At 70.7% G+C, this 54653-nt stretch carries 59 protein-coding genes and 1 pseudogene (2 of these 60 cut by a window edge); 34 read left to right on the top strand and 26 right to left on the bottom strand.

Features of this window, described 5'->3' with window-relative positions; translation table 11 throughout:
* The 3 genes from ACIRO3_RS30735 to ACIRO3_RS30725 form a co-directional block, all read left to right on the top strand.
* A protein-coding gene (locus tag ACIRO3_RS30735; protein ID WP_404142194.1) for a cation:proton antiporter crosses the window boundary here: on the top strand, positions 1–126 show its 3' end. It extends 1677 nt beyond the left edge of the window; 126 of the gene's 1803 nt are visible here — the last part of the coding sequence; its start codon lies beyond the left edge, outside the window; the stop codon is at positions 124–126.
* Between the two features lie 114 nt (positions 127–240).
* Positions 241–1548 (top strand): DUF2254 domain-containing protein, encoded by a 1308-nt coding sequence (locus ACIRO3_RS30730; RefSeq protein ID WP_404142192.1) that lies wholly within the window; start codon positions 241–243, stop codon positions 1546–1548.
* Positions 1545–2105 carry a potassium channel family protein gene (locus tag ACIRO3_RS30725; protein WP_404142189.1) on the top strand — a complete coding sequence of 187 codons (561 nt, stop codon included), beginning with the start codon at positions 1545–1547 and terminating at the stop codon, positions 2103–2105. The genes ACIRO3_RS30730 and ACIRO3_RS30725 overlap by 4 nt, the downstream gene beginning before the upstream one ends.
* A gap of 179 nt (positions 2106–2284) precedes the next feature.
* Here ACIRO3_RS30725 and cynS read toward each other — a convergent pair whose 3' ends face one another.
* Both cynS and ACIRO3_RS30715 read right to left on the bottom strand, forming a co-directional pair.
* Positions 2285–2755, bottom strand: a complete 471-nt coding sequence (gene cynS / locus ACIRO3_RS30720) for a cyanase (RefSeq protein WP_404142186.1) — start codon at positions 2753–2755, stop codon at positions 2285–2287.
* Positions 2756–2829: 74 nt separating this feature from the next.
* The gene (locus ACIRO3_RS30715; protein WP_404142183.1) at positions 2830–3432 is read right to left on the bottom strand and encodes a carbonic anhydrase; all 603 of its coding nucleotides are present in this window, start codon (positions 3430–3432) and stop codon (positions 2830–2832) included.
* Between the two features lie 134 nt (positions 3433–3566).
* On the opposite strand from ACIRO3_RS30715, the gene cynR reads away from it, so the two are divergent.
* On the top strand, positions 3567–4472 hold the full coding sequence (gene cynR, locus ACIRO3_RS30710) for a transcriptional regulator CynR (RefSeq protein ID WP_404142180.1): 906 nt from the start codon (positions 3567–3569) through the stop codon (positions 4470–4472).
* A gap of 77 nt (positions 4473–4549) precedes the next feature.
* On the opposite strand, the gene ACIRO3_RS30705 is transcribed toward cynR, so the two are convergent.
* Complete coding sequence (locus tag ACIRO3_RS30705; protein ID WP_404142177.1) at positions 4550–6175, bottom strand: putative glycoside hydrolase; 1626 nt, start codon at positions 6173–6175, stop codon at positions 4550–4552.
* Between the two features lie 203 nt (positions 6176–6378).
* Between ACIRO3_RS30705 and ACIRO3_RS30700 the strand changes: the two genes are divergently transcribed.
* Positions 6379–7389, top strand: coding sequence for a polysaccharide deacetylase family protein (locus tag ACIRO3_RS30700; protein WP_404142176.1), 1011 nt, complete (start codon positions 6379–6381; stop codon positions 7387–7389).
* An 11-nt stretch (positions 7390–7400) separates the two neighbouring features.
* On the opposite strand, the gene ACIRO3_RS30695 is transcribed toward ACIRO3_RS30700, so the two are convergent.
* Positions 7401–8510: a DUF1152 domain-containing protein gene (locus ACIRO3_RS30695; protein WP_404142174.1), complete on the bottom strand. Its 1110-nt coding sequence runs from the start codon at positions 8508–8510 to the stop codon at positions 7401–7403.
* Positions 8511–8705: 195 nt separating this feature from the next.
* On the opposite strand from ACIRO3_RS30695, the gene ACIRO3_RS30690 reads away from it, so the two are divergent.
* Positions 8706–10106, top strand: a complete 1401-nt coding sequence (locus ACIRO3_RS30690) for an STM4012 family radical SAM protein (protein WP_404142171.1) — start codon at positions 8706–8708, stop codon at positions 10104–10106.
* A gap of 28 nt (positions 10107–10134) precedes the next feature.
* Here the strand turns inward: ACIRO3_RS30690 and ACIRO3_RS30685 are convergent, their stop codons facing one another.
* From ACIRO3_RS30685 to ACIRO3_RS30670, 4 genes are all read right to left on the bottom strand, one after another.
* Positions 10135–11139: an EamA family transporter gene (locus ACIRO3_RS30685; RefSeq protein ID WP_404142258.1), complete on the bottom strand. Its 1005-nt coding sequence runs from the start codon at positions 11137–11139 to the stop codon at positions 10135–10137.
* 117 nt (positions 11140–11256) lie between these two features.
* On the bottom strand, positions 11257–12504 hold the full coding sequence (locus ACIRO3_RS30680; RefSeq protein ID WP_404142170.1) for an FAD-dependent monooxygenase: 1248 nt from the start codon (positions 12502–12504) through the stop codon (positions 11257–11259).
* Between the two features lie 58 nt (positions 12505–12562).
* Complete coding sequence (locus tag ACIRO3_RS30675; RefSeq protein WP_404142167.1) at positions 12563–13705, bottom strand: serine hydrolase domain-containing protein; 1143 nt, start codon at positions 13703–13705, stop codon at positions 12563–12565.
* 178 nt (positions 13706–13883) lie between these two features.
* Positions 13884–14366, bottom strand: coding sequence for a MarR family winged helix-turn-helix transcriptional regulator (locus tag ACIRO3_RS30670; protein WP_404142166.1), 483 nt, complete (start codon positions 14364–14366; stop codon positions 13884–13886).
* Between the two features lie 157 nt (positions 14367–14523).
* Between ACIRO3_RS30670 and ACIRO3_RS30665 the strand changes: the two genes are divergently transcribed.
* The 3 genes from ACIRO3_RS30665 to ACIRO3_RS30655 all read left to right on the top strand — a co-directional run bounded on the left by ACIRO3_RS30665 (position 14524) and on the right by ACIRO3_RS30655 (position 16000).
* Positions 14524–15084, top strand: coding sequence for a quercetin 2,3-dioxygenase (locus ACIRO3_RS30665; protein ID WP_404142163.1), 561 nt, complete (start codon positions 14524–14526; stop codon positions 15082–15084).
* A gap of 196 nt (positions 15085–15280) precedes the next feature.
* Complete coding sequence (locus ACIRO3_RS30660; RefSeq protein ID WP_366000915.1) at positions 15281–15433, top strand: hypothetical protein; 153 nt, start codon at positions 15281–15283, stop codon at positions 15431–15433.
* 174 nt (positions 15434–15607) lie between these two features.
* Positions 15608–16000 carry a hypothetical protein gene (locus tag ACIRO3_RS30655; protein ID WP_404142161.1) on the top strand — a complete coding sequence of 131 codons (393 nt, stop codon included), beginning with the start codon at positions 15608–15610 and terminating at the stop codon, positions 15998–16000.
* A gap of 176 nt (positions 16001–16176) precedes the next feature.
* On the opposite strand, the gene ACIRO3_RS30650 is transcribed toward ACIRO3_RS30655, so the two are convergent.
* Entirely contained in the window at positions 16177–16740 is a 564-nt protein-coding gene (locus ACIRO3_RS30650) for a dihydrofolate reductase family protein (RefSeq protein ID WP_404142158.1), read from the bottom strand.
* A 174-nt stretch (positions 16741–16914) separates the two neighbouring features.
* Between ACIRO3_RS30650 and ACIRO3_RS30645 the strand changes: the two genes are divergently transcribed.
* From ACIRO3_RS30645 to ACIRO3_RS30615, 7 genes and pseudogenes are all read left to right on the top strand, one after another.
* Complete coding sequence (locus ACIRO3_RS30645) at positions 16915–17292, top strand: ATP-binding protein (protein ID WP_361786087.1); 378 nt, start codon at positions 16915–16917, stop codon at positions 17290–17292.
* A 161-nt stretch (positions 17293–17453) separates the two neighbouring features.
* A pseudogene (locus ACIRO3_RS30640) lies at positions 17454–17918 on the top strand (MscL family protein).
* Positions 17919–18229: 311 nt separating this feature from the next.
* Entirely contained in the window at positions 18230–19963 is a 1734-nt protein-coding gene (gene ctaD / locus ACIRO3_RS30635) for a cytochrome c oxidase subunit I (RefSeq protein WP_404142155.1), read from the top strand.
* A gap of 14 nt (positions 19964–19977) precedes the next feature.
* A complete protein-coding gene (locus ACIRO3_RS30630) occupies positions 19978–20313 on the top strand; it encodes a hypothetical protein (RefSeq protein ID WP_404142154.1) in 336 nt (111 codons plus the stop codon).
* A gap of 55 nt (positions 20314–20368) precedes the next feature.
* Positions 20369–20530 carry a hypothetical protein gene (locus ACIRO3_RS30625; protein WP_404142152.1) on the top strand — a complete coding sequence of 54 codons (162 nt, stop codon included), beginning with the start codon at positions 20369–20371 and terminating at the stop codon, positions 20528–20530.
* An 88-nt stretch (positions 20531–20618) separates the two neighbouring features.
* Entirely contained in the window at positions 20619–20897 is a 279-nt protein-coding gene (locus ACIRO3_RS30620; protein WP_361786072.1) for a GlsB/YeaQ/YmgE family stress response membrane protein, read from the top strand.
* A 175-nt stretch (positions 20898–21072) separates the two neighbouring features.
* The gene (locus tag ACIRO3_RS30615) at positions 21073–21582 is read left to right on the top strand and encodes a GNAT family N-acetyltransferase (RefSeq protein WP_404142150.1); all 510 of its coding nucleotides are present in this window, start codon (positions 21073–21075) and stop codon (positions 21580–21582) included.
* Positions 21583–21648: 66 nt separating this feature from the next.
* On the opposite strand, the gene ACIRO3_RS30610 is transcribed toward ACIRO3_RS30615, so the two are convergent.
* From ACIRO3_RS30610 to ACIRO3_RS30590, 5 genes are all read right to left on the bottom strand, one after another.
* Positions 21649–22806 (bottom strand): endonuclease/exonuclease/phosphatase family protein, encoded by a 1158-nt coding sequence (locus tag ACIRO3_RS30610; RefSeq protein WP_404142147.1) that lies wholly within the window; start codon positions 22804–22806, stop codon positions 21649–21651.
* A complete protein-coding gene (locus tag ACIRO3_RS30605) occupies positions 22799–23926 on the bottom strand; it encodes a sensor histidine kinase (RefSeq protein WP_404142144.1) in 1128 nt (375 codons plus the stop codon). The genes ACIRO3_RS30610 and ACIRO3_RS30605 overlap by 8 nt, the downstream gene beginning before the upstream one ends.
* A complete protein-coding gene (locus ACIRO3_RS30600) occupies positions 23919–24614 on the bottom strand; it encodes a response regulator transcription factor (RefSeq protein WP_404142142.1) in 696 nt (231 codons plus the stop codon). The genes ACIRO3_RS30605 and ACIRO3_RS30600 overlap by 8 nt, the downstream gene beginning before the upstream one ends.
* 139 nt (positions 24615–24753) lie before the next feature.
* Entirely contained in the window at positions 24754–25449 is a 696-nt protein-coding gene (locus tag ACIRO3_RS30595; protein WP_404142139.1) for a DNA alkylation repair protein, read from the bottom strand.
* Between the two features lie 283 nt (positions 25450–25732).
* Positions 25733–26146 (bottom strand): ATP-binding protein, encoded by a 414-nt coding sequence (locus ACIRO3_RS30590; RefSeq protein WP_404142136.1) that lies wholly within the window; start codon positions 26144–26146, stop codon positions 25733–25735.
* Positions 26147–26757: 611 nt separating this feature from the next.
* Between ACIRO3_RS30590 and ACIRO3_RS30585 the strand changes: the two genes are divergently transcribed.
* Complete coding sequence (locus ACIRO3_RS30585) at positions 26758–27261, top strand: choice-of-anchor C family protein (protein ID WP_404142133.1); 504 nt, start codon at positions 26758–26760, stop codon at positions 27259–27261.
* Between the two features lie 457 nt (positions 27262–27718).
* Here the strand turns inward: ACIRO3_RS30585 and ACIRO3_RS30580 are convergent, their stop codons facing one another.
* Entirely contained in the window at positions 27719–28441 is a 723-nt protein-coding gene (locus ACIRO3_RS30580) for a hypothetical protein (RefSeq protein WP_404142131.1), read from the bottom strand.
* A gap of 384 nt (positions 28442–28825) precedes the next feature.
* Between ACIRO3_RS30580 and ACIRO3_RS30575 the strand changes: the two genes are divergently transcribed.
* Complete coding sequence (locus tag ACIRO3_RS30575; RefSeq protein ID WP_366000935.1) at positions 28826–29266, top strand: VOC family protein; 441 nt, start codon at positions 28826–28828, stop codon at positions 29264–29266.
* A gap of 82 nt (positions 29267–29348) precedes the next feature.
* Here ACIRO3_RS30575 and ACIRO3_RS30570 read toward each other — a convergent pair whose 3' ends face one another.
* On the bottom strand, positions 29349–30995 hold the full coding sequence (locus ACIRO3_RS30570) for a carboxylesterase/lipase family protein (RefSeq protein WP_404142129.1): 1647 nt from the start codon (positions 30993–30995) through the stop codon (positions 29349–29351).
* Between the two features lie 248 nt (positions 30996–31243).
* On the opposite strand from ACIRO3_RS30570, the gene ACIRO3_RS30565 reads away from it, so the two are divergent.
* Both ACIRO3_RS30565 and ACIRO3_RS30560 read left to right on the top strand, forming a co-directional pair.
* The gene (locus ACIRO3_RS30565; RefSeq protein ID WP_404142126.1) at positions 31244–32248 is read left to right on the top strand and encodes a MerR family transcriptional regulator; all 1005 of its coding nucleotides are present in this window, start codon (positions 31244–31246) and stop codon (positions 32246–32248) included.
* 10 nt (positions 32249–32258) lie between these two features.
* The gene (locus ACIRO3_RS30560; RefSeq protein WP_404142124.1) at positions 32259–32918 is read left to right on the top strand and encodes an MSMEG_1061 family FMN-dependent PPOX-type flavoprotein; all 660 of its coding nucleotides are present in this window, start codon (positions 32259–32261) and stop codon (positions 32916–32918) included.
* Positions 32919–33048: 130 nt separating this feature from the next.
* Here ACIRO3_RS30560 and ACIRO3_RS30555 read toward each other — a convergent pair whose 3' ends face one another.
* From ACIRO3_RS30555 to ACIRO3_RS30535, 5 genes are all read right to left on the bottom strand, one after another.
* A complete protein-coding gene (locus tag ACIRO3_RS30555; protein WP_404142122.1) occupies positions 33049–33651 on the bottom strand; it encodes a TetR/AcrR family transcriptional regulator in 603 nt (200 codons plus the stop codon).
* A complete protein-coding gene (locus ACIRO3_RS30550) occupies positions 33648–34625 on the bottom strand; it encodes a saccharopine dehydrogenase (RefSeq protein WP_404142257.1) in 978 nt (325 codons plus the stop codon). Before ACIRO3_RS30550 ends, ACIRO3_RS30555 begins: the two co-directional genes overlap by 4 nt.
* Before the next feature lie 71 nt (positions 34626–34696).
* Complete coding sequence (locus ACIRO3_RS30545) at positions 34697–35578, bottom strand: NAD(P)H-binding protein (protein WP_404142120.1); 882 nt, start codon at positions 35576–35578, stop codon at positions 34697–34699.
* 246 nt (positions 35579–35824) lie between these two features.
* Positions 35825–36373 (bottom strand): GNAT family N-acetyltransferase, encoded by a 549-nt coding sequence (locus ACIRO3_RS30540; protein ID WP_404142118.1) that lies wholly within the window; start codon positions 36371–36373, stop codon positions 35825–35827.
* A gap of 228 nt (positions 36374–36601) precedes the next feature.
* Complete coding sequence (locus tag ACIRO3_RS30535; protein ID WP_361786033.1) at positions 36602–37732, bottom strand: NADH:flavin oxidoreductase; 1131 nt, start codon at positions 37730–37732, stop codon at positions 36602–36604.
* 278 nt (positions 37733–38010) lie between these two features.
* Between ACIRO3_RS30535 and ACIRO3_RS30530 the strand changes: the two genes are divergently transcribed.
* Positions 38011–38514 carry a MarR family transcriptional regulator gene (locus tag ACIRO3_RS30530; RefSeq protein ID WP_361786096.1) on the top strand — a complete coding sequence of 168 codons (504 nt, stop codon included), beginning with the start codon at positions 38011–38013 and terminating at the stop codon, positions 38512–38514.
* 490 nt (positions 38515–39004) lie between these two features.
* Positions 39005–39118 (top strand): CGNR zinc finger domain-containing protein, encoded by a 114-nt coding sequence (locus ACIRO3_RS30525; RefSeq protein WP_404142115.1) that lies wholly within the window; start codon positions 39005–39007, stop codon positions 39116–39118.
* Between the two features lie 82 nt (positions 39119–39200).
* On the opposite strand, the gene ACIRO3_RS30520 is transcribed toward ACIRO3_RS30525, so the two are convergent.
* Positions 39201–39875, bottom strand: a complete 675-nt coding sequence (locus tag ACIRO3_RS30520) for a hypothetical protein (protein ID WP_404142113.1) — start codon at positions 39873–39875, stop codon at positions 39201–39203.
* 255 nt (positions 39876–40130) lie between these two features.
* On the opposite strand from ACIRO3_RS30520, the gene ACIRO3_RS30515 reads away from it, so the two are divergent.
* Together ACIRO3_RS30515 and ACIRO3_RS30510 are read left to right on the top strand one after the other, a co-directional pair.
* Positions 40131–41639 carry a DUF4246 domain-containing protein gene (locus ACIRO3_RS30515; protein WP_404142111.1) on the top strand — a complete coding sequence of 503 codons (1509 nt, stop codon included), beginning with the start codon at positions 40131–40133 and terminating at the stop codon, positions 41637–41639.
* A 197-nt stretch (positions 41640–41836) separates the two neighbouring features.
* The gene (locus ACIRO3_RS30510) at positions 41837–42163 is read left to right on the top strand and encodes a hypothetical protein (RefSeq protein WP_404142109.1); all 327 of its coding nucleotides are present in this window, start codon (positions 41837–41839) and stop codon (positions 42161–42163) included.
* 94 nt (positions 42164–42257) lie between these two features.
* Here ACIRO3_RS30510 and ACIRO3_RS30505 read toward each other — a convergent pair whose 3' ends face one another.
* The gene (locus ACIRO3_RS30505; RefSeq protein ID WP_361786093.1) at positions 42258–42611 is read right to left on the bottom strand and encodes a RidA family protein; all 354 of its coding nucleotides are present in this window, start codon (positions 42609–42611) and stop codon (positions 42258–42260) included.
* 407 nt (positions 42612–43018) lie between these two features.
* On the opposite strand from ACIRO3_RS30505, the gene ACIRO3_RS30500 reads away from it, so the two are divergent.
* The 8 genes from ACIRO3_RS30500 (at position 43019) to ACIRO3_RS30465 (ending at position 51314) form a co-directional block, all read left to right on the top strand.
* Positions 43019–43543: a SigE family RNA polymerase sigma factor gene (locus ACIRO3_RS30500; protein ID WP_366148714.1), complete on the top strand. Its 525-nt coding sequence runs from the start codon at positions 43019–43021 to the stop codon at positions 43541–43543.
* A gap of 128 nt (positions 43544–43671) precedes the next feature.
* On the top strand, positions 43672–45147 hold the full coding sequence (locus ACIRO3_RS30495; RefSeq protein WP_404142106.1) for a hypothetical protein: 1476 nt from the start codon (positions 43672–43674) through the stop codon (positions 45145–45147).
* 237 nt (positions 45148–45384) lie between these two features.
* The gene (locus ACIRO3_RS30490) at positions 45385–45831 is read left to right on the top strand and encodes a hypothetical protein (RefSeq protein WP_404142104.1); all 447 of its coding nucleotides are present in this window, start codon (positions 45385–45387) and stop codon (positions 45829–45831) included.
* 262 nt (positions 45832–46093) lie between these two features.
* Complete coding sequence (locus ACIRO3_RS30485) at positions 46094–46720, top strand: hypothetical protein (RefSeq protein ID WP_404142102.1); 627 nt, start codon at positions 46094–46096, stop codon at positions 46718–46720.
* 579 nt (positions 46721–47299) lie between these two features.
* Positions 47300–48139, top strand: coding sequence for a class II glutamine amidotransferase (locus tag ACIRO3_RS30480; protein ID WP_361783564.1), 840 nt, complete (start codon positions 47300–47302; stop codon positions 48137–48139).
* A gap of 122 nt (positions 48140–48261) precedes the next feature.
* On the top strand, positions 48262–49164 hold the full coding sequence (locus ACIRO3_RS30475) for a DUF72 domain-containing protein (protein ID WP_404142100.1): 903 nt from the start codon (positions 48262–48264) through the stop codon (positions 49162–49164).
* Positions 49165–49242: 78 nt separating this feature from the next.
* Positions 49243–49929, top strand: a complete 687-nt coding sequence (locus ACIRO3_RS30470) for an esterase/lipase family protein (RefSeq protein ID WP_404142098.1) — start codon at positions 49243–49245, stop codon at positions 49927–49929.
* Between the two features lie 440 nt (positions 49930–50369).
* Positions 50370–51314 (top strand): class I SAM-dependent methyltransferase, encoded by a 945-nt coding sequence (locus ACIRO3_RS30465; RefSeq protein WP_404142096.1) that lies wholly within the window; start codon positions 50370–50372, stop codon positions 51312–51314.
* 27 nt (positions 51315–51341) lie between these two features.
* Here ACIRO3_RS30465 and ACIRO3_RS30460 read toward each other — a convergent pair whose 3' ends face one another.
* Positions 51342–51536: a hypothetical protein gene (locus ACIRO3_RS30460; protein WP_404142094.1), complete on the bottom strand. Its 195-nt coding sequence runs from the start codon at positions 51534–51536 to the stop codon at positions 51342–51344.
* Positions 51537–51772: 236 nt separating this feature from the next.
* On the opposite strand from ACIRO3_RS30460, the gene ACIRO3_RS30455 reads away from it, so the two are divergent.
* On the top strand, positions 51773–52786 hold the full coding sequence (locus ACIRO3_RS30455) for an SPFH domain-containing protein (protein WP_404142092.1): 1014 nt from the start codon (positions 51773–51775) through the stop codon (positions 52784–52786).
* The gene (locus tag ACIRO3_RS30450; RefSeq protein ID WP_404142090.1) at positions 52783–53682 is read left to right on the top strand and encodes a hypothetical protein; all 900 of its coding nucleotides are present in this window, start codon (positions 52783–52785) and stop codon (positions 53680–53682) included. Before ACIRO3_RS30455 ends, ACIRO3_RS30450 begins: the two co-directional genes overlap by 4 nt.
* A 98-nt stretch (positions 53683–53780) precedes the next feature.
* On the opposite strand, the gene ACIRO3_RS30445 is transcribed toward ACIRO3_RS30450, so the two are convergent.
* Together ACIRO3_RS30445 and ACIRO3_RS30440 are read right to left on the bottom strand one after the other, a co-directional pair.
* A complete protein-coding gene (locus ACIRO3_RS30445; RefSeq protein WP_404142088.1) occupies positions 53781–54305 on the bottom strand; it encodes a 2'-5' RNA ligase family protein in 525 nt (174 codons plus the stop codon).
* 214 nt (positions 54306–54519) lie between these two features.
* Positions 54520–54653 carry the 3' end of a S41 family peptidase gene (locus ACIRO3_RS30440; protein ID WP_404142086.1) on the bottom strand. Its footprint extends 772 nt past the window's final position, so only the last 134 of its 906 coding nucleotides appear in the window; the start codon falls outside the window, past its right edge; its stop codon occupies positions 54520–54522.

Below are 54653 nucleotides of genomic sequence, written 5' to 3'. Positions count from 1 at the left end.
CGGCTGGAACCGGTCACCGAGCAGCAGCACGTCACGCCGCGCGAGGGCGACCACGTGGTACTCCCCGTCCCCGGCCCCGCCGCCGAGTCCGACGCGGGCGCCCCCGCGCCCGCGGTCCTACCGTGAACGTCGAGAAGAGTCCCCGCAGACCCGGATCCGGAGGATGCCCCGTGCCTGACCACCGAGCACTGGTTTCACCGTCCAGAAGGGCCGGCGACGCATGGGCGCCGTGAGCGTGCCGTGATCTCCTGGGCGTCCACGTTCAGGCTGCGGCAGTACGTCAAGGCAAGCCTGTGGATCGTCCCCCTGTTCGGCATCGTCCTGGGCGTCGTGCTCGCCGAATGCGCCATCGCCGCCGACAGCGCGGACTGGCCGCCGAGCGGCTGGCGCTATTCGGCCACCACGGCGAGCGGCGTACTCAGCGCCATCGTCGGGGCGATGGTGGCGCTCCTCGGCTTCGTCGTCACCATCGGCGTCCTGGTCGTCCAACAGGCGACCGGAACCCTGTCCCCGCGGTACATGCGCCTGTGGTACCGGGACCGGCTGCAGAAGGCGGTGCTGGCCACCTTCACGGGAACCTTCGCCTTCGCGTTCTCCCTGCTGCGCAGCATCGAGTCGAACTCCGTACCCGACCTCGGCGTCTCTCTCGCCGGCGCGGCGGTGGCCGTCAGCCTGCTGCTCCTGCTCGTCTACCTCAACAGGTTCACCCACAACCTCCGGCCGGTGGCCATCGCCGATCTGGTCGGACGCATGGGGGAGAACGTCTTCACGCACGGGGCCGCGGTCGTCCGCGGCGCCGAACCGCACGCCGGAGCCCTCCTGCCGTCGGGCGATCCGGTGCTGAGCATCCGTGCCGAACGCGGCGGCGCCATCCAGGCGTTCCACGTGGCCGCGCTGGTGGCCGAGGCGACGCGGCACGACTGCACCTTCATCGCGAGGCACCTGATCGGTGACTTCGTACCGCCCGGCACCGTCCTCGTGGAAGTCCACGGCGGCACGACGACGCCCGAGCCGCGGCGGGTGGCGGGGCTCATCGCCCTCGGCGTCGAACGAACCATCGAACAGGACCCCGCCTTCGCCCTGCGGATCCTGGTGGACATCGCCATCCGGGCGCTGTCCCCGGCCGTGAACGATCCCACCACCGCGGTACAGGTGCTCAACCACATCGAGTCGTTCCTGCACATGACGGGCGGCAGCTCGCTTCCCGGCCGTTACGTGCTGGCCGACGACCACGGCCGGCCGCGGCTCGTGCTGCGGGGGCGCGACCGGGAGGACTACCTCCAGCTCGCCGTCTGCGAGATCCGCGAGTACGGTGCGTCGTCCGTACAGGTCTGCCGGCGGCTCCGTGCCCTGCTCGAAGGGCTTCTCGACACCTCGCCACCGGCGCACCTGCCCGCCGTGCGCGCGGAACTGGGGCTGCTGCGGGAGGCGGTCGATCGGAAGTTCGCCGACCCGGCCCGCCGCGCCCTCGCACACACGGCGGACAGTCAGGGCATCGGTGGCCGCCACCTGACCGGAGAACGGACCCCGCGGGGCGAACCGTGGTGAGCGGGAACCTTGACGGTCACCGCCGCCAACTGCTCTTCGCCTGCGTGCGTTCGCTGGGCGCGGCGGCACTCCTGGTGGCGGCCTACTACCTCCTGCCCATGGAATCGGCCTTCACGACCACCACGGTCCTCGTGCTCGTCGCAGGCATCGCCGCCGTGGTGGCGCTTCTGGCCTGGCAGATCCAACAGATCGCGCGATCACCCTGGCCCGGGCTCAAAGCCATGGAGGGCATGGCCATCACCGTGCCGCTCTTCGTCCTGATGTACGCCTCGGCTTGTTTCCTGATGGAGCACAGCGCGCCGGGAAGCTTCAGTGAACCGCTGACGCGCACGGACGCGCTGTACTTCGCGATGACCGTGTTCAGCACGGTCGGGTTCGGGGACATCACCGCGCGCAGCGAGCCGGCCCGGCTGCTGACCACGGGACAGCTCGCCGTGAATCTACTCCTGCTGGGGGTGGCGGCCCGGCTTCTCGCCAACGCGGTGCAGCGGGGGCGGCTGCGCCGCGACCGGTCGGTCGACCCCCACGAGAGCGACGGCACGCCCCCCGCCCCGTGACGGCCCCGGCGCTCGCCACCGCCGACACCGGGCGCGAGGCGGTCACGCGTCGGTCGTATCGCTCGTACCGGTCGTACCGGTCGTGCCGCTCGTGCCGGTCGGTCGGGGAGAACGGGGCCGGGGCGGGCCGGCGGCGTCGCCGCCGTGGCCCGTCCCGCGGCCGGCTGAGGCGCGGCGGATCAGAAGGGCCTGGTCGGCAGGTACTTGCCGTCCAGGGTGATGACCGCGCGCTCGCCACCTTCGGGGTCGGCGACCTTCCGCACGTCCAGCTTGAAGTTGATCGCGGAGATGATGCCGTCACCGAGCTGCTCGTGGACCAGGGCCTTGAGTGTGGTGCCGTAGACCTGGAGCATCTCGTGGAAGCGGTAGATCGTCGGGTCGGTGGGGATGCCACCGGGGATGGAGCCCCGGGTCGGGATGGTCTGCAGCACCATCGTGTCATCGGCGTCCAGGCCGAGGAGCTCGGACACGGCCTCGGCCGACGCCTTGGGCAACGGGTGCTGTCCGAGGACGGCGGCGGTGACGAAGGCGACCGACAGGCCGCAGACGTCGGCGATCTGCTGCCAGGACAGGTCCTTGCGGATCTTGGCGTCAACGGCCTTGTTGGCGAGGGCCTGACGGGCACTGTTGTCGAACTGGGCGTGCACCATGGAGGGCGTTTCCTTTCGGGAGCGTGGCCCACCGTGATTGCGGTGGACGACGGTTCTGGGGGCGGGGGAGGAGCTCAGGCGGTGAGGGCGGCCGCTCGGCCGGTGGCGTCGAGTTCCGCGACGGTCCCCGTGCGGATGTCGAAGACCCAGCCGTGCAGGGTGACCGTCTTCGCGGCCAGCGCGCGGGCCACCGAGGGGTGGGTGGCCAGGGTCGCCAGCTGGGCGCGCACGTTCTCACGTATCAGCGCATCCACCAGCCGGGGTCCGGCTTCGCCGCTGGTACGGGCCCGGGAAGCGTCCGCGTGGCGCAACCAGTCGGCGACGGCGGGCACGCCGCTCAAGTCGTGGTGCTCGGCGAGCGCGGTCATCGCTCCGCACGCGGAATGCCCGCAGACGACGATCTCGCGGACGTTCAGGACGGCCACGGCGTACTCGACGCCGGCCGCGACCCCGTCCGGTCCCGGGGCGTAGGCGGGGACCAGGTTCCCGGCGGTCCGGATGACGAACAGCTCGCCCGGCTCGCTCTGGGTGATCAGCTCCGGGACGACCCGGGCGTCGGAGCAGCCGATGAACAACGTCTTCGGCCGGTGGGACGAGGCGAGCTCGGCGAAGAGGCCCGCCCTGGCCGGGTACACCTCGCGCCGGAAGCGCGTGACGCCTTCTGTGAGGTCGTGCATGGTCACTCTCCTTCGGTGGTCGCCGCCGTCGCCCGCCTCTTCGGGCTGACGAGGTCCACCGTGCATGACCTGTGCCTATAGTGTCCAAGACGCAATGGCCATGAGCACTATCGATGCCATCTATAGTCGTGCCCATGGCTCCGGAACTTCGTCATCTGCGCTACCTGCTCGCCGTGGCGGAGGAGGCCAACTTCACCCGCGCCGCCGAACGCCTGCGGATCTCCCAGCCCACCCTTTCCCAGCAGGTCAAACAACTCGAACGCACCGTCGGCGTCCAGTTGCTCGACCGCACCGGTCGTACCGTCCGCCTCACCGACGCCGGCGAGGCATACGCGCACTACGCCCGCAGGGCCCTCCACGACCTGGCGGCGGCCGAACGCGCCGTCATGGACGTCGCCGACCTCTCCCGCGGCCACCTGCGCCTTGCCCTCACCCCCACCTTCACCGCCTACCTCATCGGCCCCCTCGTCGCCGCGCTTCACACCCGCCACCCCGGCATCACCCTGGACGTGCGGGAAATGACCCAGGACCGCATCGAATCCGGCCTGCTGGCCGACGACCTCGACCTCGGCATCGCTTTCCAGGGCCCCCACCTGACCGGCGTCACCGCCACCGCCCTGTTCACCGAGACCCTCAGCCTCGTCACCGGCGCCGACCGCCCCGGAGGAACCGACCCGCGGCCACTGCCGGTACGAGACCTCGTCGCATACCAACTCGCCCTGCTGAGCGGTGATTTCGCGACACGCGGCCATATCGACGCCTACTTCACCGCCCACACGGTGCGGCCACACATCGCGGTGGAAGCCAACTCCATCCAGGCCCTGACCGAAATCGTCCGGCGCACCGACCTGGCCACCGTCCTGCCCGACGCCATCACCCATGACCACCCCGGGCTCGTCCCCATCACGGTCGAGCCCGCCCTCCCCGCCCGCACCGTCGCCCTCCTCCAGCGCGAGAACGCCTACCGGAGCGCCGCGGCCCGTGCCTTCGTCGCTCTCGTCCACGACCACATCGGCCGGCGCGGCTACGTCCCGGCCTGAGGGAAGTGCGAAGGCGGGGCCGGACGGCCCCGCCTTCCCACGGTGTTCGGTCATTCAGACGGACAAGGCCCGGCCCGTCAGTGCGTGGCGATCCGCTGGAGCGCCGCGCCCTGATAGCGGGCACCGGCGTTCCACAGGATGAAGGAGTTCATCTTGTTGGCCGCCGCGCCCTTGATCTGTTCGGCCACCTCGGTCGGCCCGTAGGTGCTGCCCATCGAGAAGTCCTGGAGCCACGGGATGATCTCGGTCTGGGTGCCCTTCGCCTGGCGGGCGAAGTCGGCGAGCGAACGCTGCACGATCGCGTACGGAGCGGTGTCGGGCTGCGCCACGCCATATTCCCCCGGCCCCCAGTGGGACGGGTAGACCATCGGCGCGATGTAGTCGGTGACCTTCACCAGGGCCCCGATGTCCTGAGCGATCTCGGTGGGCCGGGTGGCGGCGATACCGAAGACCGAGACGCCGAGGTACTTGGCGTGCGGGCGCAGCGCGGTGCGGGTGTCCGCGACGAACGAGGTGATGGACTGCTCGGGCGTGGCGCTGCCGATACCCGGGAACCGCATGTGTGACAGCGGGCCGTCCGGGCGGCGCACGTAGTCGTACAGGATGTCGTCGAAGCCGAGCCGAGCCGCTTCGACGGCGAGGTCCCGGTTGTAGTCGCGGACCGTGGGGTTGGCGAAGTTGGTGAAGGACAGGGCTCCGTAGTGGCCCCCGTTGTAGGGCTGTCCGGCCGGGGTCAGCACGAGCCGGTCGTTCTTGCCCGCCTTCCACGAGGCCGCGGCGAGCTTGGGGTCGCGGAAGGCCACGATGCGGCCGATGACCTGGGCGCCCGCGGCGTGGATCTCGGCCACCGCCTTGCGGGCGTCGTAGTAGCCCTTGGCCGCGCCGATCTGGCGGGCCAGCGGTACCTGGGACGCGTACCCGACCTCGCCGTCCTCGTCCTTGACGTCCAACTCGACGGCGTTGAGCTTGCCGCTGCGAACGAGGGCGAGGATGCCGCGGCGCAGGGTGTCGTCGCCCCAGCCGATGGCGGTGATGTGCGCGGCGCGGATCATGGGGCGACGCCCGCGGGCGGACACGTCCTTGGTGGTGGTGTTGCCGGCGCGGTCCACCGCGGTGACCGTCGCGACCGGCGTGCCCTTGGGCACCGTGACCTTGAAGGCGCCGACCTTGTCGACGGGGACCTTCTTGCCGTTGACGCTCACCACGGCGTCGGTGGACGCTCTGCCGGTGATCGTCACGGGGGCGGCGACGCTCTTGACGACGGGGTCGGCCACCTTCAGCTCGGGAGCGGTGGCGTCCACCCGGAAGTCCACGACCTTGCGGTACGAGGCGAACGGGAAGTTGCTGTCGCCCGCCACCACCAGGGTGTGCCGGCCTTCGGTGAGCCGGGGGAGGGCAAGTCTCAGTCGGGCGCCCTCAGCCGTGACGGGGACGGCCCTGCCGTCCAGGGTGGCGCGCAACTTGTCCTGGCCGCCGGCCTCCTCGGCGGCCAGGTAGGCGCTGACGTGTGCGGCCTTGCGCCCGTCGAGGACGGCGCCGTCGCCGAGGCCGTGAAGGCCCGGGCCCGGGGCGAGGATCGTCCAGGCCCCGACGGCCGCTCCGGCCAGCCCGAGGGCCCCGGTCGTCGCTATCAGGGCGCCCCGACGGGCCGGGCGGTGGCGGCGCAGTGCGGTGGCCGAGTGGGATATGCGTGTGGGGGACATCAGGACGTCCTTCGTGCCGTGGGCCGGATGCTGCCTCCATCTATTGCCACGTCGCGCCCTGGTCGCCACGTTTCGGCCTTAATTCACACGAATGCCGCGTCCGGTTCCGGCGTGGCGGCTACGCCATGCAGGGGGCAGCGCGATATGCGCACTCCCGGCGGAGGTAGGGATGGTGCGACACGTTCGCCTTGGAGGAGCCACTCATGCGCCACCCCCTCGTTCCGCTCGGCGCCCTGGCCGGCGCCGCCCTGCTCGTCTCGGGCTGTTCCACGGGGCCGTCACAGGCCGCCAAGGAACACCGGACGTCCGCCTCGGTCGCCGCGGTCGATCCCGTCGCCGCGAAAGCGCCGGCGGAGGTCGGCGCCGACGAACTCGGTCAGGTGCCGGTACTGATGTACCACCAGCTCACCGGCGCACCGAGCAGCGTCTACGACCGCACCCCGGCCGACTTCCGGGCGGAACTGGAGCGCCTCGCACGGGAGAACTACGTGCCGGTGACCGCCCGGGACTTCCAGACGGGCCGCATCGACATCCCGGCCGGCGCGCACCCGGTGGTCCTCACCTTCGACGACTCGACCAACAGCCAGGTGCGCCTGGGCCCGGACGGCAAGCCGGCGCCGGACACGGCCGTCGCCATCTTGGCGGAGACGGCCCGCAAGCACCCCGGGTTCAAACCGGTGGCGACCTTCTTCGTCAACGCCGACGCCTTCGGCGCGACAGGCTCCGCCAAGGCCCTGACCTGGTTGAAGGAGCACGGCCACGAGGTCGCCAACCACACCGACCGCCACGAGAACCTCCGCTCCCTGGACCAGGCGGGTGCCACGCGGGCGATCGCCGCGGGACAGCACGCGATCGAGAAGGCGGCGCCCGGGACGCGGGTCACCTCGCTCGCCCTGCCCTTCGGCGCCATGCCCCAGCCGGCCGGCGTCGCCACCCGCGGAACGGGCTACCGCTACGACGGGGTGTACCTGGTGGGGGCCAACCCTTCGGTCTCGCCGTTCTCGAAGGCGTTCACGCCCGGCGCGATCCCCAGGATCCGCTCGGCGGGGCCCAAGGGCGAGGACGCCGAGTTCGGTTCCTCGCGCTGGCTGGACAAGCTGGCCGCCGGGAAGAACCGTTACGTCTCGGACGGGGACCCGAACACCGTCGCCTTCCCGAGCGCCTCGCGGACCGAACTGTCCCCGGCCTTCGCGAAGCGCGCCCGGCCGTACTGAGACGATGCGCCTCAGGTTCCGGCCAGCCGCCACAGTGGCGCCGCGCTCCGGGTGCGGGGCGCGGCGCGCAGGGTGCCCAGGAGGGCGTGGGCCCGGTCGCCGGTCAGGGCGAGTTCCTCGAGGATCCTGCGGGTGGTGACGTAGGCGATGCCCTCGGCCAGGGTGTCGTGCTCCCAGGCCGCGAAGCGCGCCCAGATCGAGTCGACGTCCTGATCGTCGGGCCCTGAGGCGTGGCCGTCGGGCCCCGCGAGAGACCCGGTCGCGCGTCGCCGTTCGCGTGCGATCTCGGAGAACCCGCACACGGCCCGGGACGCCGCCTCGGCCTCCGCCAGGGTGGTGGTGCCCGCGAGCCGCCGTGCCAGTGGGTTCAGGGCGAGGACGCGTTCCAGGGTCAGCCGGTGCACGCCGCCCGCGGCGTCGTCCAGGGGTATCGGCCTCGGGGCGTCCCGGGTTCCGCAGACCCCGCGTATCCCGCGTGCCGCGGCGACCAGCAGGGCACTGGCCTCGGACGGGTGCCAGTCGAAGACCCGGTCGACGACCGAGGTGTGGTCGGCCCGGAGGGCGAAGTCGGCCGGTCCGATCCGGGGGAGCAGTTCGGGCAGCGGGACTTCGTTGTCGAGGCCGGGCCCCGCGATGTACACCGTCGTCGCCAGGCCCGCCTCGGCGCAGGCGGCGACGGCGAGCGCGTCGCCCAAGGGGCTGCGCAGGGTCGGTTCGTCGCCCCGGGCGACGATGTCGCCGCCGACGTCGACCAGGTCCACGCGATCGGTTGCGCACCAACGGGCGGCGGCCCTGATCCGGCGCGCCAGACCGGCCACGCCGTCGTACGGGTCGAGCAGCCCCAGCCGGGGCCCCAGTTCGCCGGAGAGCCGCGGGAGCAGGGAACCGGCGGGGGACCGGGGCGTGGTGGCGGGGGTGATCAGGTCGACCTCGGGCGCGACGCGGTCGATGCCGGTGAAGTCCCGCACGCTCCGGGGCCCCGGCACGGGGTCGACGACCAGCCGTTCCCAGGCGTAGGTCAGGACCAGGGCGGGCGAGCCCGCGCCGTACAGCGCCGTGTGGACCATCGCGGCCGTGATCGCGTCGCCGCCGCCGCCGGCCGCTATGAGAAGTCTCTTCATGACGGACACCGATACCGCACGGCGCACGCACGACACACGCGGAATCAAACATTCCGCAAAAAGTGCATATGAACCTCTACACGCAGAAACCAAGCTTCTCGCCACACTACAGAAATCGGCCCACGCCGACTCTAAAGTGACGGAACGTCACCGATGGTGACCTCGCATACCCCTGGAAGGAACCCAAGTCCCCCCATGACCAGAGCCGTTGCCTTACCCACGCCGGTCTTCCCCGCCCCCCGGCCCGCCGACACGCAACCGGAGACGCCGTACGAGCAGTACGTCTACGCCTACCCGCACCAGAAGGCGTACCGCCTCCTGGACGACGGCCCGCTTCTCAGCGACCTGTGGGCCCGCGAGCGACTGGACGCCCTCTCGCTCTACGTGCACATCCCCTTCTGCGAGATGCGCTGCGGGTTCTGCAACCTCTTCACCCGCACCGGAGCCTCGGAGGACGTCACCAGCGCCTTCCTCGACACCCTGGAGCGCCAGGCACGCGTCACCCGCGAGGCCCTGGAGGCCAAGGGGGACCCCGTCCGGTTCACTCTCGCCGCGTTCGGCGGTGGCACCCCCACCTACCTCACGGCGCGCGAACTGAGCAGCCTGTGCGACACCGCCGAGAACATCATGGGAGCCGACCTGCGCTCCGCCTCCTGGTCGGTCGAGACGTCCCCCCAGACGGCGACCGCGGACCGCCTGGCCGTACTCGCCGAACGCGGCGCGACCCGGCTGAGCATCGGCGTACAAAGCTTCATCGACGAGGAGGCCCGCGCCGCCGTCCGCCCGCAGAAGCGGGCGGAGGTCGAATCCGCCCTCGCCCGCCTCAAGGAGGCGAAGTTCCCGATCCTCAACATCGACCTCATATACGGCATAGACGGGCAGACCGAGCGCACCTTCCAGGTCTCCCTCGACGCCGCCCTCGCCTGGGAACCCGAGGAGATCTACCTCTACCCCCTCTACGTACGCCCGCTCACCGGCCTCAGCACCCGCCACGCCACCACACTGCAGGACTGGAACGACCAGCGCCTGCGGCTCTACCGCCACGGCCGGGACCACCTGCTCTCCGCCGGTTACGAACAGACCTCCATGCGGGTCTTCAAACGCACCGGAACCGCCGCCGTCGAGGACACGGACGGCAGCGGCATCAGCGAGTACAACCAGCAGGCCGGCATGGTCGGACTGGGCGTCGGCGCCCGCTCCTTCACCACCGACCTGCACTACACCACCGACTACGCGGTCGCGGTACCGGAAGTGCGGCGCATCATCGACGACTACATCGCCACCCCGACCGAGGCGTTCCGCAGGGCCCGCTGGGCGTTCCCCATGGACGGCTCGGAGCGGCGCAGGATGTACGTCCTCCAACACCTCCTGGAGGCCGACGGCTTGCGCCCCGCCGCCTACGAGGAACTCTTCGGCACCCGATTCGAGGACGACTTCGGCCCGCAGCTCGCCACCTTGCGGGAACGGCACTGGCTGCGGGAAAGGGACAGGACGGCATCCCTGACCCCGAACGGCATGGCCTGGGCCGATGCCGTGGGCCCGATGTTCTTCTCGGACCACGTCAAGGACACCATGCGCGCGTACCGGGACCGCTGACGCCCGGCGCCGAGCCTCCGCCCCGCCGTCAGCCGGCCGGCGGGGCCACCCGCGGGGCGGGCTCCGGACGCGGATCGGAGTCCTGACGCGGATCGGATTCCGGCCCGGACGCCCGACCCGGCGCGGGCCGGGGCTCGGGACCGGAACCGGCGCGGGATCCGGGTGCGGTGTCCGAGCCCCGCCGCTCGGGCAGGGACACCAGGACCAGCCCGAGCAACAGCAGGGTCGCCCCGCCCGCCGCCGCCGCCCCCGGCCGCTCACCCAACACCAGCACCCCCAGCACCGTCGCCACCAGCGGCTCGGTCAGGCTCAGCGTCCCGGTCGTCGCGGCGCTGAGCCGCCCGACGCCCCGCGTGAACAACAGGTAGCCGAGCGCCGTCGTGCCCAGGCCCAGCCATGCGATGAGCGCCACCGAGCGGCCTGCGGCCAGCCCTTCCGGTGCGATGAACACGTACGGCGAGACCAGCAGACCCGCGCACAGCACGCTCACCGGAGCGGCCGCACCGAGGTCGGCGCCACGCACTCCCAACTCCTTCGACGCCGCGATGTAGACGCCGAAGGAAGCCCCGGCCACCACGCCGAACAGCACACCCGGCAGGTCCACCCGTGCCCCGCTGCCCGGCAGCAGCAGCAACACGACCCCTGGCACCGCGCAACCCGTTCCCGACCACCAGCGCGAGGTCAGTCGCTCGCCCGAGAGCAGCCGGGCGCACAGACCCCCGACCACGGGCACCGTCCCGAACGCGACCGCCGTGGCCAGCGCCGCGCCCGAACGCTCGACCGACTGCAGGAAGCACACCTGGAAGGCGGCGGTGACCAGAACGCTGAGCGTCAGCCAGGGCGCGACCCCGGGCAGCCGTAACGTCCGCAGCCCCGCCGGCCGCACCGTCAACAGGGCCAGCACCAGGCCCCCGAGCAGCATCCGGCACGCTCCCAAGGACACGGGGTGCACCCCGGCGTCCGCCCACAGCTGCGCCGGCCCCACCGTCCCCCACAGCACAGCCGCCGCCAACACAGACGCCACCGCTCCCATGACAACCCCCTCCGCGATGTCCATCACCGACGAGGCGAACGTATCGAGGCGGGGCGCGACAGACCTACTGGTCGAAACCCCTATGATCCGGGCCCCGAAGCGGCCGGGTCCGTTCCTTCACACCAACCCGGGGCGGTTCGGCGGGGTGGTCCGCGCGTACGTCGGGAGGTTGATCGCGTCGGCGGGCGGAGTGAACAGCCTCGACGCCAGGCCACCCAGGCGCGCCGCGGCCGGACTGCCGGCGATCCTCAGGACGGTGTTCATCGTGGCGAGCCCGGTCCGGCCGCGCGGGTTGGCGATCCGCGGTGTGCCGGGCGGGAGCTTCTGCGCCTGGTCCACGTAGGGGCGCATGAGCGCCTCGTACCGGGCGAACGCCGTGTGAGGGGGGTGGGCGGCGAGCTCGCCGGCGAGGACGTAGGCACCGGTGAGGGCGAGGCTCGTGCTCATCCCGCTGATCGGGGACGAGCAATAGGCCGCGTCCCCGACCAGGGCCACTCGGCCGCTGCTCCAGGACGGCATACGGGCCTGGCCGACGGCGTCGAAGTAGAGCGGGGCGTCGTCCAGGGCCGCGAGCACGCGGGGCGCCGCCCAGCCGACGTCGGCGAAGGTACGGCGAAGGATCGTGACGACGCCGTCGCGGTCGAGCTCGTCCAGGCCCCGCACGTCGGAGAGGAAGGAGAGTGTGGCCCGGATGGTGCCGAGGTTGTCCGGGCGCAGGGTGATGCTGCGCCCGCGTCCGGCGCTGTGCCAGCGCCACAGGTCGCTGTCGTCCCCCGTTCGAGGGATGGTCAAGTAGGCGATGTAGAAGTCGAGTTCACGCACGGCATCGATGTCGGGGAAGACCAGGGAGCGGGTGCGGGAGCGCAGGCCCTCGGCGATGACCACCACGTCGAAGGTGCGGGCCGCGCCGCCGGCGAACGTGACCGTGACTCCGTCCTCGCCCTCACCCCCGTTGTCGTCGTCGTTCTCGTCGAGGGTGAGGATCCGGTCGCCGAAGATGTACTCGGTGTCCTCGCGGGTGCGGTCGACGATGATGCGGGACAGTTGTCCCCGCAGGATCTCCAACTCGGCCGTCGCACCACCGGAGTCGGACGTGCCGGCCGCGAACCGCGCGAGAGGCGCGCCGGCGGCGTCGACGAACTCGGTGCCCGTCTCACCGGTCGAGGCGGCGCGGATGGCGTCCTCGATGCCCATGCGGCGGGCGACCTCGCGGCCCGCGCCCCGGACGTCGATGTTCTGGCCGTCCTCCCGGAGCTCGTCGAACCGTTCGACGACGGTGGTCCGCCAACCCCGGGCGTTGAGCCAGTACGCCAGAGCCGGGCCGGCGATGCTCGCTCCGGAGATGAGGACGGTGGGTGTGCGCACGGTGGCCCTTCGGGTAGGCATTCGGATCGGTCTTGTCGCCGGTCCATCCAACTACGAATCAGCCTTCCGCGTGCTCCTGGAAGGCGGGATCGCCGTGCTCCGCGCGGAGGGCGCTCTCGACGGCGTCCGCCAGGTAGGTGACGCGGTCGTGACGGTGCAGTCCGCGGGTGACGTAGGCGAGTGAGTAGCCGTGAGCGGGGGAGTGCCAGGCGCAACTGCCTCCGATGCCGCCCATGCCCAGGTCGCCGTTGTCGTCGATCTGGAAGCCGAGGGACCAGCGGATGTCGTCGCGCAGGAAGCCATCGGCGCCGGCGGCGGCGGTGTGGGAGAGCGCGGACCAGAGTTCCCCGCCCAGAAGTCGTGTCACATGGCCGTCGGGTCGGCTGAGATCGTCGTACAGGAGCGCCAGTGACGGGGCGTCGGTGATGAGACCGACCGCGCCGAAGGGAGCCAGGTGCCAGGACGGGCTGCGCAGGGTCTCGGTGTCGAGGAGGCCGGCGGGGCGGAGCAGGGCGGCGCGGCCGAGTTCGTGTGCGAGGTGGGGGTCGGTCCATTCGGTTCCCAGGGGCTCGGGCTCGGCGACCAGCGGAAGTTCGCCGGGCCGGACACCGAATCTGAGGCGTGCGCCGAGGGCGCGGGACAGGGATTCGGTGTACGCGCGGACCGTGGGGGCGCCGGTCGCGGCGAGGAGCCCGTCGACGAGGTGGCCGTAGGTGGAGGCGTGTTCGGCGATGGCCTGACCCGGCACGGTCTGCGGTTCCATGGTTTCCAGGTCGTGCACGAGCGCGGCGTGGTCGCGGGGATCGATTCCGGCCGCGGCGGGGGAGAACGTGTGCTTGCCCGACCGGTGGCTGAGGATCATGCGCAGGGTCGTGGGATGGTCCGGCGTGTCGCGGTAGGCGGGCCAGTGCGCGGTGACGGGGTCGTCGATGCCGAGGTGACCGTCGGCTACGGCCCGAAGGGCGGCGAGCGCGACCAGCGGTTTCCCGGTGGAGAAGACCTGGACGAGGGTGTCCGCGCTCCACTGGATCTCCTGCGCGAGATCGGCGCTGCCCCCGTGCACGACGAGGGCCGGAGCGCCGCCCCGCCAGATCGCCAATGAGCCACCGGGCTCGCGTCCCGTGTCGATGAGCTCCTGGAAGCGCGCGATGACCGGCCCCCAGCCCCGACTGGAGTGTTGGACCCGGATGGCTGCGGACATCGTTCACCTTTCATCGGAGCTTCGGAGCTTCGGAGGTTCCGCGGGGAGGAGGACCCCGTCGCGAGGGCGGTTCGCCGGTGCGGCACCCACCGACCTGAGCGGTGCGAGGTGAACGAGGCCGCCGAGCCCCGAGGGCCGCGCGCCCGGTTGCCAAGCGGGACGATGTCGATCGCAGGACCTACCGGGGGTCCTGCGGGGGGTGGTCGCCCGGAGCCGTGTCAGGGGCGTCGACCAGGGGAGGATCGCCCCAGGGCAGGTTCAGCGCGTCCCGCAGGGAAGCGGCGGCGGCGGCGCCGATGCGCTCGGCGAGGACTTCCTCGATCACACCGATGGCCGCCAGCGCACGCCGATGGGCGCGGGCCCCTTCGGCGGTGACGCGAACCAGACTGCTGCGCGCGGAGGCCGGATCCGGGGCCTGCTCCAGCAGGCCCACGGCGATCAGACTGTGCACGGCCTGGTGGGCGGTCTGCCGGGTGACGCCGACCCGGCGGGCGAGGTCCGCGATCGAGGCGCTCTCACCGTCGAGCGTCGCGAACACGGCCGCCTGGGCGGCGCTCACCGGCTGTTCGCCCGCGGCCCGCATGGAGGCGAGCAAGGCGTCCTCGAACCAGCGTTTGGCCTGGGTGAGCAACTGCGGCAGGTTCGGGGCGGACTGGCTCATGGCTCCTCGGAGGGCGGGGGGACTTGAGCATAGCCACCGCCGAGGCGTTCCTCGCTCCCACTTTCACAGCCGGCACAACCGGCACCGGGCCACGCCTCCGCCGACCAATGTCAGGTAGCCTGACGAATGTCCAGGCCGTCCAACCCGGAGGTTTCCCATGACCATGGAATTCGCCACCCCCTACCGCTCGCGCTCGCGCGTCCCCGCCGAGGCGGGCCTGCCCTACTTCGTGGAGAAGGGCATGGGGGACCGTGCGCACCTGTTCACCGACCTGGTGACGGTCTACGCCGGCGCAGAACAGACCGAGAACACCTTCAACTTCTTCACCGTCGAAGGACCCAAAGGCGAGATCATCCCGACCCACGTCCACGCGGACACCTACGAGGTCTTCTACGTCACCGACGGCGCGATACGACTCTTCGCCGAGGACTTGAACGGCGGGCAGCACGAGAAGCTGCTCACCAGCGGCGACTTCGGATTCGTACCGAAGAACTGCCCGCACGCCTACCGCATCGAGCGCCACCACAGCCGGGTCGTCGGGGTGGCCGCCGGCCCGGGGGTCACCTTCGAGCGGTTCTTCGAGAACCTCGGCGCTCCCACCGAGGAGCTCGGCCCGCCCCGACAACCGCTCGTGCCCACCCCCGACAGGTTCCGCGCCGCCGCGGAAGGCTTCGACGTCCGCTACCTTCCCCACCACCGGTGGCACACCGGGAACTGACCGTCGCCCGCCCGTACGCCGCCCGTGGACGGGGCGCACCCGGATGCTCGGCGGGCGGCCCCGCCGCTCCCCGGGCCGCGCCTCGGAAGCCGGCCGGTGGTCCACCCCGTTGCCGTCTGGGTGCGTGCCCATCTCGACCACGGGTAGACGCCTTTGAGAGCCCATCAACCCTCGCAGACAGGCAGGAGGCACCATCATGAAGACGCACTCAGGCGGGTACCCCGCGCCGACGACCGTTCCTGCTGAGGAGCAGGTCCGTACATGCCGAACGGCGACCGGCACCTCCGCCGCGGAGAACCCGGCCGAGACCGACGGGCAGAGCGAGACGATCATCCGCGGCGAAGACTGACCCGCAACGGCCCGGCGGCTGATCGCCACGCCACCCGCCGCGGTCGCCCCCGCCGCCGCCCCGGGCCGTGGGAGGGCGGCCGCGGGCCCGCCGGGGGACAATGGGGGCACGAGCCGCCGGGGCGTGCGCGTGCGAGCGGCTTCCCCCTTCCGCTACAGAACAGCAGGTCAGGCCATGGCCAAGCAGCAGCCGAAACCGTCCCAGCCCACCCACGGCAAGGGTCCGAGCCCGCACAAGGGCACCGAGCAACACGGCTGGTCGCCGGATGTGGACGAGACCCGGCAGGAGGACAACCCCAGCGCCCACCGCTCCTTCCACCCGGACACGTACGCACCCGCCAAGGGACCCGGAAGAACCGTCTCCAAGGAAGAATCCGGCAACCCCCACGGCAAACCCTCCAAGAGCACGAGCAGGCGCGGCGAGGAGCAGAGCAAGGGCTCCGGCGAGAAGGGGATGCACGACACCGGCCCCCGGGGCCGCTCCCAGCGCCCCAGCGGAACCAAGGACGCCTCCGCCTCCACCGGCGTCGACCCCCAGGACCCGCCCGGCACCCGCAGCGGCGGCTAGAACACCGCCGCCGGGGGTGACGATCGAGAAGGGCGCCGCCGAGGCCAGGGCCTCTGGGGTACGGCGCCTCGCGCGTTGTAGGACCGCCCGAGTACGTCCAGTACGAGCGGCGGTCCTCCGCCTTGCGATCCACCGCACCGGACACCGCGCCCCGGCACGCCTTTCCGGCCACGGCGCTAGCGCATCACGCGGTAGCGGAGGTAGACGAGTTTCGAGCTGAACGTGCGGGACTCGACGAGTTCGAGATCCACCCGGCGCTCGCCCCGGGGAAAGAACGGAATGCCACCGCCGACCAGCACGGGGTGGACCCTGGCCCGATACTCGTCGATCAGATCCGACGCGGCCGCCTCGGCGGCGAGCGTCGCGCCGCCGATCGCGATCTCGCCCGCACCGGGCTCGGCCCGCAACCGCTCGATCTCCTCCGCCAGGCCGCCGGAGGCCAGGCGGGCATGGCCCTGGACGGCCGACAGCGTGGTGGAGAACACCACCTTGGGAAGCGGCCTCCAGAGAGCGACCCACTCGCGCAGCGACTCGTCGAGCGCCGGATCCCGGTCGGCGGTCTCCCAGTACAACATCGTCTCGTACAGGCGCCGCCCCATCAGGTGGACGCCGACCTCGCGCATCTCGTCGGTGACGACGCGGAAGAACTCCTCGTCGGGCGCCGTCCAGTCGAAGCGGCCGTTCGGCCCGACGATGTAGCCGTCGAGTGAGACGCCCATCGTGTAGGTCACGCTGCGCATCCGGGCTCCTCCCAGGTACCGGGTTCGACAGTACGACCGCCGCACCACGCGGGACCCCTCGCGGCGCGCGAGATCCCGTCGGTTTTCCCAGCCACACGACGGTGAGGGGGAACCATCGGCCGGGTGGGTTTCGTGGAGGAGATGGGGAAGACGCGACGTGTGAAGGGAGAGGCGATGCCGGGTACACCGCGTCGCACGGCCGGACTGAGATGCGAGGACGCGCGGCGGATCGCCCAGGACGTCCTGTCGGCCCACGGGGTGGGGACGCGCCTGGTGGACGACGTGCTCTTGGTCGTGTCGGAGCTGGTCTCCAACGCGGTCCGTCACGCGGGCGGGGTGACCGACTTCCGCGTGCGGTGCCTCCCGGATTCGGTGGCGATCGAGGTGTCGGACGCGTCCACCGCCGCTCCCCGCCCGCCGGGCACGCCGGTCGAGGTGCCGGGTGGGTTCGGCTGGGTACTGGTCAACCGGATCGCCGACCGTACGGAGATTCGGCCTGCTCACGACGGAAAGAAGATCACGGCGTTCCTCTCACTCACCGCCGCCACCTGAACCGCGCGGTGCGGTGCGTCCGTGCGCTGGAGGACGCTCCGTGCGCTGGAGGACACAGAGCATCAACAAGGCGGCTCCGGGCAGGAGCGCGGTCATGCCCGGACACCCCGCGCGTCCCGGCCCGCGTTCCCGGCATGAACCAGTCGCGAGGAGGAGCAGGGATGTTGGTGAAGGGCTTGAAGGGCTTCCGCGGTTTCATACTCCGGGGGAACGTGATCGACCTGGCGGTCGGCATCGTGATGGGAGCCGCGTTCACGGCGGTGGTCAACGGCTTCGTGAAGGGCTTCCTCACCCCTCTGGTCGGCTTGGCGGCGGGCGTGCGAGGCAATTTCGGCACCCGGAGCTTCAAGGTTGCCGGCACGGACTTTCCCTAAGGCGGCTTCGTCGACGCGGCCATCAGTTTCGCCCTGGTCGCCGCCGCCCTGTACTTCCTCGTCGTCCTGCCCGTGAACAAGCTCCATGAACGATTCGCGCCGCATCAGGACGTGCAGGCCGACAAGAAGGACTGCCCCGCGTGTCTGAGTCCCATCCCCGTCCGAGCGCGGCGTTGCGCCTACTGCACCGAGGAGTTGACCCCGGGCCCGGAGGCGCCGAAGTATCCGCATGAAGCACGCGAACGTGCGTGAGCCGCGGCGGTGGCCATGCTCGCGCGACGCGGCGAGCATCCTGGCCGCGAGCCCACCCCGCACCCTCCTTGTCTGTCTGCCCGCCCGCCCCCTCGCCCGGGGCGCTCCCGCCCATGGCTCCCCGTAGCGACGTCCCGCCCCGCCACATCGACGCCCACCCCGCCCGCGTATGAGGCGGGTGGGGGATTCCGGTCGGTTCGACACGCCGTGCGGCGCGCCTCCGGGGCGTGGCGCGGTGTGGGACGCGTACACATGGGAAGCGGCGTCAGCCGTACAGCCTCTGTCGGGATCCAGAGTTGATGAGGTGCGCAATGGTGATGTCGATCGAACCGGTCAAGCCGGCTCCGGTCGCGGGTCGGACTCCGGGTCAGGTGATCGTGTCGTGGTTGACGACGACGGACCACAAGACGATCGGGCATCTCTACCTGATCGCGTCGTTCGGATTCTTCCTCGTCGGCGGCGTACTGGCATTGCTGCTGCGGGCCGAGCTGGCCCGGCCGGGGATGCAGATCGTCTCCAGCGAGCAGTACAACCAGATCTTCACCCTGCACGGCACCATCATGCTGCTCTTCTTCGCGACCCCGACCTTCGCGGGCTTCGCCAACGCGATCATGCCGTTGCAGATCGGGGCTCCCGATGTGGCGTTCCCGCGTCTGAACATGCTGGCGTTCTGGCTGTTCCTCTTCGGCGGACTGATCGTGGTGGGCAGCCTGCTCACTCCGCAGGGCGCCGCGGACTTCGGCTGGACCGCCTACACACCGCTGAGCAGTGCGGATCGCACACCGTTCATCGGCGGCGACATGTGGATCATGGGGCTGGCGCTGTCCGGCTTCGGCACGATCCTCGGTTCGGTCAACTTCGTCACCACGATCATCTGCATGCGCGGTCCGGGCATGACGATGTTCCGGATGCCGATCTTCACGTGGAACGTCCTGCTGACCTCGGTTCTGGTGCTGTTCGCGTTCCCCGTCCTCGCCGCGGCCCTGCTCGTGTTGGAGGCGGACCGAAAGTTCGGCGCGCACGTCTTCGACGCGTCCAACGGAGGCGCGCTGCTGTGGCAGCACCTGTTCTGGTTCTTCGGGCACCCCGAGGTCTACATCATCGCCCTGCCGTTCTTCGGGATCGTCACCGAGATCTTCCCCGTCTTCTCCCGCAAGCCCGTCTTCGGCTACCTCGGCCTGGTCGGAGCCACCATCGCGATCGCGGGACTGTCGGTCACGGTCTGGGCGCACCACATGTTCGCCACCGGCGCGGTCCTCTTGCCGTTCTTCTCGTTCATGACGTTCCTGATCGCGGTACCCACGGGGGTGAAGTTCTTCAACTGGATCGGCACGATGTGGAAGGGGTCGATCTCGTTCGAGACGCCGATGCTGTGGTCCATCGGCTTCCTGGTCACCTTCCTCTTCGGAGGGCTGACCGGCATCATCCTGGCTTCCCCGCCGATGGACTTCCAGGTCACCGACTCCTACTTCGTCGTCGCGCACTTCCACTACGTCGTCTTCGGCACCGTCGTCTTCGCCACCTTCGCCGGCTTCTACTTCTGGTGGCCGAAGATGACCGGCACCATGCTCGACGAACGCCTCGGCAAGATCCACTTCTGGACCCTGTTCATCGGCTTCCACACCACCTTCCTCGTCCAGCACTGGCTCGGCGCCGAAGGCATGCCCCGCCGCTACGCCGACTACCTGAACTCGGACGGCTTCACCGCCCTCAACACGCTGTCGAGCATCGGCGCGTTCCTGCTGGGCCTGTCCACCCTGCCGTTCCTCTACAACGTGTGGAGGACGGCGACGACGGCGCCCAAGGTCACCGTCGACGATCCGTGGGGCTACGGCCGCTCGTTGGAATGGGCCACGTCCTGCCCGCCGCCCCGGCACAATTTCGTCACCCTGCCGCGCATCCGCTCCGAATCACCGGCCTTCGACCTGCACTACCCCGAGGTGGCCTCGCTGGACGAGGCGGGCGATCAGGGCAAGCGCGACGTGCTCGACGATCCCGGCAACCGCGAAACACCCGGATCCGACCGCGGTACCGAGGGCCGGTAGGGGGAGGGAGCGCGATGGACCGCAACGAGGCGGCAGCCGGCCTGGCCGAGCTGGAGGGCTACCTGATGAGCCGCGCCGCCCACCACACCGCGGCCATGGAAGCGGACGCCTTCGCCGATGCGCTTCCCTGGCTCGGCCGGGCGGAACGCGAGGACGTCGTCCACCTCTACACGGCCCGTCACCTGGCCCGGACCCGCCATGTCCTGTGCGAGATCACCGGCCGCAGCCAGGAGCTGCGGGAGGAGTACGCTCGCCGCTACCAGCTCCTGCGCCGCCGTGTCCTGGCCCTCGCCCTGCTTGGCACCGCGACCACCCTCGCCGTCCTGGTGATCGGCCTGAAGGTGCGTTGAGGCCCGTGTCTGATCACGGCGGTCCGGGCCGGTGGCAGCTTCCAGGATCTGCGGCATGGCGACGAGACTCGTGCGGATCAACGTGAAGGCCCGCGAAGACTCCGCGCTCGGCCGGTTCCGGAGGGGCGACTTCGGGCGGGCGACGAGGTCGGTGCAGACGGCCCCGGGGTCGGGCGAGGACCGTTTCGACGAGGACCGCCTTTTCGCCCAGGCGTAATGATCAAGGACTTGGGACGTTTGGAAATCTCCGCGCGGTGCAGACGCTCGTTAACACCGGCTTTATTCATCGAGGTAGGAGAAGCGTCATGGGCATCATCGCCTGGATCCTGATCGGACTGCTCGCGGGCTTCATCGCCAAGGCACTGATGCCGGGCAAGGACCCGGGCGGCGTCGTCGTCACGATGCTCATCGGCATCGCGGGCGGTCTGCTCGGCGGCTGGCTCGGCAAGGTCATATTCGGCGTCGACTCCATCGACGGCTTCTTCGACCTGTCCACCTGGATCGCCGCCATCATCGGCTCCGTCATCCTCCTCGCCGTCTACCGCCTGGTCACGGGCAACAAGCGTCACCACCGCCACGCCTGAGCGACACACTTCCCCGAACCCGAAACGGCTCCCCCTCTCGCGAGGGCGGAGCCGTTTCGCCGTCACGAGCCCAGGCCGAACAGCACCCCCCGAAGCCGTGAGTCGCCAAAGGCCGGGCCGTCTCCGGCCGTAACCCCGTGGTGGAAGGACGGTCAGGCCGCATACCGTCGGCACCATGCCCGAGATACAACTGCTCCGCCCGGATCACGCCCCCGCACTCCTCGCCTTCGAGCGGGAGAACCGGGCCTACTTCGCGGCGTCCGTTCCCGACCGGGGCGAGGAGTACTTCGCCCGGTTCGACAAGCGCCACAGCGACCTGCTGGCCGAGCAGGAGACCGGTGCCTGCCACTTCCACGTGCTGATCGACGCCGCGGGCGAGGTGCTGGGGCGGGTCAACCTGGTGGACGTGGCGGAGGGCGGCGCCGAGCTCGGGTATCGGATCGCGGAGCGGGCCGCGGGCCGGGGGCTCGCCACCTCGGCCGTCCGGGACGTGTCTGCTCTCGCCGCCCACAGGTACGGGTTGACCGCCCTGCGGGCCGCCACCACGCTGGACAACGGGGCGTCCCGGGCCGTGTTGGCCCGTGCGGGGTTCACCGTCACAGGCGAGACGCGGCTCGCCGGGCGTCCCGGTCTGACGTACCGCCGCAGCCTTGCGGACGTTCCCGCTCCCCGTGTCGACCATTGACGGGCACCTCGTTCGCGGTCGCGCCGTCCGCCCTTCCCCGGGTTCGACATCGTCTGGTCGCGGCCGTCACCAGCTGATGGCGGCCGCCACCGGCAGATGGTCGCTGTCGGTGGCCGGCAGTACCCACGAGCTCTTCGGCTCCACGCCCCTGACCAGGATCTGATCGATCCTCGCCATCGGGAAGGACGCCGGCCAGCTGAAGCCGAAGCCACCCCCGGCCACCTCCTGGGCCGACTGCAGCCGCGAGGTGAGGCCGTCGAACGCCCGGTCGTCGGTGGTGCCGTTCATGTCGCCGAGCACCACCACCCGCTCGTTCGGTTCGGCGGCGACGGCCTCGGTGAGCGCCGCCGCCCCGACGTCGCGCGAGTCCGTCCAGAAGCCGTTCCTGGGCATCATCCGTACCGATCCCAGATGCGCCACGTACACCACCAGCGGCCCCCGGCCCGTGGCCACCGTGGTGCGCAGCGCCCGGGGCGGATCCACGGGAAGGTCCTCCGCCCGACGCGTGTTCGCGAGCGGCCCGACGTTGCCCCGCAGGACGATGACGGGCCGGGAATCCGACAGCGGCAGCTTGCTCCACAGTCCGACCGTGCCCTGCACCGTGTGGTAGGGATACGCCTTCGCCAGTGCCTGCCGGTACGCGCCCGTGGCCTGCGGGGTCATCTCCTGGAGCGCCACCAGCTCCGCCCCGGAGGCGGCCAGGTCGCGGGCGGTGCCGGCCGGGTCGGGGTTCTCGGCGTTGACGTTGTGGCTGACCACGGTGAGGTCGCCGCCCGGCTGCGACGTGTCGAAGAGCAGCCCGCCGAAGAGGCTCAGCCAGGTCACGACCGGCAGCAGCAGCGCGACCACCGCCGCGGCGGACCGGCGCCACAGCGCCCCGGCCAGGAGCACCGGGATGAACAGCCCGAACCACGGCAGGAACGTTTCCACCAGACCGCCGAGACCGCCCAGGTCCGTGATCTGCGCGTGCAGCGGCATGAGCAGGCCGAGTACCAGCGCCGCCGCCGCGAGCACCGGGCCGCGCTTCCACGGCCCCGGCCCGGCGAGGCCGCGGATCGCCCGACGAACACGCGCGCGCCGGGCACCCGAGCGCCGGGCCCCCGAGCCGGCCCTCCCGCGATCGGCGCCGCTGCGACCGGCCTGAGCCGTGTCCGGGATCTCGGCTTCCTCCTCGGCGTCGCCCTGCTGCCGCGCGTCCGGGACGTCTCGTAGTGCTTCAGTCACTGATCTGATGTCCTTCGGGGAGAGGCAGCGGCGATGCGGGCAGTCGAACGGTGACGCGTAGTCCGCCCTCGGCGCGCGGGGTGAGGGTGAGGGACCCGTCGTGCACCTCGGTGATCCGCCGGACGATGGCCAGGCCGAGTCCGACCCCCGCGTGGTCGTCGCGAATGCGTTCGGTGGCACGCTGAAACGGCTCGGTGAGGGTCGAGACCAACTGCGGGGAGAGCTTTCCGCCGCTGTTCTCGACGGTGAGCACCACGGTCTCGGGACCGACGCCGGTCTCGACCCACACCCTCCCCCTCTCGGGCAGGTTGTGCACGATCGCGTTGTGCACGAGGTTCATCGTCAGCGGGAGCAGGAGGGCCTGTGAGCCGAAGGCCGGGGCGATGCCACCGGAGGTCTCGACGGTGACACCGCGCTTCTCGGCGAGCGGGAGCAGTGTCTCGATTGCCTCTTCCACGAGCAGGGACAGATCGACGGGTTCCCGGCTGAAGGTCCCCTGGTCGGCGCGGCTGAGCAGGAGCAGCGCCTCGGTGAGGTCGATCGCCCGGGCGTTGACGGTGTGGAGCCGGTCGACGATCTCGCCCAGCTCCTGCGTCGGATCGTTGCGCGCCAGGTCGAGCAGCGTCTGCGAGATCGCCAGTGGGGTGCGCAGTTCGTGCGAGGCGTTGGCCGCGAATCTCCGCTGTTCGGCCACGTGCGCTTCGAGGCGGGCGAGCATCGCGTCGAAGGCGTCGGCGAGGTCACGGAACTCGTCGTTACGGCCCGGCAGCCGGATCCGGTGGGAGAGCGATCCTTTGGTGGCCCTGCTCGTGGCGTCCGTGATGCGGGTCAGCGGGGCGAGCATGCGGCCGGCGAGGACCCACCCGCCCACGAGACCGAACACCAGCAGAAAGGCCAGTACCGCGGCTGCCCTCGGGGCGAAAACGTCCAAGAGGGCCGACCGGACGGGAAAGACACCCTCGGGCTTGTCATCGGGGTTAATGAGCATGGCACGGTCGGGGACGTAGCGCAGGAGGAACACCCACACCGCCGTGAGCAGCAGGAGCCCGGCGAACACGAGGAATCCGGCATAGCTGAGGGTGAGCTTGAACCGGACGCTGAACCCGGGCCGCCTATCCACGGTCGCCTCCCTCGGGGCCGGCCGCCGATCGCGTGTCGATGCGGTACCCGGCGCCGGGCACCGTGGCGATGACCCAGGGTTCACCGAGCCGTTTGCGCAATGCCGAGACCGTGATGCGGACGGCATTGGTGAACGGGTCCGTGTTCTCGTCCCATGCCCGCTCCAGAAGCTCCTCGGCGCTGACGACACCGCCTTCGGCGGCGACGAGTACTTCGAGCACGGCGAACTGCTTCCTGGTCAGCGCGATGTGAAGGCCGTCGCGGTGGACCTCGCGGCGGAACGGATCGAGCCGCAGACCCGCGATCTCCCACACGGGCGGCCTGTTGTGCGCACGTCTGCGGTCGAGTGCCCTGAGCCTGAGCACGAGCTCCCGGAGCTCGAACGGCTTGGTGAGGTAGTCGTCGGCGCCGAGCCCGAACCCGGAGGCCTTGTCGTCGAGCCGGTCGGCGGCGGTGAGCATGAGGATCGGCATGCCGCTGCCGGAGGCGACGATGCGTCGGGCGATCTCGTCGCCGGAAGGGCCGGGAACGTCGCGGTCGAGGACGGCGATGTCGTACGGGTTGACGCTCAGCAGTTCCAGAGCGGTGTCACCGTCACCGGCGATGTCGGACGCGATCGCCGCCAGGCGCAGTCCGTCGCGGATGGCTTCCGCCATGAAGGGCTCGTCCTCGACGATCAACACTCGCATGCTCCGAGGGTACGAGTCGCCACATATCGCAGGCGTATCGAAACCGCACGGGTGCCCGCCACCACCCGCGTTGCCGTGACCTCGGCTCCGGGAGGCGGCCACCTCCATCGGGAGGCGGCGGCGCCCCGAGGACCGCCGACTATCCCACCGTGTTGTCGCTGCGCCGACGCACCATCTCGGTGATCCAGACGGGCGCGAACGGAGAGGTGCAGCCCGGGGAGGTCGGATGGTCCTGGAGCACGTGGAGGCGCTCACCGATGGCGATCGCACGGGTCCGGTACTCGACGCGCTCGATCCCGATCTGGGCCAGGCAGTGGTTCATCGCCCATTGCAGGCGATCCGGGGCGTCCTTCATCTGCGCCTCGATGACGTCCAGAAGTCCCGCGAGGTCGAGGTCCTCGGGCTTCTTCGCGACGCGTTCGGTGGTCAGCGCCCACCCGGCGCTCGCGACCACGGGATCCGGATCGGCGAACCAGGCCCGGCGCAGCTCCTGGGCGTGCGGACTCTTCTTCACCACGTAGTTCACGAGCCAGTCGTGCACCTTGGGTGTGCGTGCCTCGCGCACCATGGCGTCCAACTCGTCACGCTCGAACGCCTTCGGCCGGCAGATCAGGGTCGCCAGCAGTCTGGCCGCGCCGTCACCCGACTCCCAGAGCCGGCAGGCGAGGTCCTGCTGCGTCCTCAGCCGCTTCGCGAGGGCGCGGAGCCTGCCGAGGTTGACCCCGTGATCGTCCCCGTGCCGCTCGTTCACCGCGCGCGTCTTCGGGTCGTCGAGAGCGGCCAGCTCGGCCAGCACCTCGTCCACCGACGTGCCGGTCGGCGTCTTCTCGGACACTTCGGCCTCCAGCCGCTCACCCACGGGATCCGCCCCACGGGACCCACCCGCCGGGACCCACCCTAGGTGGCAAGCCGCCCCCCTGTCGTACACGCCGGGTTCGCCTTCCCCGAGGACGCTCGACGCCATGGCACTCAGTGGACGAGCACTGCCGACACAGGCAACCGCGGCACGGAAGTCCGCCACCCCGTTGCGGCTACCACCGCTGCCGGGCCCTCCGGCCGGCGCCGGAGGGAGCGTCGGGGGAGAGTCGGGGGCCTGCTCCGCAGCCGGACGCCGAGGCTCAGCGGGGGAGGGCGGCGATGATCGCCTTGCCTGCGCCGGGCGGCGCCTGGACGATGGTGAGGCTCTGGCTGAGACGTTGGACCATGGGCCAGCCGAAGCCGCCGGTCAGGCCGCTGAAGTCGGGGGCACGGCCCCGGGGATGGGCGGGGCTGGGATCCTCGACGGTGACCTGGATGCGCTGCTGATCGGCGCGCAACTTCAACGAGGTGACCGCGCCGGCGTGCCGAAGCGCGTTCGTGACGAGTTCGGACACGAGCAGGAGCACGTTCTGGACGGTGGCCTCGGGCGGTGGCGGGCAGAGCGCGGTCAGGAAGTCGGTCGCGGCGTCGCGTGCCTGGTCAGGACGGACAGGCCGACAGGTGAACTGTGCCGGGTGGCCGGCACGGCTCTCACGCGAGATCAGGCTCACCATGACACTCCCCGTTCCGCGTCGCCTCCGCCAGGCTGCCGCACTGCGCGCATACCCCGCCGAGGCGCGGGCTACCCCGCGCAGCTTCTGGCGGCCGGGCGCTTCACGATCGGCGTGCCCGCGTCACAGGCGCGGAGGGTCGACGTCGATCCCGGCGGCACGCCGGCCGTCGACGCCTCGGCGGAGCTGTCCGTGGCCGAACGTCCCCAAACGGCTTCCGGTAGCGCCGACTGGTATGACGGCGGTCATTTCGTTCGGCATGTGCCCCCGCACACCGGGACGCGATCCTTGTGCACGCCGGAGAGGGATCACGACAGTTGACGTGTCGAACCCACCCTCGTCCTCCAGGAGGAACACATGGCGGTTGCCCGTACAGCCCTCGTCGCTGTCACCGTCGCGGCCCTGGTTCCGCCGGATCCGGCTTAGGGTCTGTCTTTCGGATCATGCCGGGCTCGCGGGGCCTGGCACGCACGCTCGCCGCGTTGTCGTCGGTCGCCAACGCTCCGCGTTGACTCCCTCCTCCGCCTTGCGATCGCACGCACCAGGCCCCGCTCCCGGCTCCGGCCTGATCCGAAAGACAGACCCCAGCCCTCGCCGCGCCCGCCGCAGCGGCGGTGAGCCGATTCGACGACGGCAGCTTCGAGTACCCCGCCGCACCGGCGAACGCTTTCACCACCGTCACCGCCGGGCAGTCCATCGGGCCGTGGAAGGTCACCAGCGGAGCGGTGGACCTGATCGGCGCCGGATTCTGGCAAGCCGCGGAGGGAGAGCAGTCCGTCGACCTGAACGCCGCTCAGCCCGGAGCGGTCGCCCAGACCTTCGCCACCACTGCGGGACAGAAGTACACCGTGACGTACTCGCTCGCCGCGAACCCGGAAGGGGGGCCCGCCGTGAAGACCGGACGTGTCCTGCTGGACGGGCAGAACATCCAGGACTTCTCCTTCGACTCCACCGGCAAGTCCCGCCCCGCCATGGGCTACGTGACGCGCCAGGTCACCTTCGTCGCACGCGCCGCCTCCACGACCATCGGTTTCGCCAGCACCGTGGCCGGAGCCTACGGGCCGGTCATCGATGACGTGGGCGTCCACACCTGCTGCCCCTGCTCCTGCGGCAAGTGAGCAGCCGCCCGTCCAGCGCCGTGGTCCAACCGCCGCCTTGACCGACCGGGGGAAAGGGAACGAGGGCCCGCACACCCACCGGTGACGAAGGAAGGCCGCGAGTTCGGCGGCGGACGCCGGCGATGACGGCCCGTTCGCTTCCGCGGTGAGCGACACGGGCCGGGTGACCGTGTCGGCGGCGGGCCGGGTACGGGTCACGCTCGCGGCATCCCCTGCCGTGCTCGGGACCTTCCCGCAGTACAAGACCGAAGGGGTGGAGTGTCTGCCCGGGTCCGCCGATGCCCTCCTGGGCTCCGATGCGAGAACCTCGGCGGATACCTGCGGACCATGCCGTTCTGCGGCGCCTGACCTGCCCAGATCGCGTTCGAGCACGCCTCGGCACGGTGCTCGAAGCCTCCCGGTCCGGCCGTCCGGCCGGCCGGGGACTCCGCGGCGCTCGGCGCACTCGGCCGCAAGCTCACCGGGGCGGTTCGCACCGCCGGGGAAGCGTCACGGTCCCGGGCCGGTGCTCGAAGGTGTCCATGACCAGCCACTCGTCCAGCTCGGGGTCGTAGAGGTTCTGGACACCGAACTGCAGTACCTGCCAGAACGTCCCCCGGTCGCCTTCGTCGACGTAGATGTCACCCAGCGCGAGCGGCAGACGCGGATGGTTCCCGGGGGGCAGCTTCGGGAGGACCACGCCCACCCGCCAGTGGTTCACGTGCCGCTGCGCGTGGGCGTGCTGCAGGGTCTCCCGCCCGACGAACCGCGCATCCTCGAACCCTTGGTTCAGTGCCTCCAGGTTGAAGCCCGGGATGCGTGAGCAGGGATGCTCGTTCAGACCGGGCCACTTGTACGTCAGCGTGTAGAGCGTGTCGCGGTAGATCAGGTTCGTGAACCAGATCGGGTACTGCGGGCCGCCCGCGGTCATCTGGCTGTCGCCGTCTCTCCCCTCCCAGGTGAACGGCACCGTGATGTCCAGGTCCCGCACGATCCACTTGCCCTTGCCGCGGAAGTCGCGGGGCAGGCGGGGCGGAGGCGGCGTCGGGGAGGTGTCCAGCCGGGCGGCCACCGTCCCGAACGACGGCGCGGCTCCGGTGCGGGGCCCGCCGCCGATCGAGGGCGGTGCTGCCAGGACGAGGGCGACCGCTCCGGCAAGAGCGGCCGACGTGACCGTCTTGCGTGTGCCTTTCCAACCCATGATCTGCCTCGGCTGTCGCGTCGGGCGCCGTCATGGCGCGGGGTACATTCACGGCGATGCTGGGACACCGTCCCCGGAATTGCAGATTCCGAAACCGTCGGCTGTGAGTGGACCCGAGCCGCTCCGGCCCCACCCCGCCGCCCCTGCCCGCTTGCCGCTGCCCACCTCGCGCCTCCCGACGGCGGAGCCGGTCAGGGGCCTCAACCACAACCGACGAGAAGGCAACCCGCTCATCCCGATTGTCGGCCTTAGAGAGTGCGACCATCGCCAGGGGAACCGAACTCCCACCGGGGCAGCGTCTGGCCGAGAGCCGGCCGGTTCGCAGTACGCACAGATGTCTAATGGCGGCCACAACGGGCTGCGCGACGAAGAAGGAGAATCCTCGTGGGGCTTCAGCGGATGGACAACGTGAGCATTGTCGTCGAAGACCTGGACGCCGCCATCGCCTTCTTCACCGAACTCGGCATGGAGCTGGAAGGCACGGCGGAGATCGAAGGCCGCTGGGCGGACCGCACCGTGGGACTCGACGGCGTCCGCAGCGTCATCGCGATGATGCGGACCCCGGACGGCCACGGCAGGCTGGAGCTGACGAAGTTCCACACCCCTGCGGTCATCGACGCCACACCGCTCGACCCCCCGCCCAACACTCTGGGTCTGCATCGGGTCATGTTCGCCGTCGACGACATCGACGACACCATCGCCCGCCTGCGCCCCCACGGCGCCGAGCTTCTCGGCGAGGTGGCACGGTACGAGGACAGTTACCGGCTCTGCAACCTCCGCGGCCCCGCGGGCATCATCGTCGCCCTGGCCGAACAGATCGGCTGACAGCCCGTCACTGATACCGCCTCCGACCTGGCGACCGGCGCCGGACGCGTCCGGTCGCCGATCACCGGCAGGGGGCGGAGGCCTACTGAGGTAGGCGGTCCCAGAACGAGCAGTGGTGTGCCGAGTGCGCGTCGATGGGATGGATGCCACCCAGCCCGGGAGCCAGGGCCTGCACCGTCTGCGTGTGCGGTGACGAAGGGCGCAGGAGGGGCCAGAGCGGGGCGTCCGAACTGTTTGGGTTGCCGGTGCGCGCGAAGTTCGTCCAGTAGTCGACCATCCGGTTCGACAGAGCGCGTTGGGTGTCGTTCAGCGGTTGTTCGGTGGGGAAGGCGGAGAACAGGAACGGCATCTCGAATCCGTGCGCCGCACCATAGGGGAAGTTCGGGTTCGCCGGCAGTCCGGCGAGGACGGGCGCACCCGGATCGCTGAACTCGTATCCGTAGAGGCGGAGGCCGGGGGCGTGGGTGGCGAGTGTCCGGGCGGCCGCCAACGTGGTGCAGGTGAGGGAACGGTCGGTCAGCACCGAGGCCCAGGCCAGCGCGGGCGTGGGGTGGCGTGCTGCCGGATACTCCGCCTCGACGGCCGGGGCCGCACCTGCGAAGGCGTCCACGAGGCGGGCGCGGTAGTCGTCCTCGGTACGGATCGGGAACGAGGCGAGCGAGAGGCCGACGAACATCCGCATCTCATCCTGGTTGGTGCCCTGCATGACCGGCACGCGCTGGAAGCGTCCCGACGCCAACGCCTTGGCCGGCGCCACGGGCAGCAGCGCATTGCCGAATGCGGGCCGATTGAAGGACTGCATCAGTTGCGCGGTGGCGAGGCGATCCGTGCCCTGCCCGCGCAGGCACGCCAGCACCTCCTCGCCGTCGCCCGTCGCGCATCCCAACTGCCGGGCGGCTTGCGTACCGGCCGTCTGGACATCGCGCTGGGAGGCGAACGGCTCGTAGGCCGGGGTGCCGGGTCCCAGAGCCCCGGGTGGGAAGGACATGAAGCAGGAACCGCTCTGGAGCACGGCCCGCTGGAACAGCCCGACGGCGGTCGGGGAGGTGAGGTGTGCACACACGCTGAGGGCGCCCGCGGACTCACCGAACAGCGTGACCCCGCCCGGATCGCCGCCGAAACGCTCCGCGTTCGCCCGCACCCATCGCAGGGCCGCCTGCTGGTCCGCCAAGCCGAACGGTGGTGCGGAGCCCAACCCGGGGTGGCCGAAGTAACCGAAGATCCCCAGGCGGTAGTTGACCGTGACGACGACCGCGTCCCCCCGCACCGCCAGTTGCTCGGTGTTGTAGTCACTGCCGGAGCCACCAAGGAACGCGCCCCCGTGCATCCACACCAGCACGGGCCGCTTCTGCCCGGCCGGCTTGGGTGTCGGCGTCGTGACGTTGAGGTAGAGGCAGTCCTCTGAGCCCAGGGCGCTCGCACCCGGCGCCGGCATCTGCACACAGCGTGGGGCCGCCGTCGTCGCGTCTCGGACTCCCTGCCACCGGGCAGCGGGTGCCGGGGCGCGCCAGCGCAGCGGGCCGGTCGGCGGCGCGGCGTAGGGAACACCGCTGTAGGTGGTGTACGAGCCGTGTGACACGCCGCGTACCAGACCGTGGTCGGTCCGTATGACGGTACCGCTCTGCCCCGCGGAGTCCGTGGAACCGGGTGGAGCGCCGGTCGCCGGTACGACGGTGGCCGCGAGGAGAGCCACCGCGCAAAGGAAGGGGAAGAGCACCGTACGGAGCATGGCTCCTCGGGGTGGACGCGGTGCTGTCAGGGTGGGGGACATGCGTACCTGCCGTTTCAAGGTCGGACGCGGTCGGATGGGGTCGGGAGGCAGTCGGACGTGGTCGGACGAGCCGCCACGAGACCGCCACGAAGCTGCCACGAGGCCGGTCAGGCTTCAACGAGGCCTGAGCGGTGGAGACCGGACGGGCCGCCGCGGTCGGTTGTCAGTACGCTAGGACCTCCCGCGCGCTGGAGGTTCAAGGGGCTGTGACGCAAGACACGTGGAGCATCGGTGAACTCGCGGCAGGAACGGGGGTGCCGGTGAAGACCCTCCGCTACTACTCGGACAGCGGTCTGCTGCCCGTGGCCGCACGGAGCACCGGAGGCCATCGACGCTACGGGCCTGAGGCGTGGGAGCGGATCCGCCTCATCAGGCGCCTGCGGGCGCTGGGCACGTCCATCGCGGTCATCACGCAGGTGGTCACCGGTGAGTGCTCCCTCGGCGAACTGGTGGCAACCGAGCTGGAAATGGTTCAGGAACGACTGACCGAACTGCGGTGGCGCCAGGCCACGCTCGGGGCTCTGGACGAGTGCCCGAGCGAGGAACGGCTCCGGCGGCTGGAGATCCTCGCTCGCGTGCAGCGGCTCCCGCAGGCGCATCGCAGCCTCACCGATCACTGGTATCGCGAGCTGTCCGCGACCATGCCGAAGCGCCGGCTCGACATCATGGTCGCCATGTTGTCGCCCGGCCCGCCACAAGACCCCGATCCGGCCTCGGCCTTGGCCTACGCCGAGCTTCATCTACTGGCCTCCACGCCCAGCTTCACCCGTTGGACCCAGGACCACGAGGAAGAGTTGCGGGATGCCCCGGCCTTCTACGGGGAGATCGACGAAGCCGCCGCCCTGACGGCCGCCGCTGTGGCCCAGGGGCTGCCGCCCGGCGCCGGGGACGCGGTGAACGCCTTCGTGTCCGCCCACGCACGAGCCCGAGGGGAATCGGACACGCCCGCCTTCCGTGAACACCTGCATGGTCTGGTGTCGAGGTCATCCGGCTTCGACCCCCGCCTGGAACGCTATTGGGCCCTGGTCGGCACGGCGACCGACGGGCGCGTGCTGAACATGACGGTGGCTCACAAGTGGCTGACCCACGGACTGTCGCTCTCGATATCCGACAGCGCGCCTTCAACCGCGAAGGGCTCGACCTCCAGGAAGGCAGGGAGGCGACATCGCCACACCGATTCGCCCAAGATCGCACGCACGTCGGCCCATTAGGGTCGGAGGCATGACAACACCCTCTGACACCAGCGCCTTCGCCTCTCTCCGCCTCGACGCCATTCCCGACGAGGAGGCCCTGCGCCGGGTCTACGAGTCCCCCAGCCGTGCAGCCGTCCGGAAGCAGATGACGGAACTCACCGAGCAGACCAAGCGGTTGATCGCGTGCTCATCGCTGGTCCTGGTAGCCAGTGCGGACGCCGAGGGAAACTGTGATGTCTCGCCGCGCGGTGGCCCCGCCGGATTCGTGGCCGTCCTGGACGCATGGACGGTGGCGATACCGGACGCGACCGGCAACAAACGTCTGGACACCCTGCAGAACGTCATCGCCACCGGACGGGCCGGACTGCTGTTCATCATCCCCGGACGCACCACGACGCTCAGGGTGAACGGCCGTGCCTGCGTCTCCACCCGCCCGGAGCTGCTCTCGCAACTGACCGCGGTGGGCAAGCCACCGACCAGTGCGCTGGTACTGGGGATCGAGGAGGTCTACCCGCATTGCCCCAAGTCGCTGCTGCGCAGCGCGGCCTGGAAGCCGGAAGAGTGGCTGTCGGCGGACGCCCAGCCTGCCTCGGCCGAGGTGACGCTGGCCCAACTGCGGATGCCGGAGCTGACGATCGCCGACATCGAGCGCGCGGAGGCGGACTCGCTGAAGTACCGGTACGAGTGACGTGCCGACCGGTGATGTGCCGCGCAGCCCATGCTCCGCGTGGGGATGGCGGCGCACACGTGGCCCGCACGCCGAGCGGGACCGCCGGCCGGGCTGCGGGCGGCGGGACGCGCCGCCGCCCGTTCGGCGTTCAGCGGGTGGCCACGCCTGCGAGCAAGGCGAGCGCGGTCCCGCGCAGGCGGGCATCGGCGCCGGCCGTGCGGCGGCCGGTGATGCCGGAGCGGAACAGCGCGGACCCCTCCATGAGCACGACGAAGACCTCGGCCCGGGGGCGGGCTTCGGCCGCACTCAGGCCCGGCGCCTGGTCCTGGATGAACGCGGCCACGTGCGTCACGTACTGGTCGTGGAACGCGCGGACGGCCGCAGCCGCCTCCTCGTCGTGCGCGGCCAGCGACCACACCTCGGTGAACAGCCGTACCGGGCGCGGGTCGTCGTGGTCGGAGAGGAGGCTGCCGAGCAGGGCTTCGTACCCGCTGCCGTGGGTGGGGGCGACGGTGAGGGCGGTGACCCGCTCCAGGGAGGAGGCGAGGACGCGGTCCAGGAGCGCCGACAGGAGGCCCGTACGGGCGGGGAAGTAGTACTGGAGGTGGCCCAGCCGGACGCCGGCCTCCTCGGCGACCGCCCGCAGGGTCAGTTGGGAGCCTCCTGAGGAGGTGAGGACGCGTTCGGCCGCGTCCAGGAGAGCCGTACGTCGCTGCTTGCCCTTGGACGTGGGTCCGGGTACGGCGTTCATGCGGCGGCTCGCGTTCCGACCCGGCCCCTGAAGACGATGTCGACGCCGTGCCGGACGAGCAGCTCGACCGCGCCGGCCGGATCCGGATGCTGCTCGGGGAAGACCAGCCCCCGAGGTGCGGGGGAGCCGTCCGTACCGAGGACGCGGCGCAGGCCCACGACGGCCCCGACCGCCGTCAGGTGGTGCTGGCCGAGCGGATCGGTGACGGTCGCGGTACGCGTGCGCCCCCCGTGGGTGACGTCCACACGCAGTCGGGCCGTTCCGCCGTCGCCCGGCGAGTGGAGCATGGCCCGGCGTGCCGGAGCCCAGCGTTCCCCGCCGGCCCAGCGGAAGAATCCCGCGCTCCGCAGAGCGAGGAGCGCGCGGGTCGCGGCCGGCGAACTGAACCCGATGCGGGTGGCCGCCGTCGTGGTACCGAAGGTCAGCGGCAGCGTGAACTGTTCCGGGGTGTCGATGCGCGCCACACGCACGGGCGTTCCGCCGATGCGTACCGTGCGGGACTCGGTCATCGGAGAGGCGAGCCGGCGCCTCCCGCCGTCCACGACCTCGAACGCCACGCCCAGTCGGTCCATGAACTCGACGGAATCAGCTCCGGTCCGGTCGGCCATGTCCCACCGAACGGCGATCTCGACCCGCTCGGCGCCGCCCAGCTCCTCGGCGAGCACCGCTGCCACCAGACTGCTGACCCCGCCCATCCAGGCGGAGGACAGCAACACGGATGCGGTCGGGCGGAGCAGGGCGGTGACGGCGACAGCCCGTTGCAGGCGGCCCGTCCACCGGGTGATGTCCACGTAGGGCACCCCAGCGGCCGTTGCGGCGTGCAGCACCCGGTCCTCGGGATCGTTGACCGAGCTGATGACGGCGCGAACGCCCGCACGGAAGGGGGTGGGGTCCGCCAGGTCCCAGGCGCGCACCTCGGCCCCGATCTCGGCGGCCGGCGCCCGGCAGCGCTCGGGGTCGCGGCCGGTGAGCAGGGTCGGGGTGTCCGGGGCGACTCCCTCCGGGACCGGGACCGCGCCGCCGGGGACCTTGCGTCGTCGCCGTCTTACGAAGCGTCGACGAGCCGGTGTCGGAGGTGGTCGTGGGCCCAGGCGGCGAGGGTGGTCGGGGTGGTGGTCTGGACGGTTCGCCGCTGTTCGGGCACGAAGTCCTCGCGCAGTCCGGTCGACATCCCGAGCACGGCTTCGACCAGGCCGTCGGTCATTCCGGCCTGGCGCAGCCGGGTGCGCATGGCGTTGTCGGTGATCCGCTCGACGCCGATCTGCCGGCCGGTGGCGGCGGTGAGGATGTCGGCCACGTCACGCCAGGTGAGGTCGACGGGTCCGTGGACCGCTTGCACGCAGCGTCCGGACCAAGTGGCGCAAAGCAGGCGGGTGGTGGCGACCTCGGCGATGTCGCGAGGCGCCACCCAGGCCATGGCTTGGTCCACTGGAAGGACCACTTGGAGGGTGCCCGCTCGCAGGGCGTCGAGTTGCAGTTCGAGATTGGTGAAGAAGTAGCCGCAGCGCAGGTGGGTGACGTGGACGTCGCAGTCGTCCAAGGCGGTTTCGGTGTGTGCCAGGCCGTCGATCTCGCCGGCGCCGTGACGTTTCTCGGCTCCGACGCTGCTCTGGAAGACGACGCGGCCGATCCGGTTGTCGGTGACGGCACGGACCACGCTGCTGGTGGCGCGAGCGTAGTCGGCGAGGGGGTCCTCGCTGCCGGTGCTCGGGTCCACCCAGAAGAGCGAGTCGATGTCGCGGGTGGCGGCCACCACCGCATCGGCGTCGAACTGGTCGACCCGCGCGACATCCACCTCGGCTCGGATCTCGGGAGCCAGCCGGTCCGGATCGCGCAGCAAGACACGCGGCCTGACACCGGCGCGGACCAGCATGGCGACGACGTGACGGCCGACGTTACCGGTCGGAGTCGTGACGGCGATCTTCATGGTTTCCTCCTTCTGAAGACGTGACTTCAGGTTAGGAGCCAAGGCGGCGAGAGTGGGCCCGCCTCTCCTGGAAGGCCGTGGACACGACCGCGGACCAACGCCACGTCGAGGTCGATCGCACCGGCCGCCGGCGCCGCAACCGAAACGGGCCGTCGGGGCGCGCGGCAGCCGCTCCCCGCCGCCACAACCGGGGTCAAGCACACACTCGTTGCCGCACGGGATACCCCGTTCGAGCAGTCGGCGCCCTCAGAGCTCGGGAAGGGACGGATCGGGTGCCCAGGGGGCCGGTGCGGTGACGGACCAGCGTTCGTGGTCCCGCCAATCCCCGTCGATGTAGAGATAGGCGGGCGCAAGCCCCTCGTACTGGAAGCCCAGCCGCCGCACCACGGCCAGGGACGCCCTGTTCGCCGGCTGGACATTGGCCTCCAGCCGGTGGAGCCGCAGGTCGGTGAAGGCGTACCGCATCGCGGCGGCGACCCCTTCGGTCATGAATCCCTGCCCCGCCGACGGGGCGAAGGCCGCGTAGCCGAGGGACGCGCCCTGGTAGCGCCCCCGGATGATCGAGTTGACGTTGACCATGCCGGCGGCTGCGCCGGTGTCCCGGACGCGGACCAGGAAGCCCTGGTTGGTGCCGTCGTCGAAACGGTGCATCCAGTCCTGGAACTCCCGCACGTTCGTCGGTAGTCGCATCCACGGCAGGTGCAGTGCGGAGCTGGCCCGGACGAGGGTGCAGAACTCGTCCTGGTCGGAGAGGGTGAGCGGGTGCAGTTCGACCCGTGACGGCATCTTGATCATGGAGCCACGTTAGAGCGCCCCCCGGGTGGGGGTGAATCGAGTTTCGCGCGCGGCCCGTTGCGCACGACCCGGCGCGCCGGCCGGAGGCGAAGCCGGGTCCCGGCTTCCCTCCGTGCCGGACGGAACGCGGCAAGGGCCCTTACAGCCCGCGACGTGGATTCGGCGGCCTGTTCATCCAGGGAGCGGCCGGCGACTCTGGCACCCCGGCCTCGGGCCCGCGGCTTTCGGCTACCGGCTGAGCGACGTGAGCGCCGCCGCGTCGTACGGCTTCAGCTCGTCGAAGCGGTTGCCGAGGACCTTCGCCGCCCACTGCGGGTCCTGGAGCAGTGCCCGGCCGACGGCGACCATGTCGAACTCGTCGCGTTCCATGCGGTCCAGGAGGTTGTCGATGTCGCCGAGCGCCGCACCCTCGCCGGCGAAGGCGCGGATGAAGTCGCCGTCGAGGCCGACCGAGCCGACGGTGATCGTCGGCCGGCCCGTGAGCTTCTTGGTCCAGCCCGCCAGGTTCAGGTCGGAGCCCTCGAACTCCGGCAACCAGTAGCGCCGGGTGGACGCGTGGAACGCGTCGACGCCCGCCGCCGCCAGCGGGGCCAAGATCGCCTCCAGCTCCTCCGGGGTCTGCGCGAGCCGGGCGTCGTAGGCCTCCTGCTTCCACTGGGAGTAGCGGAAGATCACCGGGAAGTCGGCCGCGACGCGCTCGCGGACCGCGGCGACGATCTCCGCGGCGAACTTCGTACGGGCCACCGCGTCGCCGCCGTAGGCGTCGGTGCGGCGGTTGGTCCGCTCCCACAGGAACTGGTCGAGCAGGTAGCCGTGAGCGCCGTGCAGTTCGACGCCGTCGAAGCCGATCCGCTCGGCCTCCGCGGCGGCGTCGGCGAAGGCACCGATGACGTCGTCCAGATCGGCGCGGGTCATGGCCTTGCCGGTTCCCTCGGTACCGTCGACGCGGATGCCGGAGGGGCCGACGGCGGGGGCGTCGGCATACGGCGCCTCACCCTGCTTGCGCACCATGCCTATGTGCCACAGCTGAGGCACGATCGTGCCGCCCGCCTCGTGCACGGCCGCGGCGACCTTCGCCCACCCCGCGAGCTGGTCCTCGCCGTGGAACCGCGGCACCCGGTCGCTCTGCCCGGCGGAGTCGTGACCGACGTACGTGCCCTCGGTGACGATCATGCCCACACCTGCGGCGGCCCGGCTGGCGTAGTAGGCCTGAACGTCCTCACCGGGCACGCCGCCGGGGGAGAACATCCGGGTCATCGGCGCCATCGCGATGCGGTTGGGGACGGTCAGGCCGTTCAGCTTGAGGGGCCGGGACAGGATCTCGGCCGCGCGGGAGGCGGTGGACGTGGAGATGGTCATGCGGGTCCTCCGGATTGAGGCTGTGGCTCGTCGGGTGACAACGAGAAGTGCATAGTACACACGCTATGTATCATGCATATTGCCGTGTCCGGCCGACGTGCGGCGCAGCCCGTGCCGCAACTCGCATACGAGCCGTGCAGCAACCCGCGTGCCAGCCGTGCAGGGGTCCGCGTGCGAGCCGGGCAGGGGTCCGCCGGTTCCCGGGTTCACCGGTCCGCGATAATGGAACGCCGCAAGGAACGGGAGGCGCAGTGCTGGAGAAACTGGAACGGGAGCTGATGCTGCTCTCGCGGCACCAGGTGCTTGCCCGGCGCGAGCGCGACCCCGAACGCCTGGAACGGTCGGCGTACCTGCTGCTCAGCCGGATCGACACAGAAGGCCCCATGTCCATCGGGCAGTTGGCGGAGGCCTTCGGGCTCGACACCTCGACCGTGAACCGCCAGACGGCCGCGCTGCTGCGCTGCGGACTGGCCGAGCGCGTAGCGGACCCGGAAGGCGGCATGGCCCGCAAGCTGCGCATCACCGTCGAAGGCGGACGCCGGCTCGCCGAAGACCGTGAGGTCAACCGGTCCTGCCTGGCCCGGGTGGTAGCCGACTGGTCCCCTGAGGAAGTAGGGGAGCTGGCGGACGTCCTGGTCCGGCTCAACCGCAGCGCCGAGGCCCTCGAAGGACGGTACTGGCCGCGCGCGGAGGAAGACGACACCCGCGCCGCGTGCCGGCCGCCGCTCCCGCACGAATCCCCGGCTCCCGCTCCCCGGGCACCCGCGACTCCCGCCGCGTAGGCATCCGCGACTGCGGCCCGCGGGCACGCCCTCGGCCCGACCCGTGAATCACTAGCGCATCGGGCCGCGCCCGCGCTCGGCGTACGTCCCGCCGACCGGACGGCCGGCTCACGTCCCCTGACCCGCGACGGGGAACGGTGGAGCGGCCTTCTCGGTCATCGATCGACCGGCGTGCCGAGCACGCGCCGGCGGAATCGGATGATGGCAGCGGCGGCGGCGTCGAGGTGACTCTCCGAGGAACGCGACCTGCTGCGCCGTGTACGTGACGCGCTGCACCTGCTGATTCGGGGGACATCCTCGGATGTCAGCACCCTTGCCGCCGCGCTCGGCCGGGCGCGACTTCGCCCTGTCGTATCGCCCGCAGGCGTGTCCTGGCAGCTGGAGGCCGCGCCGGATGAGGAGATCGCGGTTCGTGTCGTACTCGCGTGGTCGCGCGTCACCACGGAACTGCCGCGACGACTGCGGGGCCTGCGCGAACCAGGAGTGCCGCATGTTTCTCATCGATCACAGCCGGCCCGGGACCGCCCGCTGGTGTTCCATGGCGGTCTGCGGCAACCGGATGAAGGCGCGAACCCACGCGCGCAAGCGGCGCTTCGAGGAGTGACCGCCCGAGCGGAAGCCGATCGGGACAGTGGATGCCCGGGCCACGCACCACGGCGTGGTGTGGGACGCGCGAAGGCCGAGGGTCACCAGGTCAGGGTGACGAGTACGGTCCCTTCGGTGGTACGGACCGCCACGCTGCCCGCGTCGCCGTAGACCTCGCGCCGCCAGTCGATGAACAGCCGGCCCAGGCGGAGCGCGGCGTCGCGACTGAGGGCGTCGTCGGTGAAGTAGGAGACGAAGGTGATCCTCGCCTCTCCGGAGGCGCTCACCTTCCGTACGCGGGTCTCGCGTACGGACTGCTGGGAAACGGTGCCGTCGTCGCCCTTGGTGAGGTGCTCTCCGAGGTATGCCTGGAAGTCCCGGGTCATGTCGAACCAGTCCGCGGGCCCGCAGGGGCCGCCCCCGTTGCCGACCTCCCCATCGGTCGGCGGACCGGCGCCGCCGGTAGCGGTCTCCTGGTCCGTGGGCGGGCCGGCGTACCCGCCCGTCTCCTGGTCCGTGGGCGGGCCGGCGTACCCGCCCGTCTCCTGGTCCGTGGGCGGGCCCGCGTACCCGCCGGTCTGCTCGTCCGTGGGCGGGCCCGCGTACCCGCCGCTCGGGTCGTCACTCGTCGTGTCCAGGCCGCAGTCGGCGGTCGGTGAGAGGGAGGGCACGGGCGCAGGACCTGCCGAACCTCCCGGTGTCGTGCTGCCGCACCCGGCCATCAGGGCGCACAGGAGCCCCGCCACCACCACGCGCCCGGCTGTCGGAACGCTCATCCCCACCATCCGCTTCCCCCTTCATCCCCCGTCAAGAGGGGATCCGACGGGCGCCGGTTCCCCGTCCACGCCAGGTCGAGTCGCGCGACCGACGGGTGCCGCGGGGCGCGCCCTGGGAGACACCGATGGGGGAGAGGCGTCTATTCGGTGGCGTCATCCACTGTGCCGCACTATCCGACCGGGGCCACGGCTGGGGTGTCAGTCTGCTGAAGTATCCTTCCGGCCACCGCACACCGACTGCAAGGACCAAGAGACTTGACCGGCTCGTCTGTTTTCCCGCTGCCCTTTCAAGCTTCCCGTTCCATATCGTTCGCGAGACCCCGAACGCTGAGGGAACTTCAGATGATGCAGTGCAGCGCGCTCATCCGGTCGAAGCCGGACTGGTTCGACAAGATGAACGAGGCCCACATCGTCGCCAAGTGGACCCAGGAGGCGGTGGCCCAAGGCCTGACCGAAGCGCAGGTGCGTTACGTGCTCGCCGAACTCCTCCACTACGCCGCGCTGCGGGACGAACGAACCGGCGTCGAGGTGTCCGCCGTCGACGGAGTGTGGCAGTCGGACACCCTGGTCGACGACGAGCTCAGATCCCGGCTGCGCGAGGCGGTGCGGGTGCTGGAACAGGTCCCCGAAGCGGAGCGGGACTGGCATCCCGGATCCGACGGTCAGGTACTGGACCTGGTTCATCCCTCGCTGTTCTGCCTGGTGAGAGAGGTGAGCGGGGCGCCTGAGCGGGCTTGGCAGAACCCGACGGACCGCTACTCCAAGTACGAGTTCTCGGAGAAGTTCCAGTGGCTGCCCACTGACGTCGACGTCAGCGACGACGGCGCTGTCGCCTTCCGCTCGTACGTCAACAACGTCCACCCCGAGCGCCATCGCGAACTGGCCGCCGTCCTGCCGGACTTGTTCGCGTGCCTGCGCCCGCTGCTGGAGAACGTACTCACCGATCTGCGCCATCCGCGGCCCTTGCGGATCGAGGCCGATCCGTACGGGTGGTACGACCCGGCGCCGGAGTACCCGAACAAGACCTCCTACAGTGATGATGCGGCCTACGCAGAGGCCCGCCGTGCATGGGACGAGGCCCACGACGACTGGTGGGAGAACCGCCGCCCGGCCATCCCGGACGCCCCGGCCTTCACCCCGCCCGAGTCGCCCGATGAATCCGCCCGCGTCGACCTGCGCGGTCGCTCTCTCCAGGTCATCGTCAAGCTCGCCACCATTCATCTCACTCCGGACAAGCCCGAGTACGCCGGCGGCTCCTGGCATGTCGAGGGAATGATGAACGAGCGGATCGTCTCGACCGGCATCTACTACTGGGACAGCGAGAACATCACCGAAAGCCGGCTGAGCTTCCGGGCGGCACTCGACGACCCGGACTACGAACAGAGCGACGACAACGGCATGCGTGAGGTGTACGGCCTGGAGAACGAAGACGCACTGAACCAGGTGCTGGGATCGACGTCGACCCCGGCAGGCCGCTGCCTGGCGTTCCCGAACATCCTGCAACACCGCGTCGGCTCCTTCCGCCTGACGGACCCCACGCGCCCGGGACATCGCAAGATCCTGGCGTTCTTCCTGGTCGACCCGTCGGAAAGGATTGTCTCGACCTCCGACGTGCCACCGCAGCAACCCTGGTCCGACACCTCGACGATGACGCTTGAGCAGGCCAAGGACTTCCGCGAACAGCTCATGCGGGAACGCAAGTTCTTCGTCGACGAACACAACGAACAGCTCTACGAGCGAGAGTTCTCCCTCTGCGAGCACTGAAGGACGATCTCTGCCCGCAAGTCGATCGATGCCCGCACGGCAGTGTTGCTCACGCATCCCCTTGCCGAGGCGGGCGAACTCGTCGACGATGCTCCAAGGCCTCAGGCCGGCCGGAATTCACCAGGCGCCGGTCAGAGCGTCACAGACAAGGGGAGACAGTGACGAAGCGCAAGATCTCAATAGGACGCCCCACGGCGGTGGCATTGCTACCCCTCTTCGTGCTCGCCGCCCTACTGCTCGGCCCCGGAGCGGCGTCGGCGGCGGCGACCGCGCCAACGGTGCGGCAGGCTCCCGTCACCGTCGCGCTCCCGCAGGGCGCCCTGTCTGCCGGTGCGGGCGCGGTGACCGGGATCCACGCGCCGAAGAGCGCCCCCGTACTGGCCACCACCGGGAACAAGAAGGCAAAGAAGAGCAAGAAGAAGGGTGGGCTCTTCAAGACCCTTCTGATCGTCGTCGTCATCGTCGTCGTGCTGCTCGTGGTCCTCTACGGGATTCGCCGGGCTCTGCGCCGCAGGTCCTCCTGAAACACCCGATATCAAGTGGCGATCACCACCAGCCCAGCCGCCCGCCCGCCGCGCATGCCGCCTCCGGCCGACCTGCCGGAGGCGGCGAGGTGCGTCAGCCGACGGCGGTCCCCTCCAGTTCGACCATCAGGGTGGGGATGGCCAGCCGTTCCACCCCGAGCATCGTCATGGACGGTGTGACGCCGGCGGCGCTCAGCCGCGACTTCAGTACGTCGTGGTGCTCGAAAAGCCGATCGACGTCGACGGTGTAGACATTGAGTCGGACGAGGTTCGCGAGCGACATGCCGGCCTCGCCGAGCACGACTTCCAGGTTGTCGAGGCTCAGAGCCAGCTGCTTTCCCATGTCACCGTCGTGCTGGGGCTTTCCATCGTCGCCCATCGAGGTCTGCCCGGCGCAGTACAGGGTTCGGGTCTGCCCGGAGACGATCTCACCCTGGCTGTACCCCATCTCCAGCGACCACGCCCACGGGTTGACTCCTGCTCGCTCTACCGCCACAACAGCTCCATTCGATTCATCGAGAGTGGTGCGCCCATCGTCACCGGCTCGGTAGCCACCGTCTGTGACGTCGTGTCGATGAGCCTCCCCGCGGATGACGACACCCTTGGTCGTATAGTCCGTGGATTCATTTGTATGCGCGCCGACCGATTGGTCTCATCGGCGCTGCCGTTGCCCCGGCGCGGTCGGGCCGGTCCTGCGCGACGCGGCCCGCCCGCGACGAGGGCCACCTCCCCTTCCACAACATGGACTTCCACAGCCTGGACGCCCGAGTTCCGCTCATTCCCTCCCCTGGGGTGAAACATTTCTCCACCCCCACCGCGTCAATGGGGTGAGTCGGAACGCAAGGGGGGACGGGTATGCGGCAAGCACGCAGGGAGGGGTTCCACGAGTTCGCGGAGGGCCGGGCCGGAAGTCTTTACCGGTCGGCCTGTCTGCTGGCGAGTGGGGACACCCACCTCGCCGAGGACCTCGTACAGGAGACCCTGGGTCGGATGTACCTGATCTGGGGGAGGACCTCCCGCATCGACAATCCGGCCGCGTACGCGCAGACGGTGCTGGTGCGGGAGTTCCTCAAACACAAGCGTCGCCGCTCTACGGGGGAACGGCCCTTCGCCGTCCCGGCCGAGTCGGGCGCGACGACGGCGGTCCCGATCGCGGGGGCCGATCCGGTCCTGCGGCTGACCCTGTTGGAAGCACTGGGCCATCTGGCCCCCAAGGACCGGGCGGTACTCGTGCTGCGGTACTGGGAGGACCGCAGCATAGAGGAGACCGCAGAGGCCATGAACGTCACCTCGGCCGCGGTGCGTACGCGCAGTTCCCGGGCGCTCGCCCGCCTCCGCGCGGAACTGGGCGGCAGCCTCAGTGTGTTCGTGGCCACCTGAGCCCGGCGGGCCGTCCTTCCCGCGGCGCCGCCTCATCCCTCGCTTCCGTCATGGCCATCGCCGGGTCACACGCCGGCGCGGTTTCCCCACCACCACCATCACCACCACCACCCGGAAGGTGACTCGGCATGCCCTTTGAAGATGAACTCGGTGCGGCGCTGCGGCGCACGGGAGACGGATTCGTCCCCGGCCGCCCGGACCTGGTGGCCTCCGGCGAACGTCGCGGACGCCGGCTGGTGGCCCGCCGTCGGGCCGCCGTCGTCGGCGGTTCGGCGCTGGCCCTGGCCGTCGTCGGCTCCGTCGGAGCCTACGGAGGCGGCCTGCTCGGTAACGGCACCGGACGTGGCGGCACGGCGAACGTCGCGGTGGCCCCCGTCCCCACCACCGAACCGGCCGCCGCCTCCACCCCGGCAACCGCCCAGCCGGCCGGCGGGGTGAGCGCGGCCCGACTGATCGAGATCTACCGGCAGTTGCTGTCGGGCGGCCGGGTGAGCGACACCACGGCCCGCGTGCCGGGCGGCGCCGACCAGTCGTCGAACGCGATGGTGGCCGGCGTGTACGACGACGGCAAGGGCCGCGCGGCGATCTCCGTCGGCCTCGCCCGCACCGACCCGCACGGTCAGGCGGCCCAGGACATGCTGGAGTGCCCCGATCCCGAACTCATTCCCTACGATTCCTGCACTGTCGAGACGCTGCCGGACGGCGGCAGGCTGAACCTCTTCCAAGGCTACGAGTACCCGGACAAGCGCGAGCCCACCAAGCTCTGGCGGGCCGTCCTGGTCACCCGTGAGGGTTATCAGGTCGACGTGTCGGAGTGGAACGCTCCCGCCGAGAAGGGGCAGCCTGTCAGTCGGCCCAACCCGCCTTTGAACAAGTCCCAGTTGAAGTCCTTCACCACCTCGGCCCTGTGGCGTCAGGTCCTGAGCCGGCTTCCCGCGCCCCAGCAGGCACCGGAGGGGACGGACGCCGTGGACACGAACAAGGGCAACGGGGCGAGCCCCGGCGCCTCCGCGGGCACCGGCTCCGGCACCGGCTCGGGTGACACGGCCGGCACGACCACCGACAAGGGCAAGGGCACGGGCACGGGCGGCTCCACCCCGGTGGACCCGCGGCCGTCCGGCGGAACGGGCCAGGCACCCGACCAGGGAGACACGGATCAGGGGGACTCGGGCCAGGGCGGCGAGGGGCACAGCGGCACGGTACGGGTGCTGGAGTCCTTGGTGCCCAAGTCGGGGATCACGATCGTGCGCAGGTCCGGACAGCCCGGCTACGGCGCCCTCGTACTCGACGACGGCAAGGGCGCCTCGCTGGTCCAGGTCAACGTCCAGGAGGGCATGGGCGAGGCCCTCAAGGACCGCATGGAGGGCGCTGGAGTCGTCGTCCTGCCCGACGGCACCCGGGTACTGGCGGAGCAGAAGTCGGGCGAGAAGGGCGGCTCGGGCGTGGTCTGGTGGAGCATCGACACCCTGCGCCCGGACGGGCGCCGGGTGGTCGTGTCGGCCTTCAACACCGGCGACCAGTCGAAGGCGGCCACCAGGGCCAAGCCCATCCTGACGATGGAGCAGATCAAGGCCATCGCTCTCGACCCGAAGTGGTTCGGCTGACCGCTCGCGCGGCGCCCCCACGGGCATCAGCCTCCCGTCCGGCGGCTCACTCGGGGCCGGCGTAGCCCGTCACGACCGCGGTCGTGACGGGAGAAGTGGGCCGGGGTCCGGCCCAGTGGCTCCGGCCGCCGCCCGGTCGGGGGGCGGCCGGAGCGCTCGGCGACCGCTCGGAAGCCTACGGCGGGGGAGCGGTGCGGCCGGGAGGCCGGCGCGCTGGCTTTCGGGCCCGTTGTGGTGTTGTCCGGGCCCGCGCAGGCGGTGGCGCCGTCACTGACCTGCTCGCTGACCGCGACCAACGGCAAGTGCAACGCCAAGGCGACGGGCGCCTCGCCCGGTGTCAAGGTCCGGTTCGGCACCAAGAACGACACCAGTGCCGCCATCGCCACCGCGACGGCGGATGACGCCGGGACAGCCACCAGTTCCGGGTTCCTCCCCACCGGTGGAACGGTCACGGCCCAGCAGGGCGACCAGAAGCCGACCTGCGGCACGGTCAAGGAAGCCGAACAGCAGGATGCCCAGACCGAGTACCGCAAGGGCTTCCGGCAGGGTCTCGCCGACACTCGGGACGACTGCAAGGCCGATCAGCCCGATCAGGGCTTGGCGGCCGTCGACCCGAATTTCACCAAGGGCTACGCCGACGGGAGCGCCGCCGGGCTCGCATCGGCGGCATGCAAGGGCATGTGACGCGGCACCACGTGCGGCTCTAAGCGTGCAACAACCGGCAGCGGCAGGGGGCGGTCTCGACCGACGCGGCAGCCAGTGCGGTGCGCCCTGGCTGCCATCCGGAAACCGGCGGGTAGTACCGGAAACAGGCGGGCAGTAGGTGCGGTGCGGGGGAAGTTGCCGCCTCGTCAGACGCCCGTGTGAGAGACTCTGCGGCACCTGTATGTCATGGACCGGACATTCGTGTATCCGCGCGGTGCACGCGGAGAGGGGCTACGAGACCATGAACAGATCCGCTTCCAAGAAGTTAGGCCGGGCGAGCGTGGCGTTCGGTGCGGCCCTGGCTTCGGCCGTGCTCTGCACCACGGTGAGTGCGGCGGCGCCCGGGGGCGTGGGCGGGGCGCCGGGCATGGACTCCGTCGCGCCTACGGTCGGTGAGCGAGCCTGTCCCGTCGTGTACTTCGATCTGGGCGAAACCCTCGTGCACACCGCCGACGACGGCAGCATCGCCTATCGGTCCGGAGCGGCCTCGTATCTGCGCGCCCTGCGCGAGCGTCACATCAGAATCGGCCTGATCACGAACGTTCCACCCTCCTGGGGCACGACCGACGCCGAGCGCGCCGCCAGGCTGAAGAAGGAAGTCGACGCTACGTGGGAAGGACCCGAGCCCTTCGCCTGGAACGACTTCGGCGGCCGGATCCTCACCCCCCGCACCGAGGCTGAGCGCAAACCGGCCCCCGTTCTCTGGCAGCGCGCGAAGGTGCAGTCAGGGTCCTGCCGGCTCGTCTTCCAGGCGGAGACGGTAGAAGAGGTCAAGGTCGCCGCCTCGGTGGGCTATGTGCCGTACCAGGTCGGACAGCCCCACCGGCCCGCGTTCCTCCCGGTCGGCCTGGTCCAACTCCTCGGATAGCCGGCAGCCGGCCGCTGCGGCGGCGGTGACGAGGACGCCCATCACACGTGACGGAGCGTGCACGAGCCGCCACACCGGCCCTGTCTCCGTTCCTCGCCTGACCTGCCTGACCTGCCTGACCTGCCCGACCTGCCTGACGCCGGCCCGTAGTGCGTGACGCCTGGCGTTTCGCGGGCAGGGTCGCGGTAGGACCGGAAAGCCCGAGAGGCCGCTCGGCAGGCCAGGCAGGATGATGCCCACGGGTGTGGAAGACGGCCCGACCCGGTAAGCCCCGCACGCGGCCCGATGATCAGCCGGCGCGGCGTGCCTCGCGGTGGCGGCACGCCCCCCGCCCCCGCGACGCCAAGGAGCCAGGGGATGCGACCGCAAGATCATGCCGTGGCTCCGCCATACGGAGGGCAGGCCCTTCTCGTTCCGGCGGGGGATGGCGATGGAGCCGGATGATCTCCGGGCAGCTGGGTAGTCGTACTACATGATCCACGGGGTGAGGGAGCCTCCGGCGCACCCACACCCGCAGCCGGCCCGTGGTCGGCGTACGCACGAGTAGGGCTCGCATCGAGCTGGAACGGGATGACGCTGATGTGTCGCTGGCTTGCCTATGCGGGTTCGCCCCTCCTCTTGGACGCCGTCTTGTACCGTCCGGAGCACTCACTGATCGATCAGAGTCTTCACGCGCGGATGGGCGTGGAGTCGACGAACGGCGACGGTTTCGGCATCGGCTGGTACGGCTCGGGTGGCGACGGTACCCCGGCAGTGTTCCGCGACATCGGCCCCGCCTGGAACAACCGAAACCTCAGAGAACTCGCCGCGCACGTGCGCTCCCCGCTGTTCTTCGCGCATGTCCGGGCCTCTACGGGATCGGCGATCCAACAGACCAACTGCCATCCTTTTCGGCACGGCCGCTGGCTGTGGATGCACAACGGGGCGATCGCCGACTTCCCCCGGCTGCAACGAGACCTTTGCATGGCCGTGGACCCGGCCCTGTTCCCGTCCATGGAGGGCTCCACCGACTCCGAGGTGATGTTCTACCTCGCCGTCACCTTCGGGCTCGATCAGGACGTCCCGGGCGCTGTTGCCAAAATGGCCGGTCTCGTCGAGCGGCTCGGCAAGCAGCACGGGGTCGATCACCCCCTCCAGATGACGGTCGCCGTCAGCGACGGCGAGCGCGTGTGGGCCTTTCGCTACTCCAGCCAGAAGCGATCGCGGTCGCTCTTCTACAGCAACAAGACCGACACCGTCCGCGAGCTCTACCCGGAGCTGGACTACCTCCGGGACGTCTCCGACGAGACGCGACTGGTCGTTTCCGAACCGTTGGGCAGCTTGCCCGGAGTGTGGAACGAACTTCCGGAGGGGAGTTACGCGGTACTGCCCTCAGAGCCCACCGAGGACTATCTGCCCTTTGTCCCCGATCTCACCTGAGACAGCTCCGGTGACGATCCCGCTCGCGTGATTCACGGCAGGGAACCGCACAGGCCTCAGCGCACAACGGCGGTCACGGTCAGGGACGTTGGTGGTCGACGGGAGTGGGTACACGCGCCCCCATGGCTGAGATTCTGGTGGGTACGTGTTCGTGGACGGATCCGGCGCTGGTCGCCAGCGGCTGGTACCCCGCCGGGAAACGCGACGCGGAGGGGCGGCTGCGGCACTACGCCACCCGGTTCCCGGTCGTGGAGGTCGACTCCACTTACTACGGGATGCCGAGTCTGCGCAACAGCATGCTGTGGGCCCAACGGACCCCGCCCGGCTTCCGATTCGACGTCAAGGCGTTCTCCCTGCTCACTGGTCATCCGACCCGGGCCGCAGCTCTCCCCGCCGACTTGCGGCCACCGGGCGATCCCACTCGGGTGAGGGCCGATGCCGGGTTGCTCAGGGAGGTGTGGCAGCGCTTCAGCAGCGCACTCGAGCCTCTGCGTACGAGTGGGCGGCTGGGCGCCCTGCTGTTCCAGTTCCCGCCGTGGCTCGCTCCCGGGCCGAGGGCCGAGCAGCTGGTCGAGGAGTACACCGGCCGGGCAGAAGGCTGGCCGGTGGCCGTGGAGTTCCGCCACCCGGGGTGGTGGAAAGCGGAGCAGCAGGCGGCGACCGCTCGCCTCCTCGGCTCGCTGGGAACGGCGGCCGTCGCCGTCGACACGGCCCAGGGACTGCCCGCGTCCGTTCCTCCGGTCACGGCCGTCACCGCGCCGCAGCTGGCCGTCGTCCGCTTCCACGGGCGCAGCACCACGTGGGGCTCCACCGCTCCCGGAAGCAAGGTGGAGAACTACCGCCACACATACACGGAGGTCGAGCTGGCGCCTTGGGCGTCGCGCGTGCGGGAGATGTCACGGCAAGCCGACTCCGTGCACGTACTGTTCAACAATTGCTGCGCCGATGCGTCCGTACGGGCAGCGGAAGCGATGCAACGTACGCTCGAAAAGGCCGCGCCCTCCATGGTGGGCGGGATCGGGTAGGTGAATGCCTACCCCCGGCCGGGTGAGTTCTCAGGGCCGGCCTTGGCATGCCGTCCGGGGGCGCGCTAGAAACCCCGCGTGATCAAAAGCCCCCTGCGGAGCGCGTTCGCGCTCCTTCTTGCCATCGTGCCCCTCCTCGTCGCCGCTCCCGCATCGGCGACCGCCGACCAGGACAAGGCCCTGGCTCCCGACCCCATCGTCTTCGTACACGGCTGGAACCCCGACGCCTCCCCCTGGCAGAACCTGGCCGCCCGCTTCCAGGCCGACGGCTGGCCGGCTGATCGTCTCGACCGATGGAGCTACGACGCCACCCAATCCAACGCCACGACCGCGACGCGACTTGCCGACGAGATCGAACGCGTCCTTGCCCTCACGGGGGCCTCGAAGGTCGACGTGATCACCCACTCGATGGGATCCCTCTCTTCCCGCTACTACCTCAAGCACCTCGACGGCGCAGCCAAGGTCGATGCCTGGGTCTCTCTGGGGGGACCCAACCACGGGACCGAAACAGCGCGGTGGTGTGGCGGGGCCCCCTGCGTCGAGATGCGACCAGGCTCCGAGTTCCTGAAGGACCTGAACTCCGGCGACGAGACCCCCGGCACCACCCGGTACGGAACCTGGCGCTCACCGTGCGACAACGTCATCAACCCCACCGGGAGCGTCGCCCTGGACGGGGCGCTCAACCGCACCACCGCCTGCCTCGGCCACAGCGCTCTGCGCACCGACGAAGCCGTCTACAACGAGGTCAGGACGCACGTCCGGTAGGTGCACCCTGCTCCTCGCCTCACGGCAACCGGAGTCCGGCGGCTGTCGAGGCGACGGCCCGAACGTTGATCGCGGAACGTTCGGTGCCGCCCGGTCGCGCGATCAGTGGCGCACCAACTCGCGGCCGACCCGGGCGAGCGGTCCGCTGACCACATCTCTCACCGGGCCTCGGTCGACACGGACGTCTCCTCGGGGGCCGCTCAACGCGCACTGAGCGCGCGGGCGGCCCCTCCCAAGACGACGACGCGCCGGCGAACCTGGCGCAGGCCGCGTCGGACCCCCCCCACGCCGGGCGGCCAGAGACCGTGCGGCGTACCGACAGCGTGCGTCCGCGTGCCGCTGCACGGCCGGCGGCCGTTCGCCGTGCCGTCACCTGGAACCCGCATTCTCGCCGGACAGACCGAAGACCGATCCACGTCGCTCCCGGGGATGTCCACTCCATGACCGCACCGCTCGCGCAGCCCGAAGAACCCCTGAACCTGCCTGCTCCCGCGCGTTTGGACGAGGTGAAGGGATGGTTCTGGCCGGCCGACCAGATCCTCTTCGACTGGTTCCTCAGCCGCCAGAACGCCGACCCGTCGGGCGGCGGGGACCTTCTGGAACTCGGCGCCTACCTGGGCAAGAGCGCCATCTTCCTCGGCGGATACCTCAAGGAGGGAGAGGAGTTCACGGTCTGCGACCTCTTCGATTCCCCGGCCGAGGACGACAGCAACGACGACGAAATGCGACGCTCGTACGCCACCCTGACGCGCCGGGCATTCGAGGCCAACTACCGCTCTTTCCATGCTGAGTTGCCTACGGTGGTGCAGGCGGTGACGGCGGTTCTTCCCGACCGCGTCCGGCCCGGCTCCTGTCGTTTCGTTCACGTGGACGCCTCGCACCTGTACGCGCACGTGCGCGCGGACGTGGACACCTCGCGGCTGCTGGCCGCCCCCGGCGCGGTCGTCGTCTTCGACGACTTCAGGGCGGAGCACTGTCCGGGCGTCGCGGCGGCCGTCTGGGGAGCCGTGGACGCACGGCAGCTGCACGTCCTGTGCATCACCCAGCACAAGATGTACGCCACGTGGGACGACCCCGAACCGCTGCGCACGGAACTGGCCGCGTTCCTGGCCCGCCGCGAGGATCTGTGGCACGGGGTGGAGGAGGTGGCCGGCGCACCCCTGATCCGGATCACCGGCCGCAAGGCGGTCCCCCCGCCGCACCCCCGCTCCCGCCACGAGACGGCCGCCCCCGGCCCGGGTCCGGACGCGGCCCCCGAGCCGGTTCCCGTCGCCACGGCAGTACCGCCGCGGCGCACCCCGCCCCGGCGCGGCCCACTGGCCCGCCGCCTGGCAAAGGACATCCTCCCCCCGGTCCTGACCCGCACGGTGCGCCGCTGGATGTAGAAGCCGTCCCGCCGTACGAGAGCAGCCCTAGTTGGTGTGTCGCCTCACCCAGGAGATGAAATCGCTTTCCGAGGAGAACGTGTGGTTGCGTTCCCGCGTGATCCCGTTGTTGTCGTCGACGGTGGCGTTCTTCAAGCTACCGTCCGATTGAAGCTGTCCTGTGGCTTTCCAGCGACTGCTCGGGTCGATCCACATCTTCGTCGTCACTGTGGCCTCCGCCATGCGCAGATGGATCCTGGGAACTTTCGCGAAGGCTATCGGTGGGGATGCGGGTTGTCTCAGGACTCAGGCCAATCGACGGCGCCATGCGCGCACCGGCCGGTCGCTGTCGCGGCCGTCGTCCCTTCGAGCGGCTCGCGTTGCTGCCGGTCCGGTGCCCCGGATCCCCCTTTTCGTCCTCTTGACGATATGGAGGCTTCTCGTTATCGTCGCACTGACGAAATGAAGGGGGTTCAGTCATGGCCGACATCACCCGGCGCCTCGGCTGGCGTCACCTGCGCTCCGCGCCCACCACCCACATCCGCCACCACAAGCGCGGCCGACTCGTCCACGACGGACGGGGGCTCAGTTTCTGGTACCGGTCGCTGTCGGCGGCTCTTTCCGAAGTGCCGGTCGACGACCGGGAGCTGGCCATGGCCTTCCACGCCCGTACCTCCGACTTCCAGGACGTCGCGGTGCAGGCCACCGTCACCTACCGGATCAGCGACCCGGCCGAGGCCGCGGACCGGCTCGACTTCTCCGTCGACCCGGACACCGGGAGCTGGCGCGGGGCGCCCTTGGAGCAGATTGCCACTCTCCTCACCGAGACCGCGCAACAGCACACACTGGACGTACTGGCCCGCACCCCGCTGGCCGTCGCCCTGGTGGACGGCGTCGCCTCCGTGCGCGAACGGGTCACCGCCGGACTCGCCGACGAGCCCAGACTCCCGGCCACCGGCATCGAGGTGGTGACCGTACGGGTCGTGGCGATCCGCCCCGAGGTCGACGTGGAACGCGCCCTGCGCACCCCGGCCCGCGAGCAGATCCAGCAGGAGGCGGACCGGGCCACCTACGAACGGCGGGCCGTCGCCGTCGAACGTGAACGCGCCATCGCCGAGAACGAACTGGCCAGTCAGATCGAACTGGCGCGACGCGAAGAGCAGTTGATCGACCAACGTGGCACCAACGCCCGCCGCGAGGCCGAGGAGAAGGCGGCGGCGGACAGCGTACAGACCGAGACGGAGGCGGCCCGCAAGGTAGCCCTGGCCCGCGCGGACGCCGAGGCTGCCCGCGAGACGGGAGCCGCGCGCGCCGAGGTCCAGGCAGCCTGGCTGCGCGTGCACGACGAGGCGGGCACGGGCACGCTGCACGCCCTGGCGGCGACCCGACTGGCGGAGAACCTGCCGCGGATCGAGAGCATCACGCTCTCTCCCGACGTCCTCACCGGGCTCCTCACCAGGCTCGGACGTCCGGAAGGCGGCGCGGGCGCGTGAGCCTGGCCCCGCGGGCGGTGCTCGTGCACCGCAGGACCGAGTACGAGGAACTGCTCGCCCGGCACGGGACGCACGGGCAGGCCGCGTTCTTCCTCTCCAGCCGGGGCCGGTCGATCGACGAGGTGGTCCGCCGCCACGACCGCACGCGGGAGGCGCTGCGGGAAGTCGCCGCGGCCGTACCGCTCACCTGGCGCAGCTCCCGGGTGGAGCGGGCGGACCTGGACCGCTTCCTGTTCGCCCCGGAGGACGTGGTGGTCGTGGTCGGTCAGGACGGCCTGGTCGCCAACACCGCGAAGTATCTGCGCGGACAGCCCGTGGTGGGCATCGACACCGACCCGGGGCGCAACCCCGGGGTCCTGGTCCGTCACCGCTGCGCCGACACGGCCGCCCTGCTCCGTGCCGCGATGGCCGACGGGGGCCGGGCAGAGGAGCTGACCATGGTCGAGGCCGTCGCGGACGACACCCAGCGCCTGCTCGCGTTGAACGAGATCTACCTGGGCTCGCCAGGTCACCAGACGGCCCGTTACCGCCTGGGCTCCGCCGGCGATACGGGTCCGGGCGAGGCCCAGGCGTCCTCCGGGGTGCTGGTGGGCACCGGCACGGGCGCCACCGGCTGGCTGCGCTCCCTGTGGCTGGAGCGCGGCAGTACCGCCGGGTTGCCCGCACCGTGCGACCGGCGGCTCCTGTGGTTCGTGCGCGAGGCCTGGCCCTCTCCCACGACGGGAACGACGAAGGTCGCCGGTGAGCTGGGGCGGGGACAGGAGCTGCAACTGACCGTGGAGTCGGACCGGATCGTGGTCTTCGGTGACGGGATGGAGAGCGACGCCCTGGAGTTGACCTGGGGCCAGAGCGTGCGGTTGGGCATCGCGGGAACGTCACTGCGCCTGGTGACGTGACCGCCGCCGTCCGCCAGGCCGTTGCCTTCGTCGGCGGGCTGTCCGCCCGTCGCTCGGGGCAGGGGCAGGGGCAGGGGCGGGGGACTGGCGGGCGGCATTCACGGCCCGTCCCGGGCGCCGAGCGGCGCGGTGAACCGCGACCGCCAGCCTTCTTCCGTCAGCGCCACCACCTCAACCGCCGCCGCACGGGCGCGTATCGGCAGCAGGCTGTCGATCGCGGCTCGGACATGGGCGGCAGTCGGGTCGTCCGCACCCATGGCGACCGTGACATGGGCGGCGGGCCGCGCCCCGAAGCGGCCACCGTACGGGCGCAATCCGGGCCACTGGGGGCGGAACGCGTCGACGATCGGCTGAAGTCCCGGAACGGTGACGGCGACGAGGCCGGACCCCGTCACCACCTCCTCCAAGAGCAGGTCAGCTGCGGGAAACCTCGCCGCCAGGGAGCGCACGCTCTTCTCGTCCTGGTCCGTCAGCGCCGACTCGGGCAGGAACGGGTAGAGGAGCGAGACGTGCGCCGGCACCCCACGACGCGTCAGAGCCGGGTCGATACGCCACACCGCGTCGAGGAGCGGGGCGGCATCGGGCAAGACGATGACGACGGCGGTGGTCCCTGGATCCGGCACGCCGTCATCATCGCAGGCCGGTCGAATACCGCGTACCCAATGCATCGCTGTCGCTACGCTTCGCCCACTGCGAGTCCATCACCAGGGGCGTCGTGTGTCACCGCGTCACCGCGTCACCGCGTCCTCGCGACCCGGAGCCTTCGCCGCCGAGGCCGGCCGCCGACGTGGACGGGGCAAGGTACTGCGCGCAGCGCGGTCGGTGACCTGGACCGGGTCAGCCGGCCAGTCGGGCGAGGGCCAGCGCGCGGGCGCGGGCGAGGGAGTCGGCAGCCGCGCAAGGGATGTCCGGCTGCACGCCGGTGCCCTCCCAGTTCGTGCCGGAGACAGGGTTGATGGCGCGGCCCATGG

The sequence above is a fragment of the Streptomyces sp. NPDC102278 genome, assembly GCF_044766345.1.
In the GTDB taxonomy this organism is placed as follows: Bacteria; Actinomycetota; Actinomycetes; order Streptomycetales; family Streptomycetaceae; genus Streptomyces.
Note: the sequence above shows the minus strand (reverse complement) of the source record. Positions and strands in the feature narration are given on the sequence as shown.

What these genes read in the sequence shown, in the direction of transcription:
- cynS (WP_404142186.1), bottom strand. Translation starts at nt 2,755, where the DNA reads ATGGTGCACGCCCAGTTCGACAACAGTGCCCGTCAGGCCCTCGCCAAC.
- ACIRO3_RS30715 (WP_404142183.1), bottom strand. Translation starts at nt 3,432, where the DNA reads ATGCACGACCTCACAGAAGGCGTCACGCGCTTCCGGCGCGAGGTGTAC.
- cynR (WP_404142180.1), top strand. Translation starts at nt 3,567, where the DNA reads ATGGCTCCGGAACTTCGTCATCTGCGCTACCTGCTCGCCGTGGCGGAG.
- ACIRO3_RS30705 (WP_404142177.1), bottom strand. Translation starts at nt 6,175, where the DNA reads ATGTCCCCCACACGCATATCCCACTCGGCCACCGCACTGCGCCGCCAC.
- ACIRO3_RS30700 (WP_404142176.1), top strand. Translation starts at nt 6,379, where the DNA reads ATGCGCCACCCCCTCGTTCCGCTCGGCGCCCTGGCCGGCGCCGCCCTG.
- ACIRO3_RS30695 (WP_404142174.1), bottom strand. Translation starts at nt 8,510, where the DNA reads ATGAAGAGACTTCTCATAGCGGCCGGCGGCGGCGGCGACGCGATCACG.
- ACIRO3_RS30690 (WP_404142171.1), top strand. Translation starts at nt 8,706, where the DNA reads ATGACCAGAGCCGTTGCCTTACCCACGCCGGTCTTCCCCGCCCCCCGG.
- ACIRO3_RS30685 (WP_404142258.1), bottom strand. Translation starts at nt 11,139, where the DNA reads ATGGGAGCGGTGGCGTCTGTGTTGGCGGCGGCTGTGCTGTGGGGGACG.
- ACIRO3_RS30675 (WP_404142167.1), bottom strand. Translation starts at nt 13,705, where the DNA reads ATGTCCGCAGCCATCCGGGTCCAACACTCCAGTCGGGGCTGGGGGCCG.
- ACIRO3_RS30670 (WP_404142166.1), bottom strand. Translation starts at nt 14,366, where the DNA reads ATGAGCCAGTCCGCCCCGAACCTGCCGCAGTTGCTCACCCAGGCCAAA.
- ACIRO3_RS30665 (WP_404142163.1), top strand. Translation starts at nt 14,524, where the DNA reads ATGACCATGGAATTCGCCACCCCCTACCGCTCGCGCTCGCGCGTCCCC.
- ACIRO3_RS30660 (WP_366000915.1), top strand. Translation starts at nt 15,281, where the DNA reads ATGAAGACGCACTCAGGCGGGTACCCCGCGCCGACGACCGTTCCTGCT.
- ACIRO3_RS30655 (WP_404142161.1), top strand. Translation starts at nt 15,608, where the DNA reads ATGGCCAAGCAGCAGCCGAAACCGTCCCAGCCCACCCACGGCAAGGGT.
- ACIRO3_RS30650 (WP_404142158.1), bottom strand. Translation starts at nt 16,740, where the DNA reads ATGCGCAGCGTGACCTACACGATGGGCGTCTCACTCGACGGCTACATC.
- ACIRO3_RS30645 (WP_361786087.1), top strand. Translation starts at nt 16,915, where the DNA reads ATGCCGGGTACACCGCGTCGCACGGCCGGACTGAGATGCGAGGACGCG.
- ctaD (WP_404142155.1), top strand. Translation starts at nt 18,230, where the DNA reads ATGGTGATGTCGATCGAACCGGTCAAGCCGGCTCCGGTCGCGGGTCGG.
- ACIRO3_RS30630 (WP_404142154.1), top strand. Translation starts at nt 19,978, where the DNA reads ATGGACCGCAACGAGGCGGCAGCCGGCCTGGCCGAGCTGGAGGGCTAC.
- ACIRO3_RS30625 (WP_404142152.1), top strand. Translation starts at nt 20,369, where the DNA reads ATGGCGACGAGACTCGTGCGGATCAACGTGAAGGCCCGCGAAGACTCC.
- ACIRO3_RS30620 (WP_361786072.1), top strand. Translation starts at nt 20,619, where the DNA reads ATGGGCATCATCGCCTGGATCCTGATCGGACTGCTCGCGGGCTTCATC.
- ACIRO3_RS30615 (WP_404142150.1), top strand. Translation starts at nt 21,073, where the DNA reads ATGCCCGAGATACAACTGCTCCGCCCGGATCACGCCCCCGCACTCCTC.
- ACIRO3_RS30600 (WP_404142142.1), bottom strand. Translation starts at nt 24,614, where the DNA reads ATGCGAGTGTTGATCGTCGAGGACGAGCCCTTCATGGCGGAAGCCATC.
- ACIRO3_RS30590 (WP_404142136.1), bottom strand. Translation starts at nt 26,146, where the DNA reads ATGGTGAGCCTGATCTCGCGTGAGAGCCGTGCCGGCCACCCGGCACAG.
- ACIRO3_RS30580 (WP_404142131.1), bottom strand. Translation starts at nt 28,441, where the DNA reads ATGGGTTGGAAAGGCACACGCAAGACGGTCACGTCGGCCGCTCTTGCC.
- ACIRO3_RS30570 (WP_404142129.1), bottom strand. Translation starts at nt 30,995, where the DNA reads ATGCTCCGTACGGTGCTCTTCCCCTTCCTTTGCGCGGTGGCTCTCCTC.
- ACIRO3_RS30560 (WP_404142124.1), top strand. Translation starts at nt 32,259, where the DNA reads ATGACAACACCCTCTGACACCAGCGCCTTCGCCTCTCTCCGCCTCGAC.
- ACIRO3_RS30555 (WP_404142122.1), bottom strand. Translation starts at nt 33,651, where the DNA reads ATGAACGCCGTACCCGGACCCACGTCCAAGGGCAAGCAGCGACGTACG.
- ACIRO3_RS30545 (WP_404142120.1), bottom strand. Translation starts at nt 35,578, where the DNA reads ATGAAGATCGCCGTCACGACTCCGACCGGTAACGTCGGCCGTCACGTC.
- ACIRO3_RS30540 (WP_404142118.1), bottom strand. Translation starts at nt 36,373, where the DNA reads ATGATCAAGATGCCGTCACGGGTCGAACTGCACCCGCTCACCCTCTCC.
- ACIRO3_RS30535 (WP_361786033.1), bottom strand. Translation starts at nt 37,732, where the DNA reads ATGACCATCTCCACGTCCACCGCCTCCCGCGCGGCCGAGATCCTGTCC.
- ACIRO3_RS30530 (WP_361786096.1), top strand. Translation starts at nt 38,011, where the DNA reads ATGCTGCTCTCGCGGCACCAGGTGCTTGCCCGGCGCGAGCGCGACCCC.
- ACIRO3_RS30525 (WP_404142115.1), top strand. Translation starts at nt 39,005, where the DNA reads ATGTTTCTCATCGATCACAGCCGGCCCGGGACCGCCCGCTGGTGTTCC.
- ACIRO3_RS30520 (WP_404142113.1), bottom strand. Translation starts at nt 39,875, where the DNA reads ATGAGCGTTCCGACAGCCGGGCGCGTGGTGGTGGCGGGGCTCCTGTGC.
- ACIRO3_RS30505 (WP_361786093.1), bottom strand. Translation starts at nt 42,611, where the DNA reads ATGGGGTACAGCCAGGGTGAGATCGTCTCCGGGCAGACCCGAACCCTG.
- ACIRO3_RS30500 (WP_366148714.1), top strand. Translation starts at nt 43,019, where the DNA reads ATGCGGCAAGCACGCAGGGAGGGGTTCCACGAGTTCGCGGAGGGCCGG.
- ACIRO3_RS30495 (WP_404142106.1), top strand. Translation starts at nt 43,672, where the DNA reads ATGCCCTTTGAAGATGAACTCGGTGCGGCGCTGCGGCGCACGGGAGAC.
- ACIRO3_RS30485 (WP_404142102.1), top strand. Translation starts at nt 46,094, where the DNA reads ATGAACAGATCCGCTTCCAAGAAGTTAGGCCGGGCGAGCGTGGCGTTC.
- ACIRO3_RS30480 (WP_361783564.1), top strand. Translation starts at nt 47,300, where the DNA reads ATGTGTCGCTGGCTTGCCTATGCGGGTTCGCCCCTCCTCTTGGACGCC.
- ACIRO3_RS30475 (WP_404142100.1), top strand. Translation starts at nt 48,262, where the DNA reads ATGGCTGAGATTCTGGTGGGTACGTGTTCGTGGACGGATCCGGCGCTG.
- ACIRO3_RS30465 (WP_404142096.1), top strand. Translation starts at nt 50,370, where the DNA reads ATGACCGCACCGCTCGCGCAGCCCGAAGAACCCCTGAACCTGCCTGCT.
- ACIRO3_RS30460 (WP_404142094.1), bottom strand. Translation starts at nt 51,536, where the DNA reads ATGGCGGAGGCCACAGTGACGACGAAGATGTGGATCGACCCGAGCAGT.
- ACIRO3_RS30455 (WP_404142092.1), top strand. Translation starts at nt 51,773, where the DNA reads ATGGCCGACATCACCCGGCGCCTCGGCTGGCGTCACCTGCGCTCCGCG.